This window comes from Mycolicibacterium aichiense, from assembly GCF_010726245.1.
In the GTDB taxonomy this organism is placed as follows: domain Bacteria; phylum Actinomycetota; class Actinomycetes; order Mycobacteriales; family Mycobacteriaceae; genus Mycobacterium; species Mycobacterium aichiense.
Genome location: NZ_AP022561.1, coordinates 2,451,044 through 2,508,714, shown reverse-complemented (window position 1 = coordinate 2,508,714; position 57,671 = coordinate 2,451,044). Strand labels below are relative to the sequence as shown.

Genomic DNA, 57,671 nt, shown 5'->3' with positions numbered 1-57,671 from the left:
AGCCTGGGCGCCAACGCATTCGGTGATCGCCTACGATTCGGTGGCGGCCGGCCATACCGGCCTGCCGTGGCCTGATGTCGACGACGCGGGTGCGGTGTCGCTACTGCAGACGCTGCGCACGGTCGCCGGTCGCGCGCTCGACGCCGGGCCGCCCGCGATCAGCGTGGCACTGCCGGTGCCCGGCGATGTCCGCGGCCTGGCGGCGGGCACCCAGTTCCAGCGCGACGCCCTGTCCGCCGGCGAGGCGATCATCGTCACCAGTCCGTTCGGCGACACCATCGGCATGGTCCCCGATTTCGAGTACGACGACACCGAGGATGAACTGCCGGACTGCGATCGGCATCCCGAACTGTGCTCGCTGTCCTGGACGGTGTACTCACTGCCGTCGCGCCCCGTCGTGGATCACCTCGACCTCGGCGAGGCGGAATACGGTCTGCGGTCGGCGGTCCGGTCGGCCGCCGAGGCGCTCGGTGCGCTGGAACTCGGCGCCGCAGGCGGTATCGATGATCCGCGCGGTCTTGTCGAGCAGGTGCTGGAGACCGGTCGCCTCCACCGCGCCCCCGACCACGCTCCGACGCGGGCGCTGCGGGTGCTCGAGAACGCCGCGCACGTCGACGCGATCATCACGGTCAGTTCAGGACTCATGCCGATCGGCACGCAGAGCTCGTCGGAGGCTCAGATCGCCAACGACGCGCTGCGACCACTGTCGGCGCTCGTGCGGTCCGCGCGGATCGCCGCGGTCACCTCGATCCTGCACTCGGCCTGGCACTGACTTCACAGTCGGGCGTGCAGAACGCGCCGTTCACGCTGCAGCCGTAGCCTGGAACCGGTTGAGCTCCAGCCACTTTTGCGGGTTCGCCGCCGTCACGCACTTCGTCGACGAGGTCGAGTACCAGCTTCGCGAACCGGCGCTGAGCATTGGGCGTCGAGGCCCGCGCCAACGCGACGCCGAGGCCCTCGGCCTGCTCGCGCAGTTCGCTGTCGAGGTCCCACACCACCTCGATGTGGTCGGCGACGAAACCCACCGGGCAGACCACCACGGCCTTGGTCCCCGCTTCGGCCAGCACCGAGAGGTGATCTCCCACATCGGGTTCCAGCCACGGCACCTGAGGAGGGCCGGACCGGGATTGCCAGACCACGTCGAAGTCGTCGTAGCCCGCCGCGGCGGCCACCAGCGACGCGGCGTAGCGGACCTGGCGGGCATATAGATCCGGGCCGCACCGATCGGCGGCCCGCACCGGTATCGAATGTGCGGTGAATACCAGCCGGGCGCCGGCCCGCAGCGGCTCGGGCAGCGTCGCGGCGGCGTCGGCGATCGCGTCGGCGAACATCGCCACCAGCAGCGGATGGTCGAAGAACTGGCGCATTTTCACCAGCTCCGGCGCACCGTCGCCAACCGCCGCGCGGGCTCGGGCGATGTCTTCCTGATACTGCGTGCACCCCGAGTAGCCGCCCCACGCCGAGGTGGAGAACACCGCGGCTCGTCGCACACCGTCGGAAGCCATTGCGGCAACGGTGTCTTCGATCATGGGATGCCAATTTCGGTTGCCGAAGTACACCGGCAGCTGTTCACCGCGCTCGGCGAGTTCGGCGCGGATCTCCTCGATCAGGGCGCGATTGATCCCGTTGATCGGTGAGACGCCGCCGAAATGCAGGTAGTGCTCGGCCACAGCGGTCAGCCGCTCCGGCGGTATCCCCCGGCCGCGGGTGACGTTCTCCAGAAACGGCATCACCTGCTCCGGCCCCTCCGGGCCACCGAACGACAGGATCAGCAGCGCATCAAATGTGGTGGGCACGATGGCGTAGCTAGAGAAGCTGGGTGCTGGCGCCGCCGTCGGCGAAGATGATGGTTCCGGTGGTGGCGGGCAGCCAGTCGGACAGCAGCGCGCACACGGTCTTGGCGACCGGCGTCGGGTCCTTCATGTTCCAGCCGAGCGGGGCGCGCTGATCCCAGCCCTCCTCCAGCAGCTGCATCTGCGCCCCGGCCTCCTCGCCGAGAGCGCCGCCGACGATGGCGCTCATGGCCAGTGTGCGGATCGGGCCTGCCGCAACGAGATTGGATCGCACACCGACCTTGCCCGCCTCGCGGGCGACGAACCGGTTGACCGATTCCAGTGCGCTCTTGGCGACCGTCATCCAGTTGTAAGCCGGCATCGCGCGGGTGGGGTCGAAGTCCATGCCGACGATCCCGCCGCCCGGATTCATCACCGGCAGAACAGCTTTGGCCAACGATGCGTACGAATAGGCCGAGATGTGAATACCCTTGGCGACGTCCTCATACGGGGCGTCGAAGAACGGGTTGATACCCATGCCGGTCTGGGGCATGAACCCGATGGAGTGCACCACGCCGTCGATCTTGTTGCCCTCGCCGATCACCTCGGTGATCCGGCCGGCCAGCGAATCCAGGTGCTCCTGGTTCTGTACGTCGAGTTCGAGCAGCGGCGCCGGGTTCGGCAGCCGGTCGGCGATCCGCTGGATCAGCTTCATCCGGTCGAAGCCGGTGAGCACCAGTTCGGCGCCGGCTTCCTGCGCCACCTTGGCGATGTGGAATGCGATGGACGAGTCGGTGATGATCCCCGTGACGAGGATCCGCTTGCCTTCGAGAAGCTCTGCCATGTGAAAGTCCTTTTCTCTCTTAGTGGCCCATGCCCATGCCGCCGTCGACCGGGATCACCGCGCCTGCGATGTAGCCGGCGTCCTCCGACGCCAGGAAGCTGACTGCTCCGGCCACATCCTGGGCGGTGCCGACCCGCTTGGCCGGGATGAAGTCCAGCGCGCCTGCCTGGATGCGCTCGTCGAGCGCGCGGGTCATCTCGGTGTCGATGTAACCGGGCGCCACCACGTTGGCGGTCACGCCGGCCTTGGACAGTTCGCGGGAAATCGACCTGGCCATACCGATCAAGCCGGCCTTGGCGGCCGCATAGTTGGCCTGGTTGCCGATCCCCCACATGCCCGATACCGAACCGATGTAGATGATCCGGCCAAAACGCTTGCGCTGCATGCTGCGCGACGCCCGCTGCGTCACCCGGAACGCGCCGGTGAGGTTGGCGTTGATGACCTCTTGGAAGCGTTCTTCGGTCATCCGCATCAGGAACGCGTCCTTGGAGATGCCCGCGTTGGACACCAGCACCTCGACCGGTCCCTGGTGCTCCTCGACTTCGGTGAACGCCCGGTCGATGGCCGCGGTGTCGGTGACGTCACACTCGACGCCGAACAATCCCTCGGGCACCCCTGAGCCGCGGTGGGTGACGGCGACCTTGTGCCCGTCAGCGGCCAACCGCTGCGCGATCGCCAGGCCGATCCCCCGGTTTCCACCGGTGACCAGGACGGAACGTGAGACAAACGGCGGTTTGACGGCCGGTGCGGCGTCGGCCGATTCTGCGGCAGCGGTTTCGGACATGGGAGTCAACTTAATGCCTGCCGTCGGCCGGACCGAAATCCGCCAACGGCGATTTCACCGGAATCAGCCCGGCAGGCGTCGGTTGACCAGCAGTGCGGCCAGCGCCGCGAGGGCCAGGACCAACGCGCCGAGGCGCAACCATCCGGTGCTGGCGTCACCCTTGGTGGTCTCGTAGCCGATCTGATCCTGCAGTGAGGTGAAGACCTCCTTGAGCTGCTGCAGGCTCGATGCGGTGTAGGCGTTGCCGCCGGAGAGCTCGGCGATCTTCTTGAGCATGTCGTCGTCCACCGGGACCGGCTGGCGCTGATCGTTGATCTCCACGTAGCCGTACGGAGTGCCGAACGACACCGTGGAGATCGGCACGCCCTGATCCTTGGCCGTGCGGGCGGCGGTGAACGCACCCTTGGGGTTGTCCGGGTTGGACGGCACGGTTTCCTTGCCGTCGGACATCAGCACGATGCGCGCCGGCGGCGGGGTGTCGCCGCCGCCGATGACGGCGCCGACGGTGGCGATCGCCTGCAGCGAGGTGAAGATCGCCTCGCCGGTGGCGGTGCGGTCGGCCAGCTGCAGCTTGTCGATGGCGTTCTTGGTGGCTTCCCGGTTGGTGGTCGGTGACACCAACACGGTCGCGGTACCGGCATAGGCGATCAGGCCCAGGTTGATGCCCGGGGTCAGCTGGTCGGCGAACTGCTTGGCCGCCTCCTGCGCCGCGGCCAGCCGGCTCGGCTCGACGTCGGTGGCGCGCATCGACTGCGAGACGTCGATGGTCAACATCACCACCGCGCGGTTACGCGGAATCCGCACGTCGTGCGTCGGTCCGGCCATTGCGATCGTCAGCAGCACCAGCGAGGCGATCAGCAGGATCGCCGACAGGTGCCGCCACTTGTTGGGCCGTTTGGGCGCAACACTTTCCAGCAGCTCCATGTTGGCGAAGCGCAGGAATCGCTTCTGGCGCGCGAACTGCACGACGACGTAGAGCCCGACCAGTCCGGCGATGACGAGCAGGAACAAGAAGAACCACGGGTGTTCGAAGCCGCCAAGCGTCATCGGCCCGAGCAACGGCAGGGTCATTGGCTGCCCGCCAGTGCACCGCGCCGACGGGAGGCGACGAACCGCACGATGTCGGCGATCCAGTCACGGTCGGTGCGCAGGGTCATCAGCGGCGCGCCGCAGCGGCGAAGGGTGCGCGCCACTTCCTCGCGGTGCACCGCGGCGGCGCGGGCGAAGTCGGCGCGCAGCTGTTCGTCGATGGTGAATTCGCGGGTGACCCCGGACTCGGTGTCCTGCAGGATCACATCGCCGACCGGGGGCAGTTCGACGTCACGCGGGTCGAGCACCTCGATGCCGAGTACCTCGTGGCGCGCGGCGATCGCGCGCAGCGGCCGCATCCAGGTGATCGGGCCGAGGAAGTCGCTGATCACCACGGCCATCCCGCGCCGGCGTTCGGGCCTGCGCAGCGCATCGATGGCCGCGGCCAGATCGCCACGCACCCCGGCCGGGGCCTGCGGCATGGTGGCGATCGTCCGCAGCAGAGTCTGCTCGTGCATCCGGCCGGACAACGCGGGCACACGGGTGATCTTGTCGCCGTTGGCGATGATCGCGCCGATCCGGTTGCCGCCGCCGCTGTTGAGGTAGGTGATCGCCGCCGCGGCGGCCACCGCCAGGTCTCGCTTCTCGCAGCCGGTGGTGCCGAAGTCCAGGCTGGCCGACATGTCGACCACCAGCCAGGTCTCCAGCTCGCGGTCGGCGATCATCTGCCGCACGTGCGGGTGGGTGGTGCGGGCGGTGACCGACCAGTCCATCCGGCGCACATCGTCGCCGGGCTGGTACATCCGCGACTCGCCGGGCTCGGAGCCCGGGCCGGGGATCAAGCCGAGGTGGTCACCGTGCAGCACCCCGTCGAGCTTGCGCTTGACCGTGAGCTCGAGGGTGCGCAGCGCCGCCGAGAGCTTGGCGTCACCGATCTCACCGCGCTGAAAGGACGGCGGGTGGACGGTTTCGGATTCGCTCACCGACCGTTGGCACCCGCCCCGGCGGGAACCACCGGCGGCGCCGAATGCCCTTGCTGCGAAACAGCATTGACCTGAGGCAGGGCAACCGTTTGCAGGATGCGGTTGATCACCGTCTCGGCCTTGATGTCATCGGCAAGCGCGTCGTAGGTCAGCACCAGGCGGTGGCGCAGGACGTCGGGGATGACGTCGATGACGTCCTGCGGGATGACGTAGTCACGGCCGCGGACCAGCGCCAGTGCGCGGGCGGCGGCGATGATGCCCAGCGACGCACGCGGTGACGCGCCGAACGCGATCCAGGCCTTGACGTCGGGCAGACCGAACTGCTCGGGGCGCCGCGTCGCCGTGACGACCCGGACCACATAGTCGACCAGAGCATGGTGGACGAAGTTGTTGGCCGCGACGTTCTGCAGGCGCAGCAGGTCGCCGGTCTCGAGGATCTGCTTGGGCTCCGGCGGGGTGACACCCATCCGGTAGATGATCTCGCGCTCTTCTTCCGGCGACGGGTAGTCCACGTTGATCTTGAACAGGAAGCGGTCGCGCTGGGCTTCCGGCAGCGGGTAGACACCCTCGTTCTCGATCGGGTTCTGGGTCGCCATCACCAGGAACGGCTTGGGCAACTCGTAGGTTTTACCCCCGATGGAGATCTTGCGCTCGGCCATGACCTCCAGCAGCGCGGACTGCACCTTTGCCGGGGCGCGGTTGATCTCGTCGGCCAGCAGGAAGTTCACCACCACGGGGCCGAGTTCGATGTCGAATTCTTCCCGGCCCTGGCGGTAGATGCGGGTACCGATGATGTCGGTGGGCACCAGGTCGGGAGTGAACTGGATGCGGGCGAAGGTACCGCCGACCACCTTGGCGAACGTCTCGACCGCCAGGGTCTTGGCGACGCCCGGCACACCTTCGAGCAGCACATGGCCCTTGGCCAGCAGCCCGACCAGGATCCGCTCGACCAGTTGGTCCTGGCCGACGATGATGCGCTTGACCTCGTAGATCGCCCGTTCCAGGGTGTTCACCTCGCCGGCCAGACCGTTACCGCCCGACGGCGGGGCGGCCGGGGCTCCGCTCGGCCCGGCAAACGATCCGGGGCCTGCGGGCGACCCACCTGGTGACGTCATCGACTTCCTCCACGAGCTGTTGGTTTTGGCGGGCACGCCGTGCCCTGCCACAACTATTCCAGGCGTTCTGAGATCCGTCGACGTGCCCCATTCGCTGGCGCGTCGATTCCGGAGCCGGCCGGCGAGCGCGTCAGGTCTCGATGATGCGGGTCAGGTACGGCGTCATGCCCGCGGTGCGGACCGGGCTGACGGTCACATGACCGGCCGCCGACGACGCCTCGAGCATCTGGCCGTTGCCCAGGTAGATGGTGACGTGCTGGGTCCCGCCGGGTCCGTAGAAGATCAGATCGCCGCGCTTCGCCTGTGACGGCGGGATGTGCCGGCCGGCGTTGTACTGGTCACCCGAGTACTTGGGAATCTGCACCCCGACGCCGGCGAAGGCGTAACGGGTGAATCCCGAGCAGTCGTAGCCCACCTTGCCGGCGTCTTCCTCCACGCCGGCACTGGGCCCGTTGATCGCGCCGCCACCCCAGGAGTACGGCACGCCCTGCTGTGACGCGCCCCGCGCGATGACGTATTCGATCGCCTGCGGTCCGCGGACCCGCCCGCCGGCCAGCGCCGACGGGGAGCCGCCGAAGCCCAGACCGGACAGGAACTTGCGGCCCAGGTCCATGGTCGCCTGAGCGGCCTGCTGGGTCACCTGCAGCGACGCGTTGGCCATCGCGACCGGATCACCGGGTGCTCCCGCGCTCAGGATCTTGGGCAGCGTCGGATCCCACTCGCCCGGATCGGCATTGGCCGGGCTGGCGATGCCCAACCCGAGCGTGAGTGCCGCCAGGATCGTCCCGACGAAGAGCCGTCGAGAAGTGTTGCGAGACATGGGTGAAACCTTCGTCAGTATTCGATGTAGCGGATGACGAACGGTGTCATGCCGCTGGTGCGCACCGGTGAGATCTTGACGTTCGATCCGGTGTAGGGAGCCTCGAGCATCTGGCCCTGGCCCAGGTAGAGGGTCACGTGCTGGCTACCGCCGGGGCCGTAGAAGATCACGTCGCCGCGACGCATCTGCGACGACGGGATCTTGCGGCCCATGTTGTATTGCGACCCCGAGTAGTGCGGCAGCTTGATGCCGACACCGGCGAACGCATAGAGGATCAGCCCCGAGCAGTCGAACCCGACGGTTCCGGCGCCGCTGTCGATGCCGTTGCTGGGGCCGGTGGCGGTCCCGCCGCCCCACGAATACGGCACGCCCATCTGGGACATGGCGCGTTTGATCACGTATTCGGAGGCCTGCGCGCCGTACACGTACGGGATGGCGCCGTTGGTGATTCCGGTGTCGTCGGGCTTCAGGATGCCGAGCTTCTGCAGGAAGCTCTTGCCCATCTGCTTGGTTGCGTTCAGCGAGGACGACGAGATCTGCAGGACGGCGTTGATGATCTGGATCGGGTCGCCGGAGACGAACGCGCTGGGCACCATCGGCAGGGTGGTGTCCCATTCGGAGGCGCTGCCGTAGGGCGGGATCGTTCCCCCGCCCGGCGCTTTCGGCGAACCGGGGGCGGCCGGGTCCCAGCGATCCCCCGGGGTCGCCGGGCCGGTCGCCGCCGACTGTGGAACGGCCGCAGGCGAATTCGCGGGCGCCGACTGCTGAACCAGAGTGCGGGCGGCGTCGAGCTTGTCCTGGGCGGTCTTGCGCTCGGCGGCCAGCCGGTTGATCTCGGCCTGCTGGTCGGTGAACGTCTGCTTGGCCGCGGTCAGCGCGTCGACCGCGGACTGCTGGCTGGCCTCGGCGTCGGCGAGGGCCTTGTCGGCGCTCTCCTTGGCCAGCCGGGCGGCGGATTCGGAGTTGATCTGCTCGGTGCGGGCGCGCTGGAGGTCGGTCATCACCTGCTGCGAGCTGACCGCGAGGGTCTGCCCGGCCGATGCGGTGGACAGGATCTCCTCGGGGTTGGTCGCCATGACCAGCGACGCGGACGGACCGTTGATGTAGGTCGCGGCGGCGAACGTGTCGAATCGCTTCTGGGCGTCGGCAATTGCGGCGTTGGCGTCTTTCACGCCCTGCGCGCTGGCGTCGACCTTCTCCTGGGCCGCGGCAGCGGCGTCACGCGCGGTCTGGACGTCGACGAGTGCCTTGTTGACGCTTTCCTGCTCGGCCTGCACCTTGGCGCCGATGTCCTGCAGCCGCTGGTTGGCGTCGGCCACATCGGCAATGAGGCCGGCGATCGTATTCGGCGCGGCACCGGGCTCGGCCTGGGCCAGTCCGGGCATCGTGAACGTCATGGCGACGCTGAGCGCCAGCGGGCCCACCGGCTTGGCGATCCGAATGGCCGGCCGGACAAGAGAGCCGCGAAGGGAACGTCTCATTCGACCCTGGTCTCCTCTGCTTCACACGTGCAGTCACGCCAGCAACAGATGTCACATGAGTCACATCATTAACAATGGCGACAGTTGCACCGTACGTCACATTTGTCGCAGAGGAAACTTCCGGCAAGAATTACATGTTTGTCATTTACGGGATGTTGCCGAAAAGTAATCTTATTGATTTGCCAGGGATGGCTATTTTCCCTGATCAGACACCGTATCGCTAGGTTGCGAACGGCGGGCCCGAAGCTGCAGAACTCGGGTCAAAACAGCCGCTACAGCCACCCCGATCACAAGCGTGATCGTTAATCCCATCCAGGGAAAGTCGGGGGTTTGCAATTGGTCGACAAATGCCTGCGTACCGACAACCGGATTGGGGGCCGTCTTGGCCACGTCCTGACCCGCCTCGAGGATGACGCGGTCGTAGGTGGTGCTGTAGGTCCCTGCCCACCCGGGGCTGAGGACGAGCACCGTCGAGCCCGGACTGTCCTGCCCGATCTCGGTCGCGATGTCGCGCAACGGCGTGTCGATCGCCGGACTCTTGTCCATCACGACGACCTTCAGATCGATGCCGTGCTCCTTGGCCGAGGCCACCACCTTCTGGAGGGCGGCGACATCGGTGGCCGGCGCGGCGACACCGTCGGCAGCCACGTCCGCCTTGACCGCGGCCAGGCACTGGTCGATCGGAGTCGACGGGGCAAGCCCGGCACTGCTGCACACCTCCACCGGGATGTAGGTCGGCGCGTGCGGAATCGTCACGATCGGAAACGGTACCGCGCGCCCCACCCCAGGGGTGGCACCACGCGCCGGAGAAGACAAGACTGGAGCATGGCCTGCGGCCGTGGCGGATATCGATCCGCCCGCTTAGCAGGACAACCGTACTGTTAGTATGGAGACCGGTGTCGACACAGCCCGTCGGCATCGAGGACAACGCCGGGAGTTGATGTGAGCAGCGAAAATTCGTCGAATTCGTCCCTGAACACTTTCGAGGCGCGCGACACCTTGAAGGTCGGCGACAACAGCTACGAGATCTACCGCCTCGACGCGGTTCCCGGCACCGAGAAACTTCCCTACAGCCTCAAGGTGCTGGCCGAGAACCTGTTGCGCACCGAGGACGGCGCCAACATCACGAAGGACCACATCGAGTCCATCGCGAACTGGGATCCCTCCGCCGACCCGAGCGTCGAGATCCAGTTCACCCCTGCGCGGGTGATCATGCAGGACTTCACCGGCGTCCCCTGCATCGTCGACCTGGCCACCATGCGCGAGGCCGTCGGCGACCTCGGCGGTAACCCCGACCAGGTGAATCCGCTGGCCCCGGCCGAGCTGGTGATCGACCACTCGGTGATCATCGACGTGTTCGGCAGCGCGGACGCCTTCGAGCGCAACGTGGAGATCGAGTACTCCCGTAACGGCGAGCGCTACCAGTTCCTGCGCTGGGGTCAGGGTGCCTTCGACGACTTCAAGGTCGTCCCGCCGGGCACCGGCATCGTTCACCAGGTCAACATCGAGTACCTGGCGCGCGTCACCATGGTCCGCGACGGGGTGGCCTACCCGGACACCTGCGTCGGCACCGACAGCCACACCACGATGGTCAACGGCCTCGGCGTGCTGGGCTGGGGTGTCGGCGGCATTGAGGCCGAGGCCGCGATGCTGGGCCAGCCGGTCTCGATGCTCATCCCCCGGGTCGTCGGCTTCAAGCTGAGCGGCGAGATCCAGCCCGGCGTCACCGCGACCGACGTCGTCCTCACCGTCACCGAGATGCTGCGCAAGCACGGCGTTGTCGGCAAGTTCGTCGAGTTCTACGGCACCGGCGTCGCCGAGGTGCCGCTGGCCAACCGCGCCACCCTGGGCAACATGAGCCCCGAATTCGGTTCCACTGCAGCCATTTTCCCGATCGACGACGTCACCATCGACTACCTGCGCCTCACCGGGCGCAGCGATGACGAGCTGGCCCTGGTCGAGGCCTACGCCAAGGCGCAGGGCATGTGGCACGACCCCGACCACGAGGCCAAGTATTCCGAGTACCTCGAGCTCGACCTGTCCACCGTCGTGCCCTCGATCGCCGGGCCCAAGCGCCCGCAGGACCGCATCGAGCTGTCCGACGCGAAGTCGGCGTTCCGCAAGGACATCCACAACTACGTCGAAAACGGCAACCCCGCCCCGCAGACCAAGCTGGACGAGGCCGTCGAGGAGTCATTCCCGGCCAGCGACCCGGCGGTGCTGTCGTTCGCCGACAACGGTTCGGAGCCACTGCACTCTGCGGCCGCCGGCGCCGAGGGCCGGCCCACCAAGCCGGTGAAGGTCCGGGCCGAGGAGCGCGGTGAGTTCGTGCTCGACCACGGCGCGGTCGCGATCGCGTCGATCACCTCGTGCACCAACACCTCCAACCCGTCGGTCATGCTCGGCGCCGCGTTGCTGGCCAAGAACGCCGTCGACAAGGGCCTGACCGCCAAGCCGTGGGTCAAGACCTCGATGGCCCCCGGTTCCCAGGTCGTCAGCGACTACTACGACAAGGCCGGCCTCTGGCCGTACCTGGAGAAGTTGGGCTTCTATCTCGTTGGCTACGGCTGCACCACATGCATCGGTAACAGCGGTCCGCTGCTCGAGGAGATCTCGAAGGCCATCAACGACAACGACCTGACGGTCACCGCGGTGCTCTCGGGCAACCGCAACTTCGAGGGCCGCATCTCCCCCGACGTGAAGATGAACTACCTGGCCTCGCCGCCGCTGGTGATCGCCTACGCGCTGGCCGGCACGATGGACTTCGACTTCGAGACCGATCCGTTGGGCAAGGACACCGACGGCAACGACGTGTTCCTCAAGGACATCTGGCCGTCGTCGAAGGACATCTCCGACACCATCGCCTCGGCGATCAACCAGGAGATGTTCACCAAGAACTACGCCGACGTGTTCAAGGGCGACGAGCGCTGGCAGAACCTGCCAACGCCGTCGGGCAAGACATTCGAGTGGGACCCCAACTCGACCTACGTGCGCAAGCCTCCGTACTTCGACGGCATGCCCGCTGAACCGCAGCCGGTCAGCGATATAACCGGGGCCAGAGTTCTTGCCCTGCTGGGTGATTCGGTAACCACCGACCACATCAGCCCCGCAGGCAACATCAAGGCGGGCACCCCTGCCGCGCAGTACCTGGACAGCAACGGCGTGGGCAAGTTGGACTACAACTCCTACGGGTCTCGCCGCGGCAACCACGAGGTGATGATTCGCGGCACGTTCGCGAACATCCGGTTGCGCAACCAGTTGCTCGACGACGTGTCCGGTGGCTACACGCGGGACTTCACCCAGGATGGCGGACCGCAAGCCTTCATCTACGACGCCGCGCAAAACTATGCGGCACAGAACATTCCGCTGGTGGTGCTGGGCGGCAAGGAGTACGGCTCCGGCTCGTCGCGCGACTGGGCGGCCAAGGGCACCAGCCTGCTGGGTGTGCGTGCGGTGATCACCGAGTCCTTCGAGCGCATCCACCGGTCGAACCTGATCGGCATGGGCGTGATCCCGCTGCAGTTCCCGGCCGGGGAGTCGGCGGCGTCGCTGAAGCTGGACGGCACCGAGGTCTTCGACATCACCGGGATCGAGGAACTGAACAACGGCAAGACGCCGAAGACCGTTCACGTCACCGCCACCAAGGAGGACGGGTCGAAGGTCGAGTTCGACGCCGTGGTGCGCATCGACACCCCGGGCGAGGCCGACTACTACCGCAACGGCGGCATCCTGCAGTACGTGCTGCGCAACATGCTGCGGACCGGCTAGTCGCGGGTGCCCAAAGTCAGCGAGGATCATCTGGCGGCCCGCCGCCGCCAGATCCTCGACGGCGCACGGCGCTGCTTCGCCGAGTACGGCTATGAGCAGGCGACCGTGCGCCGGCTGGAGCAGACCATCGGTCTGTCACGCGGTGCGATATTCCATCATTACCGCGACAAGGACACCTTGTTCTTCGCGCTTGCCCGCGAGGATGCGGCCCGGATGGCCGAGGTGGCGGCGCGCGAGGGTCTCATCCAGGTGATGCGCGACATGCTGGCCGCGCCCGATCAATTCGATTGGCTGGCCACACGATTGGAGATCGCCCGCAAGCTGCGCAACGACCCGGTGTTTCACCGGGGCTGGGTGGAACGTTCGGCGGAATTGGCCTCGGCGACCTCGGAGCGGCTGCGCCAGCAGAAACAGGCTGGCCGGCTGCGCGACGACGTGCCGCCCGATGTGTTGCAGTGCTACCTGGACCTGGTGCTCGACGGACTGGTCGCGCGGCTGGCGACGGGCGAGGATCCCCAGCGGCTTTCAGCAGTGCTGGATCTGGTGGAGGATTCGGTGCGGGCCGACGATGCAGGCGGCCGGGCCTGACGGCACGCCCGCGACCGGGCTAGCCGATCTGCTCTCGCAGGGACGCGAAATCGGCGAGGTCCCATACGTGGGTGAACCTGTTGCCCTCGACGCGGTAGATGGTGAACTCGGAGATGGTCACGTCACGACCGGTCGGTTCGATCCCTTCGAAGACGCCGCGGTGGGTGCCGGTGACAGAGAAGTTCAGTGAGATGTGCGTCGCGTCGATGATCATGTTGCGCACCGTCCAACGCCAGTCCGGGAACGCCGCGACCAGTGGGGCGAACTGCGCGGTGACCGTCCGCGCGTCGGTGGGCGTGTCGTTGATGGAGATGATCGGGGCGTAGAACGTCGTCATGCGTTCGAAGTCATGATCGTTACAGGCGACGAGGTAGTCGAGATATAGGGACCGGAGCCGCTCGATGTCGCTGACCATCGTCTCATTTCTGTTCTGCGCTGTGCGCCAAACCTTTTCACAGACGGTGCCGACACTATCTCAACCGCCCCGGCAAAGCGGGACGCGCGCCAGTCGGGTCGAGCGCTACCGACGCGTGACGTGGTTGGGGCCACCGCGGCTGCGCATAGTGGTCCCGGACTCGCGTAACAGTGCGTGGATCGAGCCGTACGAACGGCCCGTCGACGCCACGAGGGTGCGAATGCTCGCGCCGCTCTCGTAGGCGTTTCGCAGAGAGTCCAGCAACTGGTCTCGAGCTTCGTTGGGCTTCCTCATGATCACCCTCCCCGGTGAATCCGCGCCGATAGCCATGAGAGTAGGAGCGTGGGTCGGCGCGTTGGGGGGAATGACCGAAATCGTTTATGCCAGTTGTCAGGCGAGCTCGATGAGGTCCCGATACTCGTCGGACCAGAAGTCCTCGGTGCCGTCCGGAAGCAGCACCACCCGTTGCGGGTCGAGCGCTTCGGCGGCGCCCGGATCGTGGGTCACCAGCACGACTGCACCCTGATAACTGCGCAGCGCGTCCAGAACCTGTTCGCGGGACGCGGGATCGAGGTTGTTGGTCGGCTCGTCGAGCAACAGCACGTTCGCCGTCGAGGCCACCAATCCCGCCAACGCCAGCCGGGTCTTCTCACCGCCGGACAGCGTGCCGGCCGGCTGCTCGAGTTGCGGACCGGTGAACATGAACGCGCCGAGCAGGCCGCGCAGGTCCTGCTCGCCGGTGTCCGGGGCGGCGTGGCGGATGTTCTCCCACACCGTCGCGTTGTTGTCGAGAGTGTCGTGTTCCTGCGCGAAATACCCGATCTTGAGGCCGTGACCGGGTTCCAGTCCGCCGGCGTCGGGAGTTTCGGTGCCGGCGATCAACCGGAGCAGGGTGGTCTTGCCCGCGCCGTTGAGGCCCAGCACCACCACGCGTGAGCCGCGGTCGATGGCCAGGTCGACGCCGGTGAACACCTCGAGGGAGCCGTAGTTCTTGGTCAGCCCTTTGACGACCAGCGGTGTCTTGCCGCACGGCGCCGGCGTCGGGAACTTGATCCGGGCCACCTTGTCGGCCACCCGCTCGGCGTCCAATTCGGCCATCATCCGCTCGGCGCGACGCAACATGTTCTGTGCGGCAACGGCTTTGGTGGCCTTGGCGCCCATCTTGGCGGCCTGGGTACGCAGCGCGCTGGCCTTCTTCTCGGCGTTGGCGCGTTCGCGGCGCCGGCGCTGCTCGTCGGTGGCGCGGGCGTCGAGGTACTTCTGCCAGCCCATGTTGTAGACGTCGGCTTCGCCGCGCACGGCGTCGAGGAACCACACCCGGTTGACCACATCGGCGAGCAGGTCGACGTCGTGGCTGATCACCACGAGCCCGCCGGTGTGGTTTTGCAGGAAGCCCCGCAGCCAGCCGATCGAGTCGGCATCGAGGTGGTTGGTGGGCTCGTCGAGCAACAGAGTGGTGGCCGAGCCGGATCCAGTGTCGCTGGCGGCGAACAGGATCCGGGACAGTTCGACGCGCCTGCGCTGACCGCCGGACAGGGTGCGTAGCGGCTGGGTGAGAACCCGATCGGGCAGACCGAGGCTGGCGCAGATGCGGCCCGCTTCGCTTTCGGCGGCGTATCCGCCGAGTGCGGCGAACCGTTCCTCGAGTTGGCCGTAGCGGCGTACCGCCTTGTCGCGGGCGGCCTCGTCGACCACCTCGGCCATCAATACCTGCTGCTTCTCCAGATCCGAGAGCAGCGTGTCCAGGCCGCGCGCCGAGAGCACCCGGTCGCGGGCCAGCACGTCGAGATCGCCCTCACGCGGATCCTGCGGCAGGTAGCCGATGTCTCCGGTGCGCACGACGGTTCCCGCGTAGGGCTCGCCCTCCCCCGCCAGGATCCGCAGGGTCGTCGTCTTGCCCGCGCCGTTGCGCCCGACCAGGCCGATGCGGTCGCCGGGCTGGATACGCAGCGCGGGTCCTTCGGCGAGGAGCAGTGTGCGCGCGCCGGCGCGGACCTCCAGGTCCGTTGCGGTAATCACGCGCGCACTACTCCTCTGTCGTAATCCCCGGGTCGGTTCGCTCGTGCCCCGAGGTGGTTACTTGTCGTCGGTGAAGACCGGGGCGCGGTTCTCGGCGCGCGCAGCGACCGCCTCTTCGAAGTTGGCGGTGAGCAGGCGCACATAAAGCTGCCCGAGGCCCTCGGCCTGCATATGTCCTTCCAGGCTACCGGCGTCCAGTCCACTCCACAGCGTCCGCTTGGTCAACTCGGTTCCGGGCCGGGAGAACGCCGCGATGCGGGCAGCGATCTCGAAGGCGACCGGCAGCAGGTCCTCGTCGGGCACCTGGCGGGACACCAAGCCGATCCGTTCGGCTTCCTGCGCATCGACGTCACGCCCGGTGAGCATGATCTCGAAGGCCCGCGATGAGCCGATCGCCCGTGGCAGCAGGTAGCTCAGGCCCAGTTCACTGGCGGTCAGCCCGTTGTTGATGCCGGCTGCGCGGAAGTAGGCGCCGGCGGCCGCGACCCGGATGTCGGCGGCCAGGGCCAGACATAACCCGCCGCCGATGGCCGCGCCGTTGACCGCGGCGATGATCGGCTGGTGCAGCTTGCGCATGGCGAGAATCACATCGTCGAGCACGTCCATCGAGCGCAGCCCGAACGACGGGCGGGTCAGCCCGGCGACGTGCGGGACCGAGCCTGCGGATTTGTGGTCGGCGCCCGACGAGAATCCCCGGCCGGCGCCGGTCAGCACGACCGCGCGCACGTCGTTGTCGTGCTTGAGTTCGGTGAGGACTTCCCGCAACGGCAGCATGACGTCGAACGCCATGGAGTTCATCCGCTCGGGCCGGTTCAGGGTGACCAGAGCGATGTTGGGCTGCGGTTTATCGACGAGGACGAAACCTGTGTCACGAATCACCCGTGCACGGTAACCCGCCTACTAGGTCAGGCGTCCTCGGACTGGGACGAGACCGCGGAGTCGACGTCGAACTCCTTGACCTGGCGGATGAGGTCCTCCAGCGCGGCGGGCGGAAGGGCACCGGCCTGGTTAAAGATCAGCTTGCCCTTCTTGAACGCCATCAGCGTCGGGATGGAGCGGATCTCGGCGGCGGCCGCCAGTTCCTGCTCGGCCTCGGTGTCGACCTTGCCGTAGACGACGTCCGGGTGCTGTTCCGACGACGCGGTGAAGGTCGGGGCGAAGGCCCGGCACGGTCCGCACCACGACGCCCAGAAGTCAACCAGCACGATGTCGTTGCCGGTGATGGTGTCGTTGAAGTTCTGTGCGGTCAGGTCTTGGGTAGCCACGTCAGTCCTAACGTCTGGTTGTCGCTGTGTGTTCCCTGTAACTGTCAGTACAAACGGGGTCGCTCTTTAATACAAACGGGCCAGCGCGCTGGCCGCATCGAAACCGGCGAACTCGTCGAGCGCGCCGTCGCGCAGGTGGTTGACCCACGCCGGGTCGGCGAGCAGGGCACGCCCGACCGCGACGATGTCGAATTCGCCGGCCTCGAACTGGTCGAGCAGCCGGTCGATGGGCGACGGCGGGATCGGGCCGCTGCCCGCACCGGGGTTGAACTCGGTCTCCAGGCCCACCGAGCCGACGGCGATGACGGGCAGGCCGGTCATCTTCTTGGTCCAGCCGGCCAGGCTCAGGTGCGGGTCCTCGCCGGGGAAGCCGGGCAGGTAGTGCCGTCGCGTCGACGGGTGCAATATGTCCACGCCGGCCTCGACCAGCGGGGCCAGCAGTTGCTCGAGTTCTGCTGCGCTGCCGGCCACCTGCGCGTCGTAGCGGTTCATCTTCCACTGCGAAAAGCGGTAGATGATCGGGAAGCCGGGACCCACGGCCGCCCGCACCGCAGCGACCACCTCGGCCGGGAACCGGGTGCGCGCCGCCAGCGAGCCGCCGTAGCCGTCGGTGCGGTGATTGGTGTGCTCCCAGAGGAATTGGTCGAGCAGGTAGCCGTGGGCGCCGTGGATCTCGACGGCGTCGAAGCCGGCCGCCCGGGCGTTGGCGGCCGCCAGGGCGTACGCCTGCGCGAGCGCCGGCAGCTCGTCGGCGTCCAGCGCGCGGCCGGTCGCGCCGCCGGCGATGTCGATGCCCGACGGGCTGACCGGCGTCTGCTCGGGACGGTCCCCGTCGTGGACACCGCGCGCGACGCCCTGATGCCAGAGCTGGGCGGCGATCGTCGCACCCTCGGCGTGCACGGCGTCGGTGACTGCGCGCCAGCCGGCCAGCACATCGTCACCGTCCAGGTTCGGGATGCGGTCCGGCCAGCCGGCGGCCGGATGCGGAATCCGAACGCCCTCAGTGATGATCAGTCCGGTTCCGCCTGCCGCGCGGCGGCCGTAATAGGCGGCCACGTCGGGTCCCGGGACACCGTCCGGCGAGGCGGCGCGGGTCATCGGTGCCATCGCAAACCGGTTGGGCACGGTCAGCGACCCGACGGTCACCGGGGTGAACAGCTCCTCCAGGCGTGCATCATCCATGAGTTGTTGCAACACCGCCGCCGACGGCATTGATTCCTCGCCGGAAGAAGTCGGCGATGTCGGTGGCCAGGGTGTCGACGTCGGCGGTGAGATCGAGTGCGCGCACGGCGCCGAAGGGCGCGTTCCACAGCGGTCCGGTGCGCGGCGCGGTGGCGAAGTCCCACGGGCCGACATAGGCGTAGGGCAGTTCATGGAAGTCGTCGCCCGCCGAAACCCCGTAGTTGACCTCCTCGAGGGTGGCGGCGACATCGAGGTGTTCGGGCCAGAGCACCGGATGCGCTTCTGGCAGAGCGGCTTTGATCGCGAACCCGCCGGCGTAAAGGCTGCGGTAGATGGTGTCCGCGGCGCCGGCGTCGATGTCGAGAACGGTGTCGGACTCCAATTCGGCGACCGCGCGATACACCGTGGCCGGCGGCGGACCGACATCGAGTCCGGTGGCGGCGGCCAGGTCACGCACCCGGCCCGCCAGCGGGATGCTGCCGTCCGGCCACACCAACGTGGTCCCGCGCACCGCGACCGCCAGCGTGGTGGCGGTGAAGCCGTCCGGACGAACGGCCAGCCGGATCGTCCCCGTCGCGCGGTACTGCGGCCCGGCAAGGAAACTCTCGGCGATGCCGTGCAATTGACGGCGGGTGGCCACCACTGTGGGTTCTGCTATCACTGAGCCGTTCCTCCGGTGCGCTCGATCAGCGCCACCGCACGTTCGCGGGCGCGATCGGCGTTGGTCAGCAATTGATCTCGGCGGCCGGGCCACCAGAACAGCTCGAAGCCCAGGAGCACCAGGTACACGCAGGATGCGATGAGGTCACGGGTCGAGCCGAATACCGCGTCCCACCCGGCAATTCCGATCGCGACCACGAGGATCAGGGGCAGCACCCACCGGAATGGCCGCCCGGTCTCGGCGGACTTGCGCAGGCCGTCGGCGTAGTCCACCACCGGCTGCGCCAGGGCGGGGTCGCCGATGCGGCCGCCCCAGCGGGTGACCCCGGCAACGCGCACGCGCTGTTCACCGGTCAATGCCGAGGCGCCGGGCCAGAACGTCACCATCCGCGTGCCCAGCCAGATCCCGTAGACCACCGCGACGATGGCGCCGGCCAGCAGGGCGGGGAACCACAGTCCGGAGTCCAGCCAGGCCAGCAGACCGATGACGACGCCGGCGCTCACGCCGACCAGGACGGACCGCGTCACCGCACCGCCGCGCCACACGAAGGCGGGGACGGTGAGCATCTGCTCAGATTAGACAGTGAACCCCAGCGCGCGGAGCTGTTCGCGGCCGTCCTCGGTGATCTTGTCCGGACCCCACGGCGGGTTCCACACCCAGTTGATCTTGGCCTCGTTGACCAGCCCGGCACCGACCAGTGCCGTGAGGGTCTGGTCTTCGATCACATCGGTCAGCGGGCAGGCCGCCGAGGTCAGTGTCATGTCGATGAGCGCCACCGTTCCGGCGTCGCCGTTCTCGACGTTCAGGTCGTAGACCAGGCCGAGGTCGACGACGTTGATCCCCAGCTCGGGATCCACCACGTCCCGCATGGCTTCCTCGATGTCGTCGAGCAGCGGATTGGGCAGCTGATCAGATTCAGTCATCGCTTGTCCTCCAAGTCTTTTCGATGCGATGCCTGGGCCACCGCGTCTTTGAACGCCAGCCAGCCCAGCAGCGCGCACTTCACCCGAGCCGGATACTTCGCCACACCGGCAAAGGCCACGCCGTCGCCGAGTACATCCTCGTCGCCCTCGACGGTGCCCCGCGACGACACCATCTCGGTGAACGCCGCCACGGTCTTGAGGGCGTCGCCGACGGTCAGCCCGATCACCTGGTCGGTGAGCACCGAGGTGGCCGCCTGGCTGATCGAGCAGCCCTGGCCGTCGTAGGAGATGTCGACGACCTGTTCGCCGTCCCCGGACAGCGCCACCCGCAGCGTCACCTCGTCGCCGCACGTCGGGTTGACGTGATGCACCTCGGCGCCGAACGGCTCACGCAGCCCGCGGTGGTGCGGGTGCTTGTAGTGGTCCAGGATCACTTCCTGGTACATCTGCTCGAGTTTCACTCAATCCCGCCCAAAGAAGTCGATGGCCCGCTTGACGCCCGCCACCAGGCGATCCACCTCGTCGACGGTGTTGTAGACGGCGAACGATGCGCGGGCGGTGGCGGCGATGCCGAACCGGCGGTGCAGCGGCCACGCGCAGTGGTGCCCGACGCGCACGGCCACGCCGTCGTCGTCGAGCACCTGACCGACGTCGTGGGCATGAACCCCGTCGACGACGAAACTCACCGGCGAGCCGCGGTGTTCCATGCTGGTCGGCCCGATAATGCGTACCTGCGGAATGGCTCCGAGGCCTTCCAGCGCGGCGGCGACCAGCTCGTTCTCGTGCGCCTCGACGGCGCCCATCCCGATCTTGTCCAAATACCGTGCGGCCGCACCCAATCCGACCACCTGCGAGGTCATCGGCGTGCCCGCCTCGAACCGCTGCGGTGCCGGCGCATAGGTGGCGCCCTCCATGGTGACGGTCTCGATCATCGAACCGCCGGTGAGGAACGGCGGCATCGCCTCGAGCAGCTCACGCCGGCCGTACAGCACGCCGATACCGGTGGGTCCGAGCATCTTGTGCCCGGAGAACGCGGCGTAGTCGACGTCGAGGCCGTGGAAGTCCACCGGCTGGTGCGGCACCGACTGGCAGGCGTCCAGCACGGTCAACGCACCGACGGACCGGGCCCGCCGGACAATCTCGGCGACGGGTGCCACCGCGCCGGTGACGTTCGAATGATGGCTGAAGGCAACGACTTTCACCCGCTCGTCGAGCTGCAACGAATCGAGATCGATGCGGCCGTCGTCGGTCACGCCGTACCAGCGCAGGGTCGCCCCGGTGCGGCGGGCGAGCTCCTGCCAGGGGATCAGGTTGGCGTGGTGTTCCAGCTCGGTGGTGACGATGACGTCGCCGGGGCCGACCGCCATCTCGAACCGCTTGTCCCCCAGCACGTACGACACCAGGTTGAGCGACTCGGTGGCGTTCTTGGTGAACACCAGCTCGTCGGTGTCGGCACCGACGAACGACGCGATATCGGCACGGCCCTGCTCGTAGGCGTCGGTCGACTCCTCCATCAGCTGGTGCGCACCGCGATGCACCGCCCCGTTGGACGTGGTCAGAAACTCGCGCTCGGCATCGAGAACCTGCAGCGGTTTCTGCGACGTCGCCCCGGAATCCAGGTAGGCCAGCTGGTGTCCGCCCCGCATCACCCGACTGAGGATCGGGAAATCCGCGCGGATACCCACGACGTCCAGGTCGACCGAGGCGGTCATGTCAGGCTCCTGCCGCCGCCTGGGTGAAGCGCACGTAGCCGTTCTCTTCCAGCTCGTCGGCCAGCTCGGCGCCGCCGGACTCGACGATCCGGCCGTCGACGAAGACGTGGACGAACTGCGGGTGGATGTAGCGCAGGATCCGGGTGTAGTGCGTGATCAGCAGGACACCGGCATGCTCGGCCTCGGCGTAGCGGTTGACGCCCTCGGACACCACCCGCAGGGCGTCGACGTCCAGGCCGGAGTCCGTCTCGTCGAGGATCGCGATCTTCGGCTTCAGCAGACCCAGCTGCAGGATCTCGTGGCGCTTCTTCTCGCCACCGGAAAAGCCTTCGTTCACACTGCGTTCGGCGAACTGCGGGTCGATCTCCAGATCGGTCATCGCCGCCTTGACTTCCTTGACCCAGTGCCGCAGCTTCGGGGCCTCGCCGCGGACCGCGGTCGCCGCGGTGCGCAGGAAGTTCGACATCGACACCCCGGGCACCTCGACCGGGTACTGCATGGCCAGGAACAGGCCGGCGCGGGCGCGTTCGTCGACGCTCATCGCCAGCACGTCCTCACCGTCGAGCGTGATCGACCCCGACGTGACGTGGTACTTGGGGTGGCCGGCGATCGAATACGACAGTGTGGACTTGCCGGAACCGTTGGGGCCCATGACCGCATGGGTCTCCCCCGAATTCACGGTCAGGTTGACGCCCTTGAGGATCTCTTTCTCGGTGCCGTCTTCGTTGGCGACGCTGACGTGAAGATCCTTGATTTCCAAAGTGCTCATGGCTGTGTGGCTTTCGACTCAGTGATGGCAAGTTCTCGTTCGATGGCATCGGTCAGGCGCTCGCGCACCTCGGGGACCGCGATTTTGGCGATGATCTCGTTGAAGAAACCGCGCACCACCAGCCGGCGGGCTTGCGCCTCCGGGATGCCGCGGGCGCGCAGGTAGAACAGCTGCTCGTCGTCGAAACGGCCGGTGGCACTGGCGTGCCCGGCGCCGACGATCTCGCCGGTCTCGATCTCCAGGTTGGGCACCGAGTCGGCACGCGCGCCGTCGGTGAGCACCAGGTTGCGATTCACCTCGAAGGTGTCGGTGCCGGTGGCCTCGGCCCGGATCAGCACGTCGCCCACCCAGACGGTGTGCGCATCGGGCTTCTTGGAATCCGGATCCCCTTGCAGCGCACCCTTGTACAGCACATCCGACTTGCAGTTGGGCTGCGCGTGGTCGACCAGCAACCGGGACTCGAAGAACTGCCCGGCGTCGGCGAAGTAAGTGCCGAGCATCTTGGCGTCCCCGCCGGGGCCGGCGAACCGCACCGTGGTCGAGGTCCGCACCACGTCGCCGCCGAGGGTGACGTTGACGTGGCCGAGCACCGAGTCCTTGCCGAGCTTGGCGTGGTGCGCGCTCACGTGCACCATGTCGTCGGCGAAGTCCGCGATCCAGATGACGCCCAGGCCGGCGGAGTCGCCGACGATGATCTCGACGTTGTCGGCATAGGTACCGCTGCCGCGCAGGTCGACGACGACGATCGCGCGGGACAATTCCTCGACCCGGATCTGCAGGTGACCGTAGGCCACCCCACCCTCACCGGGGCCGTCGACGGTGATCTCGATCGGCTCGGCGACTTCGGTGTCGCGCGCGACGGTCACCACCGTCGCCGTGTTGAACGACGAGAACGCCTGCGCAGCAACCCGATCGCTGGGCACCCCGCCCTGGCCGAGTCGTTCGTCACCGCGCCGGACGGTCTCGACCGTGACACCGGGACGCTCGGTCACCGTGATCGCGGCGGTGCCATTGGCGACGGCCGAACCGTCGTGCAGGCCACGAAGTCGCTTCAGCGGGGTGAACCGCCACAGCTCATCGCGACCGCCGGGCACCTCGAAGGCGTCGACGTCGAACGAGCTGAATTGCTCGCCCTTGTTGGCGGCAGTGAGGCGCGAACCCTCAACTGCCTTAGTCAGATTGCTCATATATTTTTCCCGTCGCTTCGCTCGCCCGAGCTAGCCGACAGCACCTTCCATTTGCAGCTCGATCAGCCGGTTCAACTCCAGGGCGTATTCCATGGGCAGTTCCTTGGCGATCGGCTCGACGAAGCCGCGCACGACCATCGCCATTGCCTCGTCCTCGGTCATGCCGCGGCTCATCAGGTAGAACAGCTGATCCTCGCTGACCTTCGACACGGTGGCCTCGTGGCCCATCGTGACGTCGTCCTCGCGGATGTCGACGTAGGGGTAGGTGTCGCTACGGCTGATGGAGTCGACCAGCAGCGCATCGCATTTCACGCTCGCGCGAGATCCGTGCGCGCCCTTGTTGACCTGGACCAGGCCGCGGTAGGACGCCCGGCCACCGCCACGGGCCACCGACTTGGACACGATGTTGCTCGACGTGTACGGGGCCAGGTGCAGCATCTTGGCGCCGGTGTCCTGATGCTGCCCCTCGCCGGCGAAGGCCACCGAGAGAACCTCGCCCTTGGCGTGCTCACCGGTCATCCACACCGCCGGGTACTTCATCGTGACCTTCGAACCGATGTTGCCGTCGACCCACTCCATGGTGGCGCCGGCCTCGGCGCGGGCACGCTTGGTGACCAGGTTGTAGACGTTGTTCGACCAGTTCTGGATGGTCGTGTAACGGCAACGGCCACCGGGCTTCACGATGATCTCGACGACCGCGGAGTGCAGCGAGTCGCTCTTGTAGATCGGCGCGGTACACCCCTCGACGTAGTGCACGTAGGCGTCTTCGTCGACGATGATCAGCGTCCGCTCGAACTGGCCCATGTTCTCGGTGTTGATCCGGAAGTAGGCCTGCAGCGGGATGTCGACGTGCACGCCCCTGGGGACGTAGATGAACGAACCACCCGACCACACCGCGGTGTTGAGCGCGGAGAACTTGTTGTCCCCGGCCGGGATCACGGTGCCGAAGTACTGCCGAAACAGCTCCGGGTGCTCACGCAGGCCCGAGTCGGTGTCCAGGAAGATCACACCCTGGGCCTCGAGGTCCTCGCGGATCGAGTGGTAGACCACCTCGGACTCGTACTGTGCGGCCACACCGGAGACCAGGCGCTGCTTCTCCGCCTCGGGGATACCGAGCCGGTCGTAGGTGTTCTTGATGTCGGCGGGCAGGTCATCCCAGGTGGCGGCCTGCTTCTCGCTGGAGCGCACGAAGTACTTGATGTTGTCGAAGTCGATGCCCTCGAGGTTGGATCCCCAGTTCGGCATCGGCTTCTTGTCGAACGTGCGCAGTGCCTTGAGTCGGATGTCGAGCATCCACTCCGGCTCGCTCTTCTTGCCGGAGATGTCGCGCACCACAGCCTCGGACAGCCCGCGCTGCGCGCTGGCACCCGCAACGTCGGAGTCCGACCAGCCGTAGCCGTACTTGCCCAGCGAAGCGATGGTTTCTTCCTGGGTCAGCGGCTCGGCCGGCTTGGCTTCCGGGGTGAGTGTCATGGTGACGCTCCTTCTGGTCTAGTGGTGTGCCGGCGTGAGCGGCACGTGGGTGGTGCAGGCGCAGTCGCCGTTGGCGATGGTTGCCAGTCGCTGAACGTGGGTGCCGAGGATCTCGGACATCGCCTCCTTCTCGGCTTCGCACAGTTCCGGAAACTCTTCGGCGACATGCGAGACCGGGCAGTGATGCTGGCAGATCTGGATGCCCTGCATGGGTCCGCCTACCCGCGTCGTCGTGGCCGCGTAACCAGCCTTGGTCATCGCGTCGGCGACCCGCTCGGCCGTGGACTCGACGTCCTCGGGGCCCTGCGCGACTCCCGCAAGGATGGCGTCGATACGGCGCCGGGCGAACGCCTGCACCGCCTGATCGCCGCCGATTTCGCGCAGTTGGCGGATCGCGGCGGAAGCCAGGTCGTCGTAGGTGTGTTCCAGCTTGGCCCGGCCGGCCGCGGTGAGCCGGTAGCGCTTGGCGGGCCGGCCCCGGCCTGCCTGCTGCCATGCCGCCGCGGCGTTGGCCTCGGCGTCGCCGGCCTCGATCAGCGCGTCGAGGTGCCTGCGCACACCGGCGGCGGAGATGCCCAGCCGCTGGCCGATCTCGGCGGCGGTGATCGATCCCGACTCGAGCAGGAGCTGCACAATCGCCCGGCGGGTCTGCCCGTCATGCACAGCGGTGCCCACCACGGGCACAGCGTCGGCATCGGACGGGAATTTCACAACACCAGTGTTACGCAATTGCCCGAACAGGTCTAGCAAGGGCACCCTTAGCAAGCTGAGGGCGAAAAAGCCGCCCGTTAGAGTGCTGTGGTGGCAGCCCGCCAGCTTTCGCTGAGTTCGTCAATCGCCCGTCTGCACGGCGATGAACGCACCGTTGGCGCGCCACTCAACGACGCCGAATTCCGCGCCATGCGCCGGACCCGGTTGTTCGGTGCCACCGGAACAGTACTGATGGCAATCGGTGCGCTCGGCGCCGGCGCCCGCCCCGTCGTGCAGGACCCCACCTTCGGGGTACGGCTGCTGAATCTGCCGTCGCGCATCCAGACCGTCTCACTGACCATGACCACCACCGGTGCGGTGATGATGGCGTTGGCCTGGCTGATGCTCGGCCGCTTCGCCCTGGGCAGCCGCCGGATGTCGCGCAGTCAGCTTGATCACACCCTGCTGCTCTGGATCATCCCGCTGCTGATCGCTCCGCCGATGTACAGCAAGGACGTCTACTCCTACCTGGCGCAGAGTCAGATCTCGGCCAACGGGCTCAATCCCTACAAGGTCGGGCCCGCCCCCGGACTGGGCCTGGACCATGTCTTCACCCTGTCGGTGCCCAGCCTGTGGCGCGAGACCCCTGCGCCCTACGGCCCGCTGTTCTTGTGGATCGGACGCGGGATTTCGGCCCTGACCGGGGAGAACATCGTCGCCGCTGTCCTGAGTCACCGCGTGGTGGTGCTGCTCGGCGTCGGGATGATCGTGTGGGCGGTGCCGCGACTGGCCCGCCGCTGCGGCGTCGCCGAGGTCAGTGCGCTGTGGCTCGGTGCGGCCAACCCGCTGCTGCTGATGCATCTGGTCGCCGGCATCCACAACGAGGCGCTGATGCTGGGCCTGATGCTCACCGGAACCGAATTCGCCCTGCGCGGCATCGACTCCGCCAAGCCACTGTGGCCACGGCCGATGCACTGGCCGCACGGGCGCGACCAGTGGGCGCAGTGGATGCCGCCCGCGATGCTGGTGCTGGGCTCGGTGCTGATCACGATGTCCTCGCAGGTGAAGTTGCCGGGCCTGTTGGCCCTGGGCTTTGTGGGGATGGCCCTGGCCTACCGCTGGGGGTCGACCGTCAGGGCGTTCCTGCTGGCCAGCGCGTTCATGGGGTCGCTGTCGCTGGTGGTGATGGCGATCATCGGCTGGGCCAGCGGCCTCGGCTTCGGCTGGGTGTTCACGCTCGGCACCGCCAACGTGGTGCGCAGCTGGATGTCTCCGCCGACTCTGCTGGCGCTGGGTACCGGCCAGGTCGGGATCCTGCTCGGGCTGGGTGACCACACCACTGCCGTGCTGTCGCTGACCCGCGCCATGGGTGTGCTGATCATCATGATCACCGTCACCTGGCTGCTGCTGGCCGTGATGCGAGGCCGGCTGCATCCGGTCGGCGGTCTGGGTGTGGCGCTGGGCGCGACCGTGTTGCTGTTTCCCGTCGTCCAGCCCTGGTACCTGCTGTGGGCCATCATCCCGCTGGCCGCCTGGGCCACCAGGCCGGGCTTCCGCATCGCAACCATCGCGGTGTCGCTCGTCGTCGGGATCTTCGGGCCAACAGCCAACGGCGACCGCTTCGCGCTGTTCCAGATCGTCGACGCCACCCTGGCCAGCACGGTGATCGTGCTGATGCTGATCGCGATGACGTTCCACCGGCTGCCCTGGCGCACGGTGCCCGGAACCAACGAAACGTTCAGCGGTCAGGAGCCCGACACATCGCCCACCCCGGAGTCCGGCACACCCTCGCCGGAGCCACCGACCGAACCACCGACGCCGCGCCCGGCGCCCGGCGCATACGCTGAGTCACCGTGAGTTCCGGCCGCGAAATCCCCGTGCGACTGCGCGGGGTGTCCAAGCACTACGGGTCGACGACGGCCGTGGCGAATCTCGATCTCGAGGTGCACGCCGCCGAAGTGCTGGCCCTGCTCGGCCCGAACGGCGCGGGCAAGACCACGACCGTCGAGATGTGCGAGGGATTCACCCGGCCCGACGGCGGCACCATCGAGGTGCTTGGCCTGGACCCGGTCGCCGACAACGCGCGAGTGCGCGAGCGGATCGGCGTCATGCTGCAGGGCGGCGGCGGTTACCCGGCCGCACGGGCCGGCGAGATGCTGAGCCTGGTGGCCTCCTACGCCGCAAACCCACTCGACCCGGCCTGGCTGCTGGACACGTTGGGACTGACGGACGCCGCCCGCACCACCTACCGCAGGCTTTCCGGCGGCCAGCAGCAGCGGCTGGCGCTGGCATGCGCCCTGGTCGGCCGGCCCGAGCTGGTCTTCCTCGACGAGCCCACCGCCGGCATGGACGCGCACGCGCGACTGGTGGTGTGGGAGCTCATCGACGCGCTGCGCCGCGACGGCGTCACGGTGGTGCTGACCACCCACCAGCTCAAGGAGGCCGAGGAGCTCGCCGACCGGATCGTGATCATCGACCACGGCGCGGCCGTCGCGTCGGGCACGCCCGCGGAGCTGATGAATTCCGGCGCCGAAGGCCAGTTGCGATTCTCGGCGCCCCGCCAGCTCGACCTGTCGCTGTTGATCGCGGCGTTACCGGAAGGCTATGCAGCCAAAGAGGTTTCGCCCGGTGAATACCTGGTGGAGGGCAAGATCGACCCGCAGGTGCTGGCGACCGTCACCGCGTGGTGCGCGCGGCTCGACGTGCTGGCCACCGATGTCCGGGTCGAGCAGCGCAGCCTCGAAGACGTGTTCCTGGAGTTGACCGGTAGGGAGTTGCGGTCATGACGAGTGAGCTCTTCCCGCCGGGCACCTTCGCGCCCGACCCGCGGCCCAGCACCGTGCCGCGGATGCTGGCCGCACAGTACGGCCTCGAGCTGAAACTGTTGCTGCGCAACGGCGAACAGCTGTTGTTGACGATGTTCATCCCGATCACTCTGCTGATCGGGCTCACGCTGTTGCCGTTCGGCTCGTTCGGCGCGCACCGGGTCGCGGTGTTCGTTCCGGCGATCATGGCGTTGGCGGTGATCTCGACGGCGTTCACCGGCCAGGCGATCGCCGTCGCGTTCGACCGCCGCTACGGGGCGCTGAAACGGTTGGGCGCCACCGCACTTCCGGTGTGGGGCATCATCGCCGGCAAATCGCTGGCCGTCGTGACGGTGGTGTTCCTGCAGGCATTGCTGCTCGGTGGCATCGGTTTGACGCTCGGCTGGCGTCCGCATCCGGTCGGCCTGCTACTCGGCGCGCTGGTGATCGCGCTGGGCACCGCGGGTTTCGCGGCGATGGGTCTGCTGCTGGGCGGAACGCTGCGCGCCGAGATCGTGCTGGCTGTCGCCAACCTGCTGTGGTTCGTGTTCGCCGGGCTGGGGGCACTCACCCTGGAGACCGGCGCGATTCCGCGCGGGGTGGCCTGGGTGGCGCGGCTTACGCCGTCCGGAGCACTCACCGAGGCACTGACCCGCGCGATGTCGCTGTCGGTCGACTGGTTCGGCATCGCGGTACTCGCGGTGTGGGGCGTGGTGTCGGCGCTGGCGGCGCTGCGCTGGTTCCGGTTCACCTAGGCGCGCAAGCCGGTCCCTACTACGCCGGTCCCTACTACGGGGCGTAGTTAGCCGTCCTCTACGATCAGGCCGTGCCCGTCGGACGGTTTTTTCTGCGGCTGGTGGACCTGCTGCCACTGCCGAGCCTGCGCGTCCAGCGCATCATCGCCGCCGCGGTCATCCTGACCCAGGGCGGGATCGCCGTCACCGGTGCCATCGTCCGGGTCACCGCATCCGGGCTGGGCTGCCCCACCTGGCCCCAGTGTTTCCCCGGCAGCTTCGTCCCGGTCCCGCACGCCGAGGTGCCGGGCATCCACCAAGCCGTCGAGTTCGGCAACCGAATGATCACCTTCCTCGTCGTGCTCACCGCGATCCTGGCGGTGTTGGCCGTGACCCGCGCCCGCCGCCGCCGGGAGGTGCTGATCTACGCCTGGCTGATGCCGGCGTCGACGGTGGTGCAGGCGGTGCTCGGCGGCATCACCGTGCTGACCGGGCTGGCGTGGTGGACGGTCGCGATCCACCTGCTGGCCTCGATGGCGATGGTCTGGCTGGCAACCCTGCTCTACGTCAAGATCGGCGAACCCGACGACGGCATCCCGACCGCGCTGGTGCCCAAACCGCTGCGGCATCTGACCGTGCTCGGTGCGCTGACGCTCGGCGCGACGCTGACCACCGGGACTCTGGTGACCGCCGCGGGCCCGCACGCCGGCGACAAGAGCCCACAGCGCACGGTGCCTCGGCTCGAGGTCGAGATCCTCACGCTGGTGCACATGCACTCCACGCTGCTGATCGCCTACCTGGCACTGCTGATCGGGCTGGCCGCCGGTCTGCAGGCGGTGTTCGCGCCGCGGTCCATATTGAAGCGGTTGGCGGTGCTCGTCGGTTTGGTGCTGGCCCAAGGACTGGTCGGCGCGGTGCAGTTCTTCACTGGCGTGCCTGCCGCACTGGTGGCCGTGCACGTCGCCGGCGCGGCGGCCTGCACCGCGGCCACCGCGGCGCTATGGGCGTCGATGCGACAGCGGGCCGAGCCCAAGACGCTCACACGCTGACTCGACCTCGAGCGCGAACGCCCGCTGCCGCAGGTCACGGGTCCGCTCGTCGAGCTGGCGCCAGCCGAGGCCGGGCTCGATCACCTCGAGCTCCAGCACCAGCGGGTCGTCGGCGCCACCGATGAGATCGACGCGGGCATAAAGCAATTCACTGGTCTCGATACCCAGATGGCGACCCGCGGCGGCCAGCGCCGCCACGCCGACGTCCCACATCGCGAAGTCCGGATCAGCCGGGGCCAGCGACTCCTCCACGTAAGTGCCGGACTCGTGCAGCGCGGCCGTCTGCCCTTCCGGCGGCAGCATCGGGCCTTTGGTGAACGCATGCGACTGCCGGCCGCCGAGGAACACCAGCGCGGTCTCCCCCTGCTCCACCCGGGCATCGTAGGGCTGCACCAGTGCCGTACGTCCGCTGTCCTGCAGCGCGGCGATGTGCGCGCGCGCCGCGCCCCGGTCGACGAACCGGCCGGTGTCGATCGAGCCGGCGCCGATCGCGGGTTTGACCACGATCTCGCCCTTCGGCAGTCGCACCGTGTCCCCGGGTCCGAAGAAGTACGACGCGACGGTCGGCACGCCCGCGTCGGCCAGGTCCTGCAGGTAGCGCTTATCGCTGTTCCACGCCACCACGTCGGGGGCGTTGAGCAGGTGGCGCACCCGCCGGGTCCAGGCCAGGAATTCCTCGCGGCGTTCGGCGTAATCCCAGGCGGCGCGCAGGATCACCAGGTCGGCGGTCTCGGTCTGCGGGTCGTCCCAGGACAGCCAGCGGGCGTGCAGCCCGCGCGTGCGCAGCGCGGCGACCAGGCCGTCGTCGTCGCCGTCGCCGCAGACGAGCTGCGGGCAGCCGGCCAGCACGATGCTCGGATGGAAGACGTCGGGACGTGCCAGATTCGGGCGAGGGCTCACAGCGGGGATGATAGTGACATGCACGCAATCGAAGTCGCCGAGACGGGCGGTCCCGAGGTCCTGAACTACGTCGAGAGGCCGCAGCCCACACCCGGCCCGGCCGAGGTGCTCATCGCCGCGGACGCGATCGGCGTCAATTACATCGACACCTACTTCCGGTCCGGCCTCTATCCGCGGGAGCTGCCGTTCGTGGTCGGCACCGAGGTGTGCGGCACGATCGTGGCGGTCGGTGACGACGTCGCCGCCATCAAGGCCGGGGATCGCGTGGTCACCGCGGTGGCATCCGGCGCCTATGCCGAGTTCTGCACCGCCCCGGCCGATTTCGTTGCCTACGTTCCCGATTCGGTGCCCTCGGACGCCATCGCCTCGGCGCTGCTCAAGGGTATGACGGCGCACTACCTGATCAAGTCGGTGTACGCGGTGCAGGCCCGCGATTTCGTGCTCGTGCACGCCGGGGCCGGCGGCGTCGGACTGATCCTCACCCAGTGGGCCACCAGCCTGGGCGCCCGGGTGATCACCACCGCCTCCAGCCCGCAGAAGGCGGAGCTGTCCCGGCAGGCAGGCGCGATCGAGGTGCTCGACTACCCCGAGGACCCCGCCGAGTTCGCCGCCACGATCCGCGACCTCACCAACGGACACGGTGTCGCCGCCGTCTACGACGGTGTGGGCAAGACCACCTTCGACGCCAGCCTCGCGAGCCTGGCGATCCGCGGCACGCTGGCCTTGTTCGGCGCGTCCAGCGGACCCGTCCCCCCGGTGGACCCGCAGCGGCTCAACGCCGCCGGGTCGGTCTTCCTCACCCGGCCCAACCTCGCCCACTTCACCCGCACGCCGGACGAATTCGCCTGGCGCGCCGGTGAACTACTGGATGCGATCGCATCCGGTGCGATCACGATCACGGTCGGCGGCCACTATCCGCTGGCCGAAGCCGCTCAGGCGCACCGGGATTTGCAGGGCCGCAAGACGACCGGCTCGATCGTGCTGCTGCCGCAGAACTAGCTGAACAGCGTCGGCAGCGCCAGCGCCGAGTCGACGGCGAGGGCGACGAACACCAGCGCCAGATAGTTGTTCGACTGCAGGAACAGTCGCAGCGGCTTGACCGGGTTGCCGCGGCGCACGCCGGCATGCAGCCGGTGCGCCATGATCAGGAACCAGGCGCCGGCCAGTGCGGCCACCGAGCCGTACAGCCAGCCCGCGGCAGGCGCGAGGGCCAGCGTGGCGATCACGGTCAGCCAGGTGTAGATCAGGATCTGCTTGGTGACCTGCAACTCGGTGGCGACCACGGGCAGCATGGGCACGCCCGCGGCGCGGTAGTCGTCCTTGTACTTCATGGCCAGCGCCCAGGTGTGCGGCGGCGTCCAGAAGAAGATGATCGCGAACATCACCAGCGCCTGCCAGCCGATCGTGTCGGTGACGGCGGACCAGCCGATCATCACCGGCATGCAGCCGGCCGCCCCGCCCCACACCACGTTCTGCGAGGTGCGGCGCTTGAGCAGCAGGGTGTAGACGAGCACGTAGAACGCGATGGTGGCCGCGGCCAGGTGCGCCGAGAGCAGGTTGGTGGTCCACCACAGCCAGAAGAACGAGCCGACCGAGAGCGTCAGCCCGAACACCAGGGCGTGGCTGCGGGGCACGGTGGCCCGGGCCAGCGGCCGCCGCTCGGTGCGCTTCATCACCTTGTCGATGTCGGCGTCGGCCACACAGTTGAGGGTGTTGGCGCCCGCTGCGGCCAGCAGGCCGCCGAACAAGGTGTTGAGGATGAGCGGCAGGTCGACGGTGCCGCGGCCGGCCAACAGCATGGCCGGAATCGTGGTGACGAGGAGCAGCTCGATGACCCGCGGCTTGGTCAGGGCGAGGTATCCCAGGAGCCTGTCGCGGAACCGAATGGGCGCCCCGTCAACGAGGTGCACTTCGCGAACTCTCACGCAACTGACTCCTGACCAGACGATCTACTACAGAGGATGGTAGTCGTCCCCGGACGGCGTTCGACACCGAAGGGTCGATTCACGGTGATTCCACCGTGATGACACAGTTCCAGGTGTAGATCTTCACCCGCGGGTAACGCTGGTAGCAGCACTATGCAGCCAAGCACCACGCGGCATTAGGGTGAAGAGGACCACCCCAGCTTGCCGCACGTTGACTAAGCCAGGAGCGAGTTTGTGACCACTGTCGAAGAGATCGCCACGCTGACCCAGCCCCACCACCCGGACGACTGGACGGAGCTTGACTCCAAGGCCGTCGATACGGTGCGGGTGCTGGCCGCCGACGCGGTGCAGAAGGTCGGCAACGGCCACCCGGGAACAGCCATGAGCCTGGCGCCGCTGGCCTACACGCTGTTCCAGCGGGTGATGCAGCACGATCCGAGCGACACCCACTGGCTGGGTCGCGACCGGTTCATCCTGTCCTGCGGGCACAGCAGCCTGACGCTGTACCTGCAGCTGTACTTGGGCGGGTTCGGCCTGGAGCTCTCGGATATCGAGTCGCTGCGCACCTGGGGTTCCAAGACTCCCGGCCACCCGGAGTTCCGGCACACCCTGGGCGTGGAGATCACCACCGGCCCGCTGGGTCAGGGCCTGGCCTCCGCGGTGGGCATGGCCATGGCCGCCCGCTACGAACGCGGGCTGTTCGACCCGGACGCCCCGGCCGGGACCAGCCCGTTTGACCACCACATCTACGTCATCGCCTCCGACGGTGACATCGAAGAGGGCATCACCAGCGAGGCGTCGTCACTGGCGGGCACCCAGCAGCTGGGCAACCTCATCGTGTTCTACGACCACAACAAGATCTCGATCGAGCACGACACCGACATCGCGCTGTCCGAGGACGTCCCGGCCCGCTACCGCGCCTATGGCTGGCACGTGCAGGAAGTCGAGGGCGGCGAGAACGTCGTCGGAATCGAGGCGGCCATCGCCGAGGCCAAGAAGGTGACCGACAAGCCGTCGTTCATCGCGGTCCGGACGATCATCGGCTATCCGGCTCCGACCAAGATGAACACCGGTGGTGTGCACGGCGCCGCGCTGGGTGACGACGAGGTGGCCGCCACGAAGAAGGTCCTCGGTTTCGATCCGGACAAGAAGTTCGAGGTGCACGACGAGGTCATCGCGCACACCCGCAAACTCGTCGACCGCGGTCGCGAGGCGCACGAGAAGTGGCAGGGCGACTTCGACGCCTGGGCGCAGCGCGAACCGGAGCGCAAGGCGCTGCTCGACCGGCTGCTGGCGCAGGAACTGCCTGACGGCTGGGACTCCGACATCACCTACTGGGAGCCCGGCTCCAAGGCGGTGGCCACTCGCGCCGCCTTCGGCCAGGTCCTCAACGACGTCGCGCCCAAGCTGCCCGAATTGTGGGGTGGCTCAGCCGATCTGGCGGGCAGCAACAACACCACGATCAAGGGTGTGAAGTCGTTCGGGCCGCCGTCGATCTCTACCGAGGACTTCACTGCCGACTGGTACGGCCGGGTGCTGCACTTCGGTATCCGTGAGCACGCGATGGGCGCGATCCTGTCCGGCATCGTGCTGCACGGGCCGACCCGCGCCTTCGGCGGGACGTTCCTGCAGTTCTCCGACTACATGCGGGCCTCGGTGCGACTGGCCTCGCTGATGGACATCGACACCATCTACATCTGGACGCACGACTCGATCGGCCTGGGCGAGGACGGCCCCACCCACCAGCCGATCGAGCACCTGGCGGCACTGCGGGCGATCCCGAAGCTGTCGGTGGTGCGTCCCGGCGATCCCAACGAGACCGCCTACGCCTGGCGCAGCATCGTCGCCCGCGGCAACGGCGCGGGCCCGGTCGGTTTCATCCTGACCCGCCAGGGCATTCCGGTGCTCGAAGGCACCAGCGCCGAGGGTGTCGAACGTGGCGGCTATGTGCTCGGCGGTGGTAATCCGGCCGACGACGCCGACGTGATCATCATCGCCACCGGTTCCGAGTTGCAGCTGGCGGTCGATGCGCAGAAGTTGTTGGCGGCCAAGGACATCAACGCCTATGTGGTGTCGATGCCGTGTGTCGAGTGGTTCAACTCGCAGCCGCAGGAGTACCGCGACAGCGTCCTTCCGCCCGACGTGTCGGCCCGGGTCGCGGTGGAGGCCGGTGTGGCGCAGAGCTGGTACCGGTTCGTCGGCGACACCGGCGAGATCATCTCCATCGAGCACTACGGCGAATCCGCCGACGACAAGACCTTGTTCCGCGAGTTCGGGTTCACCGCCGAAGCCGTCGCCGACGCCGCGGAACGCGTGATCGACAACTAACCCGTACGACCAATTGAAGGGAACGTCATGGCACAGAATCCGAACCTCGCCGCGCTGTCGGCGGCCGGTGTGTCCGTCTGGCTCGACGACCTGTCCCGGGACCGGCTGCGGTCGGGCAACCTGCAGGAGCTGATCGACACCCACGGCGTCGTCGGGGTCACCACCAACCCGTCGATCTTCCAGGCCGCCCTGTCCAACGGAAACGCTTACGACGCACAGGTTTCCGAGCTCGCCGAGCGCGGCGCCGACGTCGACGCGACGATCCGCACCGTCACCACCGACGATGTCCGGGAGGCGTGCGACGTACTGCGCCCGCAGTGGGAGGCCTCCGACGGCGTCGACGGCCGGGTCTCGATCGAGGTCGACCCGCGCCTGGCGCACGACACCGACAAGACCATCCTGCAGGCCATCGAGCTGTGGAAGATCGTCGACCGGCCCAACCTGCTGATCAAGATTCCGGCCACCGAAGCGGGCGTGCCCGCCATCGCGTCGGTGTTGGCCGAGGGTATCTCGGTCAATGTGACGCTGATCTTCTCCGTGGAGCGCTACCGGCTGGTGATGGACGCCTACCTGCAGGGCTTGGAGAAGGCCAAGGAAGCCGGCCACGACCTGTCCAAGATCCATTCCGTCGCGTCGTTCTTCGTGTCCCGGGTGGACACCGAGATCGACAAGCGGCTGGAGAAAATCGGATCGGATGACGCGCTGGCCCTGCGCGGCCAGGCCGGCGTTGCCAACGCGCGGCTGGCCTACGCCGCCTACGACGAGGTGTTCCTCGGCGGCGACCGCTTCCGCGCGCTGGCCGATGCCGGCGCCCGCGTGCAGCGTCCGTTGTGGGCGTCCACCGGCGTCAAGAATCCGGACTATTCCGACACCCTCTACGTCACCGAGCTGGTCGCCCCCAACACGGTCAACACCATGCCGGAGAAGACGATGGACGCAGTGGCCGACCACGGGGTCGTCACCGGCGACACCATCACCGGCACCGCGGGCGCGGCGCAGGAAGTGTTCGACAAGCTCGACGCCATCGGCGTCGACCTGCGTGACGTCTTCCTGCTGCTGGAGAACGAGGGCGTCGAGAAGTTCGAGAAGTCGTGGCAGGAACTGCTCGACGCGACTCAGGACCAGCTCGACGCCGCGGCCAAATGACGGACCGTCCCGTACCCGGGGTGGTAGCGCCCGCACCGACCAGCTGGCACAACCCGCTGCGCGACAAGCGGGACAAGCGGATGCCGATGATCGCCGGCCCGTGCGGTGTGGTGATCTTCGGTGTCACAGGCGATCTGGCCCGCAAGAAGCTGATGCCGGCGATCTACGACCTGGCCAACCGCGGCCTGCTGCCGCCGTCGTTCTCGCTGGTCGGTTTCGCCCGCCGGGACTGGGCCGACGAGGATTTCGGCGCCATCGTGCACGATGCGGTCTGCCAGCATGCCCGCACGCCGTTTCGCCAGGAGGTGTGGGACCGGCTGGCCGAGGGCTTCCGGTTCGTCCAGGGCTCCTTCGACGATGAGGCGTCGTTCGGCCGGCTGGCCGAGACGCTCGAGAAGCTCGATGTGGAACGCGGCACCGGTGGCAATCACGCCTTCTACCTGTCGATTCCGCCGAAAGCCTTCCCGGTGGTGTGCGAGCAGCTGAAGAAGTCCGGGCTGGCGCGCCAGCAGGAGGGCCGCTGGAGCCGGGTGGTCATCGAGAAACCGTTCGGCCACGACCTGCAGAGCGCGATCGAGCTCAACCAGGTGGTCAACAGCGTCTTCCCCGAGGAGTCGGTGTTCCGCATCGACCACTACCTCGGCAAGGAGACGGTGCAGAACATCCTGGCGCTGCGCTTCGCCAACGAACTGTTCGAGCCGATCTGGAACAACCATTACGTCGACAGCGTGCAGATCACGATGGCCGAGGACATCGGCCTCGGTGGTCGCGGCGGCTACTACGACGGAATCGGCGCGGCGCGCGACGTCATCCAGAACCATCTGCTGCAGCTGCTGGCGCTCACCGCGATGGAGGAGCCGGTCAGCTTCCACCCGGACGAGGTGAAAGCCGAGAAGATCAAGGTGCTGTCAGCGACGTCGCTCGCGCAGCCATTGGATCTGACCACAGCGCGCGGCCAGTACACCGCGGGGTGGCAGGGCGGCGAGAAGGTCGTCGGACTGCTCGACGAGGAGGGCTTCTCGAAGACGTCCACCACCGAGACGTTCGCAGCGATCACCCTCGACGTCGACACCCGGCGCTGGGCCGGTGTGCCGTTCTATCTGCGGACCGGAAAGCGGTTGGGCCGCAGGGTGACCGAAGTAGCGCTGGTGTTCCGCCGTGCTCCGCACCTGCCGTTCGACGCGACCATGACCGAGGAATTGGGCAAGAACGCGTTGGTGATCCGCGTCCAGCCGGACGAGGGCATCACGCTGCGCTTCGGGTCGAAGGTGCCCGGCAGTGCCATGGAGGTCCGCGACGTCAACATGGACTTCTCCTACGGGTCGGCGTTCGCCGAGGATTCACCCGAGGCCTACGAGCGGCTGATCCTCGACGTCCTGCTCGGCGAGCCGTCGTTGTTCCCGGGCAACGCCGAGGTCGAATTGTCTTGGGAGATCCTGGATCCCGTGCTCGATTACTGGGCTGCGCACGGCAAGCCTGATCCTTACGAGTCGGGCACCTGGGGGCCCGATTCGGCGTTCGAGGTGCTGCAGCGGTCCGGTCGCGAATGGAGGCGTCCATGATTGTCGACTTGCCCGATACGACGACCAACGCACTCAACAAGAAGATCACCGCGCTGCGCGAAGAGGGCGGCGCAATCACGCTGGGCCGGGTGCTGACCTTGGTGGTCGCGCCCGACACCGAGGCCCGGGTCGAGGATTCCATCGAGGCGGCGGTGGCGGCGAGCCGGGAACATCCCTGCCGCATCATCGTGGTGGTCCCCGCGGACCGGCTGGCGAACGAAGCGCGGCTGGACGGTCAGCTCCGCGTCGGCGCCGACGCCGGTGCGGGCGAGGTGGTGGTGCTTCGCATCTCCGGTCCGCTGTCGAACCACGCCAGCAGTGTGGTGCTGCCCTTCCTGCTGCCCGATACCCCGGTGGTGGCGTGGTGGCCGGGCGTCGCACCGGCCAAACCCGCCGAGGATCCGTTGGGCCGCCTGGCAATTCGCCGGATCACCGATGCCACCGGAACCGAAGACCCGCTGGCGGCGATCAAGAGCAGGCTGAAGGGCTACACCGACGGCGACACCGATCTGGCCTGGAGCCGGATCACCTACTGGCGCGCGCTGCTCGCGTCGGCGGTGGATCAGGCGCCGTACGAGCCGCTCACGTCGGCGTCGGTGTCCGGGCTGAAGGACGAGCCGGCCCTCGACATCCTGGCGGGCTGGCTGGCCAGCCGGATCGACGGCACCGTGACCCGCGCCGTCGGCGAGTTGAAGGTCGAATTGGTGCGGGCCTCCGAGACCGTGACACTGGCCCGCCCACAGGAAGGGGTCACCGCGACCCTGACCCGCACCGACCGCCCGGAGGCGCTGCTGCCGTTGCCGCGCCGGGAGACCCGCGAATGCCTTGCCGAGGATCTTCGCCGGCTCGACGCCGACGAGATTTACCACGAGGCGCTGGCGGGTATTGAAAAGGTGCAGTACGTCTAGTCGAGCCGCGTCGAATCGAAAGGTCGCGATGTGAACCAGATAGTCGAGACCTATCCCGACACCTCAGCGCTGGTGGCCGCCGTCGGCGACCGGCTGGTTGGGGCGATCACCGCTGCCATCGCCGCACGCGGACAGGCATTCATCGTGTTGACCGGTGGCGGAACGGGAATCAACCTGCTCAAGCATGTCGGCGCACACGATGAGGCGATCGACTGGTCGAAGGTGCACCTCTTCTGGGGCGACGAACGCTACGTCCCCGCTGACGACGACGAGCGCAACGACAAGCAGGCCCGCGAGGCGCTGCTCGACCACATCGACATCCCGGACAGCAACGTGCACCCGATGGCGGCCAGCGACGGCGAGTTCGGTGACGACCTGGACGCCGCGGCGCTGGCCTACGAGAGTGTGCTCGCCGCCAACGCCGGTCCGGGTGAGCGCACACCGGTGTTCGACGTGCACCTGCTGGGGATGGGGCCGGAGGGCCACATCAACTCGCTGTTCCCGCACACTCCGGCGGTCGCGGAGACCAAGCGGCTGGTCGTCGGTGTCGAGGACTCCCCCAAACCGCCGCCCCGCCGCATCACGCTGACCCTGCCCGCCGTGAACCGTTCGCGCGAGGTGTGGCTGGTGGTATCGGGTGCGGGCAAGGCCGAGGCGGTCGCCGAAGCCGTCGGGGGCGCCAAGCCCGCCGACTGGCCGGCGGCCGGCGCAAAAGGCCGCGACGCCACGGTTTGGCTTCTCGACACCGAGGCGGCCGGCAAGCTGCCAGACTGACTCCATGGTTGACAAGCCGCCCCCGCCACGGTCGGGCCGGGACCGGATCAAGACCCTGGCCCAGGCGGCGCTCAACGCCGACGTCACCGTCGACCAGCTCGACACCATCCTGTCCGGGATGAGCGAGGCGCTCACCGATCTGAACCAGACCATGAGCGGAATGAACGGGACCCTCGAGTACTTCGAGGAGACGCTGGTCGTCTTCAACTCCACGTTGAGCCGCATCGACGAGCTGGCGCCCCGGCTCGACGCGGTGGTCGCGCGCATGGAAGGGATCGTCGAGCGCGTGGAACGCATCGTGGGCGTCGGCGAGGCGGTCATTTCACCGCTGGCCGCCACCGAGTCGGCCATCCGCGGGGTGGTCAGCGCGATCCGCCGCCAGGGCCGCTAGCGCGCCACCATGGGCCTGCACGTCACAACCCGGGTGCACTGGTTGTTGGATTACGGACTTGCCCGTTCGGTGCTCACGCTGCTCGCTCGCCGCGGAGACCCGTTCGCCCGGCTCGTCATCGACAACGGTAGCCCCGAGAACACCTATCGCCTCATCGAGGAGATTCGCCAGCGGGGTCGACTGTCTCCCGGAATCGGAGGCGGTTGGGTCACCGCCGACGCACAGATCGTCCGAAACGTGCTGCGCGACGACCGATTCCGGACCGTCAAACCGCAGGATCGGTTTCCTGTTCGCGCGGTCCGGTGGGTGGCCGGCAAGACGGCCCCGGACATGATGAATCCCGTCGAGCCGCCTTCGCTCCTGGTGGTGGATCCACCGGTACACACTCGGTTGCGCCGGCTGGTATCGCGTGCTTTCACACCGCGCGCGATCGACGGACTGCGCAGCCGCATCCACGAGATCGCCAACAGGGTGCTCGACGATCTCGAGGGCCAGTCGCACTGCGATCTGATCGCCGCCTTCGCAGCCCGGATCCCCATCGAGGTCATCGCCGAGATGCTGGGAGTCCCCCGCGACGAGATACCGGCGCTCCACGCCTTCGCCGACCCTGCCGCCAAGCTACTGACCACAACCGTGCCCGCCTGGAACGACTTCTACACCGCCTCGGTAGCCCTGCGCGAATTCGAGAGCTACATCGCCGCTCATATCGAGCGACTTCGGCTCTGCGACGCGGACAACAGCATCTTGTCCGCCGTGCTCCACGACAGCGACCTGACCGAGGACGAGGTCAGGATGTTCGCCGGCCTGCTGCTCGGTGCCGGATTCATCACCACCACACACGCATTCGGCAACGCGGTGGTGGCGCTTCTGCGGCATCCGGACCAGCTGGCGCGTCTGCAAGCGCATCCCGAAGGCTGGCCCAACGCAGTCGAGGAGACGCTCCGCTACGACTCCGTCGCCCAAATCGGGTTGCGGGTGGCGACCAAGCCAGTGCAGATCGAGGGCTGCGCCATCGACGAAGGGCAGGCAGTGTTCGTGCTCATCGCCGGAGCCAACCGCGACCCGGCGATCTTCGAGCATCCGCACGACTTCGACACCACACGCGCCAAGGCCCGCGACCACCTCAGTTTCAGTTCCGGCATTCACGTCTGCATCGGCGCAGCACTCGCCCGCTTGGAACTCAGCATCGGCCTGGAAGCACTGTTTCGGCGCTTTCCAGCTCTCGCGCTGGACGGCGAACCGACGCTCAACGACAGCACGTTGCTGCGTGGGGTGAAGCGCCTACCCGTCAGCCTGGGAGCCGCACCGCGAGATGCCAGCGGCTAGGCGTTACCACCAGGGGTCGCCGGGATCGGTGCCTGACCACTCGCCCAAGACCTCTGCCGCGGTCTGCGGTAGCGGTCCGAGCAGTTCGGCGGTGTTCTCCAGGGAGCAGTCGGGTTGTGTCATACCGGTTTTGACGCTATCGAGCGGCTGTTGGTTCCGTCACGAGGTCAAGTGCGGCCGCAGCCGCTCGGGATCGATCTCGACGCCGCCCGTGAGATCGTCTGCGAGCGCGGTCCCGGTTGCGGTCAGACCGTTGATGTCGATGCCGTAGGGCGCGCCCGGAACGTCGGCCAGCAGTGCTGATGCCCGGCGCAGCAGGGCGGCGGCACCCGTGCGATTGCCGCGTTGGATGTGGGTGACACCGACCGCGAACTGGGCCAGACCCTGCCACAGCGGCCGCTCGTCATCGGGGCCGTTCTTCCAGGCCGCCTCGAAGACCTCGTGGGCGTGGAACGCCTGGCCGCGACTCAGCAGATCCTGCGCGTAGGCCACGGTCTCGGCCGGCGGGAGATTCAGGTCGTCGGGAATGCGGGGCTCGCCGGGTTCGCCCGGCGGCAGTGGTCGGCCCAGCGCGTCGCGGGCCCTGGCATTGCGGGGCCTGCCGGATTCGTCGCGGTCGCGATCCATCGGCTAGCCGCTGTTGCGCAGCGCCGACGCCAGCCCACTCATGGTGAGCAGGATGCCGCGCTGGACCAGCTCGTCGTCGTCTCCGGACCGGTAGCGGCGCAACAGCTCGACCTGTAAGTGGTTGAGCGGCTCCAGGTATGGAAAGCGGTTGAACACCGATCTGGCCAGTGCCGGGTTGTCGGCGAGCAGGTCGTCCTGCCCGGTGATCAGCTGATGGATCCGCAGCGTGCGGCCGTACTCGGCGACGATCTTGTCGAACACCCGGGAGCGGAGTTCCTCGTCGTCGACCAGCTCGGAATACCGGGCGGCCAAGCCCATGTCGGCCTTGGCCAGCACCTGCGCCATGTTGGAGAGCACGGTGGCGAAGAACGGCCAGTTCTTGTACAGCTCCTGTAGTACTTCGAGCCGGCCGTCGCCGTCGGCGATCCACTCCTCGACCGCGGTGCCCGTGCCATACCAGCCGGGCAACATCACCCGCGACTGGCTCCAGGCCAGCACCCACGGGATGGCCCGCAGATCGGAGATCGATGTGGTGGGTTTGCGCGAAGTCGGCCTGCTGCCGATATTGAGTGAGCCGATCTCGCTGACCGGTGTCGAGGCCTTGAAGTAGTCGACGAACCCCGGTGTCTCGTGGACCAATTCGGCGTAAGCCCGCTGGGCGCGAGCGGCGAGGTCGTCGAGCACCTCGTACGCCTGTTCGGCGAGGTCGCCGAGTCCCTCGGTGTCGAGCAGCGTCGACTCCAGCGTGGCGGCCAGCAGGGTCTCCAGGTTGCGGTGCGCGATCCGCGGCTCGGCGTACTTGGCGGCGATCACCTCGCCCTGTTCGGTCAGCCGCAGCGAGCCGTTCACCGCACCCGGGGGCTGGGCCAGGATCGCGTCGTAGCTCGGGCCGCCGCCGCGGCCGACGGTGCCGCCGCGACCATGGAAGAGCCGCAACCGGATACCGGTCTTGCGGGCCGATTCCACGAGATCCAGTTCGGCGCGGTAGAGCGCCCAGTTCGCGGCCAGGTACCCGCCGTCCTTGTTGGAGTCCGAATAGCCGAGCATCACCTCCTGACTTTCACCTCGGGCGTGCACCATCGCGCGGTAGAGCGGCAGGTCCAGCGCCGACTCGAGGATCGAGGCACCGCGCTGCAGGTCGTCGATCGTTTCGAACAGCGGAACGATGCCGACGGGCGCGTACACGTCCTCCCCTGAAACATCCAGCAGCCCAGCTTCTTTCAGCAGTATCGCGGCCTCCAGCATGTCCGAGACCGACTGACACATCGAGATGATGTAGTTGGGCACTGCTTCGGGGCCGAACACCCTGACCGCGCGGGCGGCGGCGAAGACGATGTCGAGCTCCTTGCGAGCCAGCTCGGAGAGCTCGGAATCGTCGCGCACCAGCGGGCGGCGGGTCGCGAGCTCGGCGGCCAGCACCTCGACTCGGTCCGGCTCGGACAGCGACGCATAGTCCGGATGCACCCCGGCCCAGGCCAGTAGTTCGGCGATGACCTCTTCATGCACCTCGGAGTTCTGCCGCATGTCCAGGCTGCTCAGGTGAAAACCGAAGACGTCCACGGCTTCCCGCAACCGGGCCAGCCGGTCGTCGGCCAGTAGCGCGCTGCCGTTGGCGCGCAGCGAGGCGTCGATGGTGTCCAGGTCGGCGAGCAGTTCGTCGGGTATCTCGTACGGCTCGAGGCCGAGATCGAGAGTGTGCGCCGGTTCGCGATCGAGAATGGCTTGACCGGTCGCGGTGAGCCGGGCGTGCACCACGCGCAGTGCCCGCCGGTAGGGCTCGTCCATCCGGGCCGGCTCATGGCAGGCGTCGGCCAGCGTGACGAGAGCGTCGGTGGTCTTCACCAGCCGCGCCGACATCGACAACTCCTGCTCGAGCTTGTTGAGCTCGGCGAGGTAGTGGCCCAGCGCGGTGTAGGCGGCGCTGCCGGTGGCCAGCCGGACCACGTCGGCGGTGACGTTGGGGTTTCCGTCGCGATCACCGCCGATCCACGAGCCCGGCCGCAGGATCGGCTCGGGCAGCAGATCGGCGTCGGGCCAGCGGGTCCGCAGCGCGTTGCGAACCTCGGCATTCACCTTCGGGATCACGTCAAAGAATGCCGCCGGGTAGTACCGCAGGCCGACTTCGATCTCGTCCTGAATCTTCAAGCGGGACAACCGGATCAGTGCGGTCTGCCACAGCGTGAGGATCTGCCTGCGCAGTTCGGTCTCGACCGGCCGGCCGTCCTCGGTTTCGTCCTGACCGTGCAGCCGTACCCGCATCAGCTGGGTGATGCGGTGCTGGGTGTCGAAGACGGTGCGCCTGCGGGTCTCGGTGGGGTGGGCGGTGATGACCGGTGCCACCAATGCCCCTGTGAGCGCTTTCTGTACCGTCGCCGCGTCCAGCTGCGCGGCATCGAGCTTGCCGTAGGTCGCGGCGAGGGTGCTGTTCTGCGCCGGTTCCCCGGCAGCGACGTGGATCGCGCGGCGCCGTTCACGGTGGATGTCCTCGGCGACGTTGGCCAGCAGGGCGAAGTGACTGAACGCCCGGATCACCGGGATGGCCCGGTGGACATCGATGCCGTCGAACAGCTGGGCCAGCTCGGACCGGTCGATCTCGGATCGGCGCACCCGGAACGATTCGACGCGGGCCTTTTCGACGAGGTCGAACACCTCGTCGCCGTTCTGCTCACGCACGGTGTCACCGAGGATCGCCCCGAGCAGCCGAATGTCCTCCCGCATCGGCTCGGTGGCCTCCCGCCCGACCTGGGTGCGCTGTACCGCGCCGATAGGTTCCAGCGACACGTCCGGAGCTTCAGCCATCCCCCAAGTATTCCGGTGTCCGCTGTGGGCTGCAGGGCGTGGGGTCGTGGCGTCATCCACAGACCCGGATTCATCCCCAGGTTGACGTTTCTGCACTGATATTCGACCGTTTGTTCGATAGCGTGGATTCATGACATGCGATCCGCTCACCGCTCAGGCGGTGCACGACGTGGTTCGCGCCGAACTCGATGCCGTCGATGCCGCCTACGGTCGGCTCCGGTCGATCTGTACTGATCTGGCGGGCAACGCCTTTCGAATCGAGGTGGCCACACGCCTCGAGGACCAGAACCGGGTGAACCGCGGGCTGTCCTACCGCATGTTCGGCGAGATCGCCGAACCGGTTGACGGCTCGTCGTTGGCTGCCGGAGCGAAGGTCCGCGACGTCCTGGCCAGTCGGTTGCGGGTGACCGCCGGCGAGGTCAAACGGCGGTTCGCGCTGGCGGCTCGGCTGCGGCCGCGTCGATCACTGACCGGGCCGACGCTTCCGCCGGAGTTGCCTGTGTTGGCGGCCGCGGTCGAGGCCGGTGAGGTCGGCGAGGATCACGTCGCGGCGGTGTGCCATGCACTCGACCGGCTGCCGTCTTTCGTCACCGCGGCCGACCGGGACGCAGCGGAACGCGCACTGGTTCGCCGCGCGCGAGAACAGGATTCGAAGTTCGTCGCGGCGATCGGGGTCGAGATCGCCGACTGCCTGAATCCCGACGGCACGTTCACCGACGAGGATTGGGCACGACGCCGCGGCCTGCGGCTGGGCCGGCAGGGTCCCGACGGGATGAGCCGGCTTTCCGGCTGGGTGGATCCGGAGAGCCGCGCCTACATCGAAGCGGTGACGGCCGCGGTCCGGCCCGGGCGGCATCTCCCCGGTGACGCCGAGGGACGCGACAACCGAAGCCCGGAGCAACGCTGCCACGACGGAATCACGCTCGGCCTCAAGGCGGCTGTGTCGTCGGGGGTCTTGGGGCAGCATCGAGGACTGCCGGTCACCGTGATCGTGACGACGACGCTGGGCGAGTTGGAGCAGGCGGCCGGCTGGGCCCGTACCGGCGGAACCGGTCGCCTCCCGATGCGGGATGTCATCCGGATGGCCGGCGAAGCGGTGCACTACCTGGCGGTGTTCGAGGATCACTCGGCACGCCCGCTCTACCTCGGCCGCGCGAAACGCCTTGCGACGGCCGATCATCGGATCATCTGCCACGCCCGCGACCGCGGGTGTACCAAGCCGGACTGTTTCGAGCCCGGATACCACTCAGAAGTGCATCACGCGCTGGAGTGGAGCGCCGGCGGCCCGACCGACGCCGACAATTTGTACTTCGGCTGCCCGTGCGACCACGCGATGGCGACCGAGGGCACGTACACGACGACTGTCACCGAGGACGGCCGGATCGCGTGGAGCGACGGAACCGGTCCCCCGCGGGTCAACGACGCACACCACCCGGAACGGTTGCTCAGCGAGGACGGCGGGGAGTCGCGGTGACCGGCGGGGCCGGGTCGAGCATTCCCGACAGCAGTACGGCCAACCGTTTCCGCTCGGCGGCGCTGAGCCGGCTGGTCATGGGCGCCAGCAGACCGGCGACCGTGCCGGCAAGTTCGTTGCCGAGTCGTTGCCCGGTGGCGGTCAGGGTGACATGCACCGAGCGCCCGTCCTCGCGGCTTGTCGTGCGCTTGGCCAGGCCCCGGCGCACGGCACGGTCGATCAGCCCACTGACCGACGATCGCTCCAGGCCGAGGTATTCGGCGAGCTGGGCCATGGTGGGTTCACGATCCCGCAGGATGGCCAGCGCGCGCAGCTGGGTCAGGGACAGGTCGTGGTCGGCGGCCACCCGGTTCAACACCGCGGTCACCGCGAATGAGGTGCGCACCAGGTCTTCGAGCAGCGCCTCTGATATCTCGCCAGGCATAGCCCTAGCGTACCTCATTAGTTCGTATTACCATCTAAATGTAGTTCGTAATACCATCTATTTTGGAGGATGCCGTGCATGCAGCGGTCGTTACAGATTTCACGAAACCGCCCGCCTATCAGGAATTTCCGCAGGCCGCCTCGACCGGCGACAACGAAATCGTCGTCGACGTCCTTGCCGCCGGCCTGCATCCGCTGGTGCGCTCCCGCGCCGGCGGCGCTCATTACACCAGCACCGGCGCGCTCCCCCTGGTGCCCGGGATCGACGGCGTCGGCCGCGCCTCCGACGGCACTGTGCGCTATTTCGTCGTGGCCACCGACCTCGGCGCAATGGCTGAACAGACCGTCATCGACGTGCGTCGCAGCGTCGTGCTGCCCGACGACGCCGATCCGGTTGCGATTGCCGCGGCCATGAACCCGGCCATGTCGTCCTGGGTGGCGCTGCGCCGCCGCACTCTGATGCAGCCTGGGCAGACCGTCGTGATTCTGGGCGCGACCGGCACCGCCGGGCGCCTGGCCGTCCAAGTCGCCAAGCATCTGGGTGCGGGAGCGGTGATCGGCGTCGGCCGGGACCCCCGGCAGCTGGCGACGCTGCCGAGCCTGCGCGCCGACGACGTGATCGCACTCGACGAGATCCCCGCCGGCTTCGACCGGATCACGGGGGCCGACATCGTGCTCGACTACGTCTGGGGCCGGCCCGCGGCCGACATCATGGCCGGCGTCGCCCGCGGCCGCCATGACATGGCGCAGCCGTTGACGTGGATACAGATCGGTTCGATGGCCGGCGCCAGCGCCGACATCCCGTCGGCCGCGCTGCGATCGATGCCACTGCAGATCGTCGGCAGCGGGATCGGCTCAGTGCCGGCCGCCGACATCGTGGCGGAATTACCGGAGCTGGCGCAGTTGATCTCCACGGGCACCGTGCGAACGCACACGCGCGCGGTCCCGCTGGCCGACGTGGAACAGGTGTGGCCGCAACCGGAGAACGGTCAGCGAGTGGTCTTCACGCCGTGAAATGGACTAGCTGTACTTGATCTGCAGCGCCATGCCGACGATGGAGACCACCCAGATACCGGTGACGAACAGCGTGAGGCGGTCGAGGTTCTTCTCGACCACGGTCGACCCGGACAGGCTGGACTGCACACCGCCGCCGAACAGGGTCGACAGGCCGCCACCCTTGGCGCGGTGCAGGAGCACCAAGAGCACCACCAGGACGCTGGTGGTGACCAGGATGATCTGCAGAGTCAAAACCATGGCGACCAGACTACCTGGTCGGGGCCGTGGTCACGGCATCGGTCACGGCATCGGTCACGGGAGTGGTCCGCCCGCAGCGATCGCCGACAGGGTGGCGAACTGCTCCCCATCCAGCGACGCCCCGCCGACCAGCGCGCCGTCGACGTCCTTCTGAGCGACGATCTCACCGACGTTCTTGGCATTCACCGAGCCGCCGTAGAGCACCCGCACGCCGTCGGCGATCTCCTGCGTCGCGATGTTGCCGAGCTCGGCCCGGATCGCGGCGCACACCTCCTGCGCGTCGGCGGCGAGGGCGACCCGGCCGGTGCCGATCGCCCATACCGGTTCGTAGGCGATGACGACATCGGCGAGCTGCTCCGTGGAGAGCCCGGCCAGCGAGCCGCGCAACGAGTTCACGCAGAACTCGACATGGCCGCCACCCTCGCGGACCTCGAGCTGCTCGCCGATGCAGACGATCGGCGTGAGGCCGTGCCGGAACGCCGCGGCCGCCTTCTCGGCGACCACCGCGTCGTCCTCGTGGTGATAGGTGCGCCGCTCGGAGTGCCCGACCACCACGAATGTGCACCCGAGCTTGGCCAGGAACGCACCGCTGATGTCGCCGGTGTAGGCGCCCGAGTCGTGCTGCGAAAGGTCCTGCGCGCCGTAGGTCAGCCGCAGCTTGTCGCCGTCGACCAGGGTCTGCACACTGCGCAGATCGGTGAACGGCGGGATCACCGTCACGTCGACCTTGTCGAAGTACTTGTCGGGCAACGAGAACGCGATCTTCTGGACCAATGCGATGGCCTCGAAGTGGTTGAGGTTCATCTTCCAGTTGCCCGCGATCAGCGGTTTACGGGACACAGGACTCCTAGTTCAAGACTTCGATGCCGGGCAGTGTTTTGCCCTCAAGGTATTCCAGCGATGCACCGCCGCCGGTCGAAATGTGCGAGAAACCGTCCTCCGGGAGACCGAGCTGGCGCACCGCGGCCGCCGAATCGCCACCGCCTACGACGCTGAACGCGCCCTTGCCGGTCGCGGCGACGATGGCCTCGGCCACGCCCTTGGTCCCCGCGGCGAACGCCGGGAACTCGAACACGCCCATCGGTCCGTTCCAGAAGATGGTGCGTGCGTTGGACAGCAGCTTGGTGAATCGCTTGACCGATTCCGGGCCGATGTCCAGGCCCATCTTGTCGGCCGGGATACTGTCCGCCCAGACGGTTTCCGCCGGCGAGTCGGCCGCGAACTTCTCCGCGACGACGATGTCCACCGGCAGGTGGATTACATCTCCGTAGGTCTCCAGCAGCTGGCGACAGGTCTCGATCATCTCCTCCTGCAGCAGCGAGGTACCCACCGAAACACCTTGCGCGGCAAGGAAGGTGAAGCACATACCGCCGCCGATGACGATGCTGTCCGCCTTGGTCGCCAGGTTCTCGATGACGGCGAGCTTGTCCGACACCTTCGACCCGCCGAGCACCACGGCGTAGGGCCGCTCACTCGAGCTGGTCAGCTGTTCGAGCACCTTGACCTCGGCGGCCACCAGCGTTCCCGCGTAGTGCGGCAGCAGCGTGGCCACGTCGTACACCGACGCCTGCTTGCGGTGCACCACACCGAACCCATCGGAGACGAAAGCGCCGTCCTCCCCGACCAATTCGACGAGTGCCTTGGCCAGCGCCAGCCGTTCGCTGTCGTCCTTGCTGGTCTCACGCGGGTCGAACCGGATGTTCTCCAGCAGCAGGACATCGCCGTCGGTGAGTCCCTCGGCGCGGGCGAGCGCGTCGGTGCCGACGACGTCACCGGCCAACTGGACGTGCCTGCCCAGCCGCTCCGACAGCGCGGTGGCCACCGGCGCCAGCGAGAACGCCGGGTCAACACCACCTTTGGGACGGCCCAGGTGCGCGGTCACGATGACCTTCGCCCCGGCGTCGGCCAGCGCCTTCAGCGTCGGGACCGACGCGATGATGCGACCCGGATCAGTGATCTTCCCACCGTCGAGCGGGACGTTCAGGTCGGAGCGCACGAGTACGCCCCGACCCGAAACACCCTCGGCCAGCAGGTCGTCGAGTGTCTGGACGGCCATTGCGCGTTACAGCGACTTGCCGACCAGGGCGACCAGGTCCACCAGGCGGTTGGAGTAGCCCCACTCGTTGTCGTACCACGACACGACCTTGGCCTGGTTGTCGATCACCTTGGTCAGACCCGAGTCGAAGATCGAGCTGTGCGGGTCGGTGACGATGTCGCTGGACACGATCGGCGCGTCGTAGTACTTCAGGATGCCCTTGAGCTTGCCGTCGGCGGCAGCCTTCATGGCGGCGTTGATGTCGGCGGCACTCGCCGACTTGCTCAGCTCGGCGGTCAGGTCGGTCACCGAGCCGGTGGGGATCGGCACCCGCAGCGCGTAGCCGTCCAGCTTGCCCTTGAGCTCCGGCAGCACCAGGCCGATCGCCTTGGCGGCACCGGTCGAGGTCGGCACGATGTTCAGCGCGGCCGCCCGGGCACGGCGCAGGTCGCTGTGCGGGCCGTCCTGCAGGTTCTGGTCCTGGGTGTAGGCGTGGATGGTCGTCATCAGGCCCTTGACGATGCCGAACTCATCGTTGAGGACCTTGGCCAGCGGGCCGAGGCAGTTCGTGGTGCACGACGCGTTGGAGATGATGTTCTGGCTACCGTCGTACTTGTCGTCGTTCACGCCCAGCACGATCGTGATGTCCTCGTCGGTGGCCGGCGCGGAGATGATGACCTTCTTGGCGCCCGCATCGAGGTGGCCCTGCGCCTTGTCGCGCTTGGTGAAGATGCCGGTGGACTCGACGACGATGTCGACGCCGAGGTCGCCCCACGGCAGTTCAGCCGGGCCGGCCTTGACCTCGAGCGCCTTGATCTTGGTGTCGCCGACGACGATGGTGTCCTCACCCTCGAGGCTCACGTCGTAGGGCAACCGGCCCAGGATCGAGTCGAATTTCAGCAGGTGCGCGAGCGCCGCGTTGTCGGTCAGATCGTTGACCGCGATGATCTCGATATCCGCGTTCTTGCCCTGCGCCTTTTGCGCGTCGAGAGCCCGGAAGAAGTTGCGTCCGATGCGGCCGAAGCCGTTAACGCCAACCCGGATGGTCACGTTGTCTCCTCTAGTAGCTTCTCAGTACCCGCCCAGCCTAGTGGCCTGCTCACCGGCGTGCGCGACCGCCTGGAATGTCACGCGGGGGTCCCCCGATTCGGGGCCCGCTCTGGTCGGCGCGCGGTGAGCCTGTCCACCGCTCCCGAATCCGCGGCAACGTCCCGTCCGCCTCGAGAGCGGCCTGCGCGACGTTGATCCGGCTCAGCAACGTGGTGTCGGTGGTGGGTACCGCGATCGCGATCTTCTCGGTGGTGATGCCGCGCTGAACGACGGTCACGCCCGGTGTCGCCTCGGCAAGCCGACTCAGTACCGGGTCGAGTTTCATGAACGCGTCACACCGCCCGGTGCACAGATCCCGCATCGCCGTGCGGATGCTGCCGTAGTCGTAGACCCGCACCCGGGCGACCTTGCCGTCGGCCAGCAGACGGTTGGCGATCGGCTGGCTGGTATTGCCCTGCTGTACGCCGAGGGTCAGTCCGTCGAGGTCGTCGATCGACGTGACATCGGGCAGCCGGGTGGCATCGACGGCGAGCGCCTGACCGGAGATCAGGTACGGGTCGCAGAACGCGGCCTTCAGCGCGCGGGATCCGGTGATCGTGGTGCCTGCGGCGACACAGTCGAACTCGCCGGAGTCCAGCGCGTCGAAGATGCCGTTGAAGTCGCGGCCCCGGTAACGGATGAACTCCACCGACGCGCCGAGCCGCTCGCCGATGGCGGCCATGAGGTCGACGTCCAGGCCGGACCCTGCCGGTCCGGCGTCGTTGAACGGTGGGTCGGGTAGTGCCGCCCCGACGCGCAGTACCTCGGCCATGACATGAACGCTAGCGCCTGGTCCGTCGCCCCCACCGGCGCTCTCCGCGCCGGACCGCCGCCCGGCCCGGCACCTCCTCGTAGCATCGCGAAACCATCATCGGCACAAGGCCTTTCGGGGGACGCATCGGTCGACCCGTCGTCGGCGATCGAGCCGGCGCGGGAGTCGGTCAATCAGTCACGGGTTCGATGTCAGACAACGGCGTTGTGTCCAAATCGGTTCGACCATCGCAACGCCGTTACCCTGTGGTGGTGGCAAGTGTGCTGTCGGTCAATCTGGCCCGAGTCCGCGCGAACCCCGACAAGCCGGCGAAGCGCACCGGCATCGACAAGACGGCGACGTCCGACGCGGTGACGGTCCGCGCACCGGGGCCGATGCGCGGCGGCCTGGGCAGCGGCCTGGTCGGCGACACGATCGGCAACCAGAAGCTGCACGGCGGCGACGACCAAGCCGTCTACGCCTATGCCCGCGAAGACCTCGACGACTGGGCCACCCGCCTCGATCGTCAGCTGACCGATGGGATGTTCGGCGAGAACCTCACCACCTCCGGCATCGACGTCACCGGAGCTCTCATCGGCGAACGCTGGCGGGTGGGCTCCGACGGTCTACTGCTCGAAGTCTCGGCGCCCCGAACCCCATGCCGCACGTTCTCGGCGTTCCTCGACATCGCCGGCTGGATCAAGACGTTCACCGACGCCGGCAAGCCCGGGGCATACCTGCGGGTGATCTCCCCCGGCACCGTACGAGCGGGAGACCAGATCGTCGTCGAGGACAAGCCCGATCACGATGTGACGATCGCCCTGGTGTTCCGCGCCCGGATGACCGACCCCAGCCTGCTCCCCAGGCTGCGAGCCGCCGATGCGTTGTCCGACGAACTCAAGGCCTATGCAGCTAAGAGAGCGGCCAAGTCGATTTAAGCGTCTTCCAGCAGATCCGGCGTGACGGCCGACTCGGTGTCCGGGATACCGTCCTGTTTGGCTTTGCGATCCGCCATCGACAACAGACGCCGAATACGCCCGGCCACAGCATCTTTGGTCATCGGCGGGTCGGCGAGCCGACCCAGTTCCTCCAGCGACGCCTGCCGGTGTTCGACCCGAAGCTTGCCCGCGGCCGCCAGGTGGTCCGGCACCGTGTCGGCCAGGATCTCCAACGCGCGCTCCACCCGGGCCGCGGCGGCGACAGCGGCGCGGGCCGAGCGGCGCAGATTCGCGTCGTCGAAGTTGGCCAGCCGGTTCGCGGTGGCGCGCACCTCGCGGCGCATCCGCCGTTCCTCCCACGTCAGCCGGGTGTCCTGGGCGCCCATCCGGGTCAGCAGCGCACCGATGGCCTCGCCGTCGCGCACCACGACCCGATCGGTGCCACGCACCTCGCGCGCCTTCGCACTGACCCCGAGACGCCGGGCGGCACCCACCAGCGCCAGCGCGGCTTCCGGTCCGGGACAACTGACTTCGAGCGCTGACGACCGCCCCGGCTCGGTCAGCGAGCCGTGCGCAAGGAACGCACCCCGCCACGCCGCCTCGGCGTCGCCGACGCTGCCGCCGACCACCTGCGCGGGCAGCCCGCGCACCGGCCGGCCGCGCATGTCCAGCAGGCCGGTCTGACGAGCCAGCGCCTCACCGTCCTTGGCGACCCGCACCAGATACCGCGTGCTCTTGCGGATACCGCTGGCCGACAGCACGTGCACCACCGCGTTGTAGCCGTACAGGTCGTAGATGTCCTTGCGCAGCCGCCGCGCGATGATGCCCAGGTCCACCTCGGCTTCGACCACGACTCGGCCCGACACGATGTGCAGGCCACCGGCGAATCGCAACAGCGAGGCCACCTCGGCCCGGCGTGCGCTCACGGAATTGACGGCCAGCCGGCTGAGTTCGTCCTTCACCTCGGCAGTCATCGCCACAGGTCGTCACCTCTCGGTCCGTTGCCAGTCGGGTCCTGCACCCCGTCCCCCTGTCGCCCTCCGCCGGCCTGCACGGATGCAGCAGGTGGAGGGGAAGGCGGCGCGGTCACCGAATTTCGGGTGCGCACACCGTCAAGCGCTGCAGCCAGCTTGGCCGGGTCATGTAAAGGTGTACCAGGTCTGGTCACGTCGGCAAACTGAACTGACGCTTCCAGCAGGCTTGCTGTACGCCGCAGTTGGTCACGCTCCCGGTCAGACGGGACGCGTGTGGCGTCGACCACGATCTCGTGCACCGAGAAGCCCGGCGCATGCTGCGCGAGAACGTGCAGATGCCGCTCGGCCGAGAAGCCGGCGGTCTCTCCCGGCTCGGCGGCCAGGTTGAGCACCAGGGCGCGACGGGCGGTCGTCGCCTTCAGTGCGGCGGCCAGTTCCGGAACCAGCACGTGCGGGATCACACTGGTGAACCAGGAGCCCGGTCCGAGCACCACGAGATCGGCGTTCATGATCGCGTCGACGGCCTGGCGGGTGGCCGGCGGGTCGCCCGGCAGCAGACGTACCCGGCGGACCTTGCCCGGCGTCGTCGCGACCGCCACCTGACCGCGGATCACCCGGCTCATCCGGGGATCACCTTCCAGGCCGGCGACGTCAGCTTCGATCTGCAGCGCGATCGGGCACATCGGCAGCACCCGGCCCTTGACGCCGAGGATGCGGCCCAACTCGTCGAGCGCGGCCACCGGATCGGCCAGCAACTCGTTGAGGCCGGCCAGCATCAGGTTGCCGATCGGATGTCCGGCCAGTGCGCCGCTGCCGCCGAACCGGTGCTGGATGATGGTGGCCCACAGTCGCCCGTGGGGGCTGTCAGATGCCAACGCCGCCAACGCCATTCGCAGATCACCTGGCGGGATGATGTCGAGCTCGCTGCGCAACCGTCCGGAGGAACCACCGTCGTCGGCGACAGTGACCACCGCGGTGACGTGAGGGGTGAGCCGGCGCGCGGCGGACAGCGTCGCGTACAGACCGTGGCCACCGCCGAGGGCGACGATGCGTGTCATTCGCGACCCAGATCGCGGTGCAGGACGCGAACAGACAGGTGCTCGTGGTTCTCCAGCAGTCCGGCGAGCGCCTCGGCCATCGCCACACTGCGGTGCTTGCCGCCGGTGCAGCCGATGGCCACGGTCATGTAGCGCTTCCCCTCCCGGCTGTAGCCATCGACGACCAGCTTCAGCAGCTGATGGTAGGTCTGCAGGAACTCTGCGGCACCGGGTTGGCCAAGGACGTAATCCCGGACCGCCGGGTGCTGGCCCGAGTGCGACCGCAACTCGTCCACCCAGTGCGGGTTGGGCAGGAAGCGGACGTCCATCACCATGTCGGAGTCCATCGGCAGGCCGTACTTGAACCCGAACGATTCGACCGTGACGCTGGTCTGCGCGATGGTCTGTCCCGCGAAGGCGCGTTCGATGCTCTCGCGCAGGCCGTGCACCGACAGCGTCGAGGTGTCGATGACCAGATCCGCCGACGCCCGCACCGGAGCCAGCATGGCCCGCTCGGCAGCAATGCCTTCGGCCAGCGTCTGGTTGCCCTGCAGCGGGTGACTGCGCCGGTTGTTCTCGTAACGGCGGACCAGGATGTCGTCGGAGGCCTCCATGAACAACACCCGCGGATGGATGCCGCGAGTCACCAGCTCGTTGCGTACCCAATCCAGATCGCCGGTGAACCCTCGGGACCGGACGTCCATCACCACCGCCAGCTGGGTTATTCGCGATCCGGCGGTCAGGCCGAAATCGACCATCCGGGCGATGAGTTCAGGGGGCAGATTGTCGGCGACGTACCAACCCAGGTCCTCGAGCACCTTGGCCGCCGTTCCCCGGCCTGCCCCCGACAGACCCGTCACCAACACCACGTCGATACCTGAATCCTCGCCGGTGTGGCCGGTGTGCATCTCTTCGCCTGTGCTGTGATCTGTCATCGGGTCGCCTGTTCAGCAGACTGATCTTTGCCGACCGGCTCTTCCGGTGCAGCCGATACCGGTGAATCCACCGTCACGCCTAGCGCTTCCAGCACCGCGGCGGCGGTCGCGGTGCCGATGCCCGGCACCGTGGTGATCTCCTCGACACTGGCCTGACGCAGTCGGGCCAGCGATCCGAAGTGGCTCACCAGCGCCTTGCGCCGGATCTCTCCGAGCCCGGGCACCGAGTCCAGCGCCGACGCCGTCATCCGCTTCGAGCGCTTGCTCCGGTGGTAGGCGATGGCGAAGCGGTGGGCTTCGTCGCGGACCCGCTGCAGCAGATAGAGACCTTCACTGTTCCTCGGCAGAATCAGCGGTTCCGCCTCGGCCGGCACCCACACCTCCTCGAGGCGTTTGGCCAGACCGATCACGGCGACGTCGGCGACGCCGAGGTCGTCGAGCACCGCCTGGGCGGCGTTGACCTGGGGAGCGCCGCCGTCGACGACGTACAGGTTCGGCGGGTAGGCGAACTTGCGCGATTTCCCCTCCGGGGACAGCTCGTCGAGGGGCTGCTGCTGTTCATGGACGTGGCGGGCGAACCGGCGCCGGGTCACCTCGGCGATCGAGGCGACGTCGTCGGAGCGGCCCTCGCCCGCGGCCTCCCGGATGGCGAAGTGCCGGTAGTCCGACTTGCGCGGCAGACCGTCCTCGAACACCACCATGGAGGCCACCACGTCGGTGCCCTGGACATGACTGATGTCGACGCACTCGATGCGCAGCGGCGCATCGGCCAGTCCGAGCGATTCCTGGATGTTCTGCAGCGCAGCCGATCTGGCGGTGAAGTCGCCGGCCCGCTTGAGCTTGTGCTGCTGCAACGCCTCTTTCGCGTTGCGCTGCACGGTGTCGGCCAGCGCCTTCTTGTCGCCACGGCGCGGAACTCGCAGCGCCACCCGCGACCCGCGCAGCCCGGACAGCCAGTCGGCCAGCTCGTCGGCGTTGGGGGGCAGGCACGGCACCAGCACTTCACGCGGTACGGGATTGGTGGATTCGTCTGCGGCGCCACCCAATTCGGCCTGGTCGCCGTAGAACTGGGTGAGGAACTGCTCGACCAGCCGCCCCTCGGCCGATTCGCCGGGGTCGGAAGGCTTTTCGACGACCCAGCCACGCTGTCCACGCACCCGCCCGCCACGGACGTGGAAGACCTGCACGGCGGCCTCCAGATCGTCGTCGGCGAACGCGACGACGTCGGCGTCGGTACCGTCCCCGAGCACCACGGCCTGCTTCTCCAGCGCCCGCTTGAGTGCGCCGATGTCGTCGCGCAGCCGGGCGGCCCGCTCGAAGTTCAGTTCGGCGGACGCCGCGTTCATCTCCAGCTCGAGTTCACGGGCGAAGCGGTCGGTCTTGCCGGACAGGAAGTCGCAGAAGTCCAGGACGATCTTGCGGTGCTCCTCGGCGCTGACCCGTCCGACGCACGGCGCCGAGCACTTGTCGATGTAGCCCAGCAGGCACGGACGCTCGATCTGGCTGTGCCGCTTGAACACTCCGGCCGAACAGGTGCGGGCGGGAAATACCCGGGTCAACAGGTCCAGGGTTTCGCGGATGGCCCAGGCATGCGAATACGGGCCGAAATAGCGCACACCCTTGCGGCGCGGACCGCGATACACCGACAGCCGCGGGAACTCCTCGTTGAGGGTGACGGCGAGCACCGGATAGGACTTGTCGTCGCGGTAGCGGACGTTGAACCGCGGATCGAATTCCTTGATCCAGTTGTATTCCAGCTGCAGAGCTTCGACCTCGGTGTTGACCACGGTCCACTCGACCTTGGCCGCGGTGGTCACCATCTGGCGGGTACGCGGATGCAGGGCGGAGATGTCCTGGAAGTAGGACGTCAGCCGCGGGCGCAGGCTTTTCGCCTTCCCCACGTAGATCACCCGGCCATGCGGATCTCGGAATCGGTAAACACCCGGTTCCACCGGAATGGACCCGGGCGCCGGGCGGTACGTCGACGGGTCGGGCACGTCCACAAGGT

56 protein-coding genes (1 of these 56 cut by a window edge) are annotated in these 57,671 nt (G+C 67.8%); 18 read left to right on the top strand and 38 right to left on the bottom strand.

Annotated elements, in window-relative coordinates; translation table 11 throughout:
• Positions 1-772 carry the 3' portion of an Rv1486c family protein gene (locus G6N32_RS12135; protein ID WP_115321114.1) on the top strand. Its footprint begins 89 nt before the window's first position, so 772 of the gene's 861 nt are visible here — the last part of the coding sequence; the start codon falls outside the window, past its left edge; the stop codon is at positions 770-772.
• Here the strand turns inward: G6N32_RS12135 and G6N32_RS12130 are convergent.
• The 9 genes from G6N32_RS12130 to G6N32_RS12090 form a co-directional block, all read right to left on the bottom strand.
• A complete protein-coding gene (locus tag G6N32_RS12130) occupies positions 741-1,796 on the bottom strand; it encodes a ferrochelatase (RefSeq protein WP_115319809.1) in 1,056 nt (351 codons plus the stop codon). The genes G6N32_RS12135 and G6N32_RS12130 overlap by 32 nt on opposite strands.
• Positions 1,797-1,806: 10 nt before the next feature.
• Positions 1,807-2,616, bottom strand: coding sequence for an NADH-dependent enoyl-ACP reductase InhA (inhA, locus tag G6N32_RS12125; protein ID WP_115319808.1), 810 nt, complete (start codon positions 2,614-2,616; stop codon positions 1,807-1,809).
• Between the two features lie 19 nt (positions 2,617-2,635).
• Positions 2,636-3,400: a 3-oxoacyl-ACP reductase FabG1 gene (gene fabG1, locus G6N32_RS12120; protein ID WP_115319807.1), complete on the bottom strand. Its 765-nt coding sequence runs from the start codon at positions 3,398-3,400 to the stop codon at positions 2,636-2,638.
• 63 nt (positions 3,401-3,463) lie between these two features.
• On the bottom strand, positions 3,464-4,471 hold the full coding sequence (locus G6N32_RS12115) for a VWA domain-containing protein (RefSeq protein WP_102807737.1): 1,008 nt from the start codon (positions 4,469-4,471) through the stop codon (positions 3,464-3,466).
• Positions 4,468-5,412, bottom strand: coding sequence for a DUF58 domain-containing protein (locus G6N32_RS12110; protein WP_115319806.1), 945 nt, complete (start codon positions 5,410-5,412; stop codon positions 4,468-4,470). Before G6N32_RS12110 ends, G6N32_RS12115 begins: the two co-directional genes overlap by 4 nt.
• Positions 5,409-6,527: a chaperone MoxR1 gene (gene moxR1, locus G6N32_RS12105; protein ID WP_115321113.1), complete on the bottom strand. Its 1,119-nt coding sequence runs from the start codon at positions 6,525-6,527 to the stop codon at positions 5,409-5,411. The genes G6N32_RS12110 and moxR1 overlap by 4 nt, the downstream gene beginning before the upstream one ends.
• Before the next feature lie 130 nt (positions 6,528-6,657).
• A complete protein-coding gene (gene ripB / locus G6N32_RS12100) occupies positions 6,658-7,347 on the bottom strand; it encodes an NlpC/P60 family peptidoglycan endopeptidase RipB (RefSeq protein WP_115319805.1) in 690 nt (229 codons plus the stop codon).
• Positions 7,348-7,361: 14 nt separating this feature from the next.
• The gene (ripA, locus tag G6N32_RS12095) at positions 7,362-8,828 is read right to left on the bottom strand and encodes an NlpC/P60 family peptidoglycan endopeptidase RipA (RefSeq protein ID WP_115319804.1); all 1,467 of its coding nucleotides are present in this window, start codon (positions 8,826-8,828) and stop codon (positions 7,362-7,364) included.
• Between the two features lie 192 nt (positions 8,829-9,020).
• Positions 9,021-9,584 (bottom strand): Rv1476 family membrane protein, encoded by a 564-nt coding sequence (locus G6N32_RS12090; RefSeq protein WP_115321112.1) that lies wholly within the window; start codon positions 9,582-9,584, stop codon positions 9,021-9,023.
• A 186-nt stretch (positions 9,585-9,770) separates the two neighbouring features.
• Between G6N32_RS12090 and acnA the strand changes: the two genes are divergently transcribed.
• Both acnA and G6N32_RS12080 read left to right on the top strand, forming a co-directional pair.
• The gene (acnA, locus tag G6N32_RS12085) at positions 9,771-12,596 is read left to right on the top strand and encodes an aconitate hydratase AcnA (RefSeq protein WP_115319803.1); all 2,826 of its coding nucleotides are present in this window, start codon (positions 9,771-9,773) and stop codon (positions 12,594-12,596) included.
• A gap of 6 nt (positions 12,597-12,602) precedes the next feature.
• Complete coding sequence (locus G6N32_RS12080) at positions 12,603-13,184, top strand: TetR/AcrR family transcriptional regulator (RefSeq protein WP_115319802.1); 582 nt, start codon at positions 12,603-12,605, stop codon at positions 13,182-13,184.
• Positions 13,185-13,203: 19 nt separating this feature from the next.
• Here G6N32_RS12080 and G6N32_RS12075 read toward each other — a convergent pair whose 3' ends face one another.
• The 15 genes from G6N32_RS12075 to G6N32_RS12005 form a co-directional block, all read right to left on the bottom strand.
• Complete coding sequence (locus G6N32_RS12075; RefSeq protein ID WP_115319801.1) at positions 13,204-13,599, bottom strand: ester cyclase; 396 nt, start codon at positions 13,597-13,599, stop codon at positions 13,204-13,206.
• A 105-nt stretch (positions 13,600-13,704) separates the two neighbouring features.
• Positions 13,705-13,893, bottom strand: coding sequence for a helix-turn-helix domain-containing protein (locus tag G6N32_RS12070; protein ID WP_115321111.1), 189 nt, complete (start codon positions 13,891-13,893; stop codon positions 13,705-13,707).
• A gap of 96 nt (positions 13,894-13,989) precedes the next feature.
• Positions 13,990-15,618, bottom strand: a complete 1,629-nt coding sequence (locus tag G6N32_RS12065; RefSeq protein ID WP_115319800.1) for an ABC-F family ATP-binding cassette domain-containing protein — start codon at positions 15,616-15,618, stop codon at positions 13,990-13,992.
• A 57-nt stretch (positions 15,619-15,675) separates the two neighbouring features.
• Positions 15,676-16,497, bottom strand: a complete 822-nt coding sequence (locus G6N32_RS12060; protein ID WP_115319799.1) for an enoyl-CoA hydratase — start codon at positions 16,495-16,497, stop codon at positions 15,676-15,678.
• Between the two features lie 26 nt (positions 16,498-16,523).
• Positions 16,524-16,883, bottom strand: a complete 360-nt coding sequence (trxA, locus tag G6N32_RS12055) for a thioredoxin (RefSeq protein WP_115319798.1) — start codon at positions 16,881-16,883, stop codon at positions 16,524-16,526.
• Between the two features lie 66 nt (positions 16,884-16,949).
• Positions 16,950-18,065, bottom strand: coding sequence for an oxidoreductase (locus tag G6N32_RS12050; protein WP_115321110.1), 1,116 nt, complete (start codon positions 18,063-18,065; stop codon positions 16,950-16,952).
• The gene (locus tag G6N32_RS12045; RefSeq protein WP_115319797.1) at positions 18,058-18,726 is read right to left on the bottom strand and encodes a hypothetical protein; all 669 of its coding nucleotides are present in this window, start codon (positions 18,724-18,726) and stop codon (positions 18,058-18,060) included. The genes G6N32_RS12050 and G6N32_RS12045 overlap by 8 nt, the downstream gene beginning before the upstream one ends.
• Positions 18,723-19,292 (bottom strand): hypothetical protein, encoded by a 570-nt coding sequence (locus tag G6N32_RS12040; RefSeq protein WP_115319796.1) that lies wholly within the window; start codon positions 19,290-19,292, stop codon positions 18,723-18,725. Before G6N32_RS12040 ends, G6N32_RS12045 begins: the two co-directional genes overlap by 4 nt.
• A 9-nt stretch (positions 19,293-19,301) precedes the next feature.
• On the bottom strand, positions 19,302-19,649 hold the full coding sequence (locus tag G6N32_RS12035) for a metal-sulfur cluster assembly factor (protein ID WP_115319795.1): 348 nt from the start codon (positions 19,647-19,649) through the stop codon (positions 19,302-19,304).
• Positions 19,646-20,110, bottom strand: a complete 465-nt coding sequence (sufU, locus tag G6N32_RS12030) for a Fe-S cluster assembly sulfur transfer protein SufU (protein ID WP_115319794.1) — start codon at positions 20,108-20,110, stop codon at positions 19,646-19,648. The genes G6N32_RS12035 and sufU overlap by 4 nt, the downstream gene beginning before the upstream one ends.
• The gene (locus G6N32_RS12025) at positions 20,111-21,361 is read right to left on the bottom strand and encodes a cysteine desulfurase (protein WP_115319793.1); all 1,251 of its coding nucleotides are present in this window, start codon (positions 21,359-21,361) and stop codon (positions 20,111-20,113) included.
• Position 21,362: 1 nt separating this feature from the next.
• Positions 21,363-22,130, bottom strand: coding sequence for a Fe-S cluster assembly ATPase SufC (gene sufC, locus G6N32_RS12020; protein WP_115319792.1), 768 nt, complete (start codon positions 22,128-22,130; stop codon positions 21,363-21,365).
• A complete protein-coding gene (gene sufD, locus G6N32_RS12015) occupies positions 22,127-23,317 on the bottom strand; it encodes a Fe-S cluster assembly protein SufD (RefSeq protein WP_115319791.1) in 1,191 nt (396 codons plus the stop codon). The genes sufC and sufD overlap by 4 nt, the downstream gene beginning before the upstream one ends.
• A gap of 30 nt (positions 23,318-23,347) precedes the next feature.
• A complete protein-coding gene (gene sufB / locus G6N32_RS12010) occupies positions 23,348-24,790 on the bottom strand; it encodes a Fe-S cluster assembly protein SufB (protein WP_115319790.1) in 1,443 nt (480 codons plus the stop codon).
• Between the two features lie 18 nt (positions 24,791-24,808).
• Complete coding sequence (locus G6N32_RS12005) at positions 24,809-25,546, bottom strand: helix-turn-helix transcriptional regulator (protein WP_410432684.1); 738 nt, start codon at positions 25,544-25,546, stop codon at positions 24,809-24,811.
• Positions 25,547-25,591: 45 nt separating this feature from the next.
• Between G6N32_RS12005 and mptB the strand changes: the two genes are divergently transcribed.
• The 4 genes from mptB to G6N32_RS11985 all read left to right on the top strand — a co-directional run bounded on the left by mptB (position 25,592) and on the right by G6N32_RS11985 (position 30,067).
• The gene (gene mptB, locus G6N32_RS12000) at positions 25,592-27,337 is read left to right on the top strand and encodes a polyprenol phosphomannose-dependent alpha 1,6 mannosyltransferase MptB (protein ID WP_163789241.1); all 1,746 of its coding nucleotides are present in this window, start codon (positions 25,592-25,594) and stop codon (positions 27,335-27,337) included.
• Between the two features lie 20 nt (positions 27,338-27,357).
• Positions 27,358-28,266: an ABC transporter ATP-binding protein gene (locus tag G6N32_RS11995; RefSeq protein WP_115321109.1), complete on the top strand. Its 909-nt coding sequence runs from the start codon at positions 27,358-27,360 to the stop codon at positions 28,264-28,266.
• Positions 28,263-29,039: an ABC transporter permease gene (locus G6N32_RS11990; RefSeq protein WP_115319787.1), complete on the top strand. Its 777-nt coding sequence runs from the start codon at positions 28,263-28,265 to the stop codon at positions 29,037-29,039. Before G6N32_RS11995 ends, G6N32_RS11990 begins: the two co-directional genes overlap by 4 nt.
• 71 nt (positions 29,040-29,110) lie before the next feature.
• Positions 29,111-30,067 (top strand): COX15/CtaA family protein, encoded by a 957-nt coding sequence (locus G6N32_RS11985; protein WP_115319786.1) that lies wholly within the window; start codon positions 29,111-29,113, stop codon positions 30,065-30,067.
• On the opposite strand, the gene G6N32_RS11980 is transcribed toward G6N32_RS11985, so the two are convergent.
• Positions 30,017-30,967, bottom strand: a complete 951-nt coding sequence (locus G6N32_RS11980; protein WP_115319785.1) for an ATP-grasp domain-containing protein — start codon at positions 30,965-30,967, stop codon at positions 30,017-30,019. The two genes, G6N32_RS11985 and G6N32_RS11980, sit on opposite strands and share 51 nt — an antisense overlap.
• Positions 30,968-30,985: 18 nt before the next feature.
• Here G6N32_RS11980 and G6N32_RS11975 point away from each other — a divergent pair, with 18 nt between their 5' ends.
• A complete protein-coding gene (locus tag G6N32_RS11975) occupies positions 30,986-31,966 on the top strand; it encodes a quinone oxidoreductase family protein (RefSeq protein WP_115319784.1) in 981 nt (326 codons plus the stop codon).
• Here G6N32_RS11975 and G6N32_RS11970 read toward each other — a convergent pair.
• Positions 31,963-32,892, bottom strand: a complete 930-nt coding sequence (locus tag G6N32_RS11970; RefSeq protein ID WP_036337872.1) for a heme o synthase — start codon at positions 32,890-32,892, stop codon at positions 31,963-31,965. The two genes, G6N32_RS11975 and G6N32_RS11970, sit on opposite strands and share 4 nt — an antisense overlap.
• Positions 32,893-33,126: 234 nt before the next feature.
• Here G6N32_RS11970 and tkt point away from each other — a divergent pair, with 234 nt between their 5' ends.
• From tkt to G6N32_RS11935, 7 genes are read left to right on the top strand one after another with little or no spacing between them, the layout of a single operon-like run.
• Entirely contained in the window at positions 33,127-35,220 is a 2,094-nt protein-coding gene (tkt, locus tag G6N32_RS11965; protein ID WP_115319783.1) for a transketolase, read from the top strand.
• Positions 35,221-35,247: 27 nt separating this feature from the next.
• Positions 35,248-36,366, top strand: a complete 1,119-nt coding sequence (tal, locus tag G6N32_RS11960) for a transaldolase (protein ID WP_115319782.1) — start codon at positions 35,248-35,250, stop codon at positions 36,364-36,366.
• Positions 36,363-37,928: a glucose-6-phosphate dehydrogenase gene (gene zwf, locus G6N32_RS11955; protein ID WP_115319781.1), complete on the top strand. Its 1,566-nt coding sequence runs from the start codon at positions 36,363-36,365 to the stop codon at positions 37,926-37,928. Before tal ends, zwf begins: the two co-directional genes overlap by 4 nt.
• Entirely contained in the window at positions 37,925-38,836 is a 912-nt protein-coding gene (gene opcA / locus G6N32_RS11950; RefSeq protein WP_115321108.1) for a glucose-6-phosphate dehydrogenase assembly protein OpcA, read from the top strand. The genes zwf and opcA overlap by 4 nt, the downstream gene beginning before the upstream one ends.
• 30 nt (positions 38,837-38,866) lie before the next feature.
• On the top strand, positions 38,867-39,610 hold the full coding sequence (pgl, locus tag G6N32_RS11945) for a 6-phosphogluconolactonase (protein ID WP_115319780.1): 744 nt from the start codon (positions 38,867-38,869) through the stop codon (positions 39,608-39,610).
• 4 nt (positions 39,611-39,614) lie between these two features.
• On the top strand, positions 39,615-40,001 hold the full coding sequence (locus G6N32_RS11940; RefSeq protein ID WP_115319779.1) for an ATPase: 387 nt from the start codon (positions 39,615-39,617) through the stop codon (positions 39,999-40,001).
• A 9-nt stretch (positions 40,002-40,010) separates the two neighbouring features.
• Entirely contained in the window at positions 40,011-41,327 is a 1,317-nt protein-coding gene (locus G6N32_RS11935; protein ID WP_115319778.1) for a cytochrome P450, read from the top strand.
• Positions 41,328-41,486: 159 nt separating this feature from the next.
• Here the strand turns inward: G6N32_RS11935 and G6N32_RS11930 are convergent, their stop codons facing one another.
• Positions 41,487-41,954 carry a DUF309 domain-containing protein gene (locus G6N32_RS11930; RefSeq protein ID WP_115319777.1) on the bottom strand — a complete coding sequence of 156 codons (468 nt, stop codon included), beginning with the start codon at positions 41,952-41,954 and terminating at the stop codon, positions 41,487-41,489.
• Positions 41,955-41,957: 3 nt separating this feature from the next.
• Positions 41,958-44,753 carry a phosphoenolpyruvate carboxylase gene (gene ppc, locus G6N32_RS11925; protein ID WP_115319776.1) on the bottom strand — a complete coding sequence of 932 codons (2,796 nt, stop codon included), beginning with the start codon at positions 44,751-44,753 and terminating at the stop codon, positions 41,958-41,960.
• Positions 44,754-44,883: 130 nt separating this feature from the next.
• Here ppc and G6N32_RS11920 point away from each other — a divergent pair, with 130 nt between their 5' ends.
• Positions 44,884-46,227: an HNH endonuclease signature motif containing protein gene (locus G6N32_RS11920; RefSeq protein WP_115319775.1), complete on the top strand. Its 1,344-nt coding sequence runs from the start codon at positions 44,884-44,886 to the stop codon at positions 46,225-46,227.
• Here the strand turns inward: G6N32_RS11920 and G6N32_RS11915 are convergent.
• Entirely contained in the window at positions 46,199-46,651 is a 453-nt protein-coding gene (locus tag G6N32_RS11915; protein WP_115319774.1) for a MarR family winged helix-turn-helix transcriptional regulator, read from the bottom strand. The two genes, G6N32_RS11920 and G6N32_RS11915, sit on opposite strands and share 29 nt — an antisense overlap.
• A 74-nt stretch (positions 46,652-46,725) precedes the next feature.
• Here G6N32_RS11915 and G6N32_RS11910 point away from each other — a divergent pair, with 74 nt between their 5' ends.
• Entirely contained in the window at positions 46,726-47,664 is a 939-nt protein-coding gene (locus G6N32_RS11910; RefSeq protein WP_115319773.1) for a quinone oxidoreductase family protein, read from the top strand.
• Between the two features lie 6 nt (positions 47,665-47,670).
• Here the strand turns inward: G6N32_RS11910 and secG are convergent, their stop codons facing one another.
• The 5 genes from secG to G6N32_RS11885 are packed head-to-tail and all read right to left on the bottom strand — an operon-like array spanning position 47,671 to position 51,800.
• A complete protein-coding gene (secG, locus tag G6N32_RS11905; protein ID WP_115319772.1) occupies positions 47,671-47,904 on the bottom strand; it encodes a preprotein translocase subunit SecG in 234 nt (77 codons plus the stop codon).
• Positions 47,905-47,958: 54 nt separating this feature from the next.
• The gene (gene tpiA / locus G6N32_RS11900; RefSeq protein WP_115319771.1) at positions 47,959-48,744 is read right to left on the bottom strand and encodes a triose-phosphate isomerase; all 786 of its coding nucleotides are present in this window, start codon (positions 48,742-48,744) and stop codon (positions 47,959-47,961) included.
• Positions 48,745-48,751: 7 nt separating this feature from the next.
• Entirely contained in the window at positions 48,752-49,960 is a 1,209-nt protein-coding gene (locus G6N32_RS11895) for a phosphoglycerate kinase (protein ID WP_083120335.1), read from the bottom strand.
• A 6-nt stretch (positions 49,961-49,966) separates the two neighbouring features.
• On the bottom strand, positions 49,967-50,989 hold the full coding sequence (gene gap, locus G6N32_RS11890) for a type I glyceraldehyde-3-phosphate dehydrogenase (protein ID WP_102807983.1): 1,023 nt from the start codon (positions 50,987-50,989) through the stop codon (positions 49,967-49,969).
• A gap of 49 nt (positions 50,990-51,038) precedes the next feature.
• Complete coding sequence (locus G6N32_RS11885) at positions 51,039-51,800, bottom strand: ABC transporter substrate-binding protein (protein ID WP_115319770.1); 762 nt, start codon at positions 51,798-51,800, stop codon at positions 51,039-51,041.
• 251 nt (positions 51,801-52,051) lie between these two features.
• Between G6N32_RS11885 and G6N32_RS11880 the strand changes: the two genes are divergently transcribed.
• Positions 52,052-52,717, top strand: coding sequence for an MOSC domain-containing protein (locus tag G6N32_RS11880; protein ID WP_178059270.1), 666 nt, complete (start codon positions 52,052-52,054; stop codon positions 52,715-52,717).
• Here G6N32_RS11880 and whiA read toward each other — a convergent pair.
• Genes whiA through uvrC form a run of 4 tightly spaced genes read right to left on the bottom strand, consistent with a single transcriptional unit; the run spans position 52,714 to position 57,660 of the window.
• Positions 52,714-53,691 (bottom strand): DNA-binding protein WhiA, encoded by a 978-nt coding sequence (whiA, locus tag G6N32_RS11875; protein ID WP_102808025.1) that lies wholly within the window; start codon positions 53,689-53,691, stop codon positions 52,714-52,716. The genes G6N32_RS11880 and whiA overlap by 4 nt on opposite strands.
• Complete coding sequence (gene yvcK / locus G6N32_RS11870) at positions 53,688-54,749, bottom strand: uridine diphosphate-N-acetylglucosamine-binding protein YvcK (RefSeq protein WP_115319768.1); 1,062 nt, start codon at positions 54,747-54,749, stop codon at positions 53,688-53,690. The genes whiA and yvcK overlap by 4 nt, the downstream gene beginning before the upstream one ends.
• The gene (gene rapZ / locus G6N32_RS11865; RefSeq protein ID WP_163789240.1) at positions 54,746-55,663 is read right to left on the bottom strand and encodes an RNase adapter RapZ; all 918 of its coding nucleotides are present in this window, start codon (positions 55,661-55,663) and stop codon (positions 54,746-54,748) included. The genes yvcK and rapZ overlap by 4 nt, the downstream gene beginning before the upstream one ends.
• Positions 55,660-57,660, bottom strand: a complete 2,001-nt coding sequence (uvrC, locus tag G6N32_RS11860; protein WP_115321106.1) for an excinuclease ABC subunit UvrC — start codon at positions 57,658-57,660, stop codon at positions 55,660-55,662. Before uvrC ends, rapZ begins: the two co-directional genes overlap by 4 nt.
• Positions 57,661-57,671: the final 11 nt, after the last annotated feature.

Bases quoted from the DNA above. Each gene is read 5' to 3' on its own strand.
- sufB (WP_115319790.1), bottom strand. From the start codon at position 24,790: ATGACACTCACCCCGGAAGCCAAGCCGGCCGAGCCGCTGACCCAGGAA.
- ripB (WP_115319805.1), bottom strand. From the start codon at position 7,347: ATGTCTCGCAACACTTCTCGACGGCTCTTCGTCGGGACGATCCTGGCG.
- G6N32_RS12040 (WP_115319796.1), bottom strand. From the start codon at position 19,292: ATGCTCACCGTCCCCGCCTTCGTGTGGCGCGGCGGTGCGGTGACGCGG.
- opcA (WP_115321108.1), top strand. From the start codon at position 37,925: ATGATTGTCGACTTGCCCGATACGACGACCAACGCACTCAACAAGAAG.
- secG (WP_115319772.1), bottom strand. From the start codon at position 47,904: ATGGTTTTGACTCTGCAGATCATCCTGGTCACCACCAGCGTCCTGGTG.
- G6N32_RS11920 (WP_115319775.1), top strand. From the start codon at position 44,884: ATGACATGCGATCCGCTCACCGCTCAGGCGGTGCACGACGTGGTTCGC.
- G6N32_RS11895 (WP_083120335.1), bottom strand. From the start codon at position 49,960: ATGGCCGTCCAGACACTCGACGACCTGCTGGCCGAGGGTGTTTCGGGT.
- G6N32_RS12050 (WP_115321110.1), bottom strand. From the start codon at position 18,065: ATGGATGATGCACGCCTGGAGGAGCTGTTCACCCCGGTGACCGTCGGG.
- whiA (WP_102808025.1), bottom strand. From the start codon at position 53,691: ATGACTGCCGAGGTGAAGGACGAACTCAGCCGGCTGGCCGTCAATTCC.
- rapZ (WP_163789240.1), bottom strand. From the start codon at position 55,663: ATGACAGATCACAGCACAGGCGAAGAGATGCACACCGGCCACACCGGC.
- zwf (WP_115319781.1), top strand. From the start codon at position 36,363: ATGACGGACCGTCCCGTACCCGGGGTGGTAGCGCCCGCACCGACCAGC.
- G6N32_RS11935 (WP_115319778.1), top strand. From the start codon at position 40,011: ATGGGCCTGCACGTCACAACCCGGGTGCACTGGTTGTTGGATTACGGA.
- G6N32_RS12035 (WP_115319795.1), bottom strand. From the start codon at position 19,649: ATGACTGAATCTGATCAGCTGCCCAATCCGCTGCTCGACGACATCGAG.
- G6N32_RS12070 (WP_115321111.1), bottom strand. From the start codon at position 13,893: ATGAGGAAGCCCAACGAAGCTCGAGACCAGTTGCTGGACTCTCTGCGA.
- yvcK (WP_115319768.1), bottom strand. From the start codon at position 54,749: ATGACACGCATCGTCGCCCTCGGCGGTGGCCACGGTCTGTACGCGACG.
- G6N32_RS11990 (WP_115319787.1), top strand. From the start codon at position 28,263: ATGACGAGTGAGCTCTTCCCGCCGGGCACCTTCGCGCCCGACCCGCGG.
- G6N32_RS11915 (WP_115319774.1), bottom strand. From the start codon at position 46,651: ATGCCTGGCGAGATATCAGAGGCGCTGCTCGAAGACCTGGTGCGCACC.
- G6N32_RS11930 (WP_115319777.1), bottom strand. From the start codon at position 41,954: ATGGATCGCGACCGCGACGAATCCGGCAGGCCCCGCAATGCCAGGGCC.
- G6N32_RS12025 (WP_115319793.1), bottom strand. From the start codon at position 21,361: ATGACCGCCTCGGTCGACCTGGACGTCGTGGGTATCCGCGCGGATTTC.
- G6N32_RS11975 (WP_115319784.1), top strand. From the start codon at position 30,986: ATGCACGCAATCGAAGTCGCCGAGACGGGCGGTCCCGAGGTCCTGAAC.
- fabG1 (WP_115319807.1), bottom strand. From the start codon at position 3,400: ATGTCCGAAACCGCTGCCGCAGAATCGGCCGACGCCGCACCGGCCGTC.
- moxR1 (WP_115321113.1), bottom strand. From the start codon at position 6,527: ATGACGTCACCAGGTGGGTCGCCCGCAGGCCCCGGATCGTTTGCCGGG.
- ripA (WP_115319804.1), bottom strand. From the start codon at position 8,828: ATGAGACGTTCCCTTCGCGGCTCTCTTGTCCGGCCGGCCATTCGGATC.
- inhA (WP_115319808.1), bottom strand. From the start codon at position 2,616: ATGGCAGAGCTTCTCGAAGGCAAGCGGATCCTCGTCACGGGGATCATC.
- tal (WP_115319782.1), top strand. From the start codon at position 35,248: ATGGCACAGAATCCGAACCTCGCCGCGCTGTCGGCGGCCGGTGTGTCC.
- sufD (WP_115319791.1), bottom strand. From the start codon at position 23,317: ATGAGCAATCTGACTAAGGCAGTTGAGGGTTCGCGCCTCACTGCCGCC.
- G6N32_RS12115 (WP_102807737.1), bottom strand. From the start codon at position 4,471: ATGACCCTGCCGTTGCTCGGGCCGATGACGCTTGGCGGCTTCGAACAC.
- G6N32_RS11940 (WP_115319779.1), top strand. From the start codon at position 39,615: ATGGTTGACAAGCCGCCCCCGCCACGGTCGGGCCGGGACCGGATCAAG.
- ppc (WP_115319776.1), bottom strand. From the start codon at position 44,753: ATGGCTGAAGCTCCGGACGTGTCGCTGGAACCTATCGGCGCGGTACAG.
- G6N32_RS12075 (WP_115319801.1), bottom strand. From the start codon at position 13,599: ATGGTCAGCGACATCGAGCGGCTCCGGTCCCTATATCTCGACTACCTC.
- sufC (WP_115319792.1), bottom strand. From the start codon at position 22,130: ATGAGCACTTTGGAAATCAAGGATCTTCACGTCAGCGTCGCCAACGAA.
- G6N32_RS11885 (WP_115319770.1), bottom strand. From the start codon at position 51,800: ATGGCCGAGGTACTGCGCGTCGGGGCGGCACTACCCGACCCACCGTTC.